General features: G+C 56.7%; 51 protein-coding genes and 2 tRNA genes (1 of these 53 running past the window's edge). 29 read left to right on the top strand and 24 right to left on the bottom strand.

From position 1 onward, the window contains the following. Positions 1-2,406: the 5' portion of an NAD-glutamate dehydrogenase gene (locus FHP24_RS25355; RefSeq protein ID WP_139679033.1), read on the bottom strand. Its footprint begins 2,355 nt before the window's first position; only the first 2,406 of its 4,761 coding nucleotides appear in the window; the start codon lies at positions 2,404-2,406; the stop codon falls past the left edge of the window. Positions 2,407-2,699: 293 nt separating this feature from the next. On the opposite strand from FHP24_RS25355, the gene FHP24_RS25350 reads away from it, so the two are divergent. After that, the gene (locus FHP24_RS25350) at positions 2,700-3,383 is read left to right on the top strand and encodes a carbonic anhydrase (protein WP_139679032.1); all 684 of its coding nucleotides are present in this window, start codon (positions 2,700-2,702) and stop codon (positions 3,381-3,383) included. 3 nt (positions 3,384-3,386) lie between these two features. Here FHP24_RS25350 and FHP24_RS25345 read toward each other — a convergent pair whose 3' ends face one another. Then, positions 3,387-4,196, bottom strand: coding sequence for a lytic murein transglycosylase (locus tag FHP24_RS25345; RefSeq protein WP_139679031.1), 810 nt, complete (start codon positions 4,194-4,196; stop codon positions 3,387-3,389). A 186-nt stretch (positions 4,197-4,382) separates the two neighbouring features. Beyond that, positions 4,383-5,417 carry an aspartate-semialdehyde dehydrogenase gene (locus tag FHP24_RS25340; RefSeq protein ID WP_139679030.1) on the bottom strand — a complete coding sequence of 345 codons (1,035 nt, stop codon included), beginning with the start codon at positions 5,415-5,417 and terminating at the stop codon, positions 4,383-4,385. Between the two features lie 470 nt (positions 5,418-5,887). On the opposite strand from FHP24_RS25340, the gene FHP24_RS25335 reads away from it, so the two are divergent. After that, positions 5,888-7,771: an MFS transporter gene (locus FHP24_RS25335; protein WP_139679029.1), complete on the top strand. Its 1,884-nt coding sequence runs from the start codon at positions 5,888-5,890 to the stop codon at positions 7,769-7,771. Between the two features lie 79 nt (positions 7,772-7,850). On the opposite strand, the gene leuB is transcribed toward FHP24_RS25335, so the two are convergent. From leuB to FHP24_RS25320, 3 genes are all read right to left on the bottom strand, one after another. Continuing rightward, positions 7,851-8,960 (bottom strand): 3-isopropylmalate dehydrogenase, encoded by a 1,110-nt coding sequence (gene leuB, locus FHP24_RS25330; protein WP_139679028.1) that lies wholly within the window; start codon positions 8,958-8,960, stop codon positions 7,851-7,853. A gap of 104 nt (positions 8,961-9,064) precedes the next feature. After that, the gene (gene leuD / locus FHP24_RS25325; RefSeq protein WP_139679027.1) at positions 9,065-9,670 is read right to left on the bottom strand and encodes a 3-isopropylmalate dehydratase small subunit; all 606 of its coding nucleotides are present in this window, start codon (positions 9,668-9,670) and stop codon (positions 9,065-9,067) included. A gap of 123 nt (positions 9,671-9,793) precedes the next feature. Then, entirely contained in the window at positions 9,794-10,021 is a 228-nt protein-coding gene (locus FHP24_RS25320; RefSeq protein ID WP_139679026.1) for a hypothetical protein, read from the bottom strand. A 96-nt stretch (positions 10,022-10,117) separates the two neighbouring features. Between FHP24_RS25320 and FHP24_RS25315 the strand changes: the two genes are divergently transcribed. Further along, complete coding sequence (locus FHP24_RS25315) at positions 10,118-11,011, top strand: HpcH/HpaI aldolase/citrate lyase family protein (RefSeq protein ID WP_139679025.1); 894 nt, start codon at positions 10,118-10,120, stop codon at positions 11,009-11,011. Beyond that, on the top strand, positions 11,008-11,214 hold the full coding sequence (locus FHP24_RS25310) for a DUF1737 domain-containing protein (RefSeq protein WP_139679024.1): 207 nt from the start codon (positions 11,008-11,010) through the stop codon (positions 11,212-11,214). Before FHP24_RS25315 ends, FHP24_RS25310 begins: the two co-directional genes overlap by 4 nt. Positions 11,215-11,225: 11 nt before the next feature. Here the strand turns inward: FHP24_RS25310 and FHP24_RS25305 are convergent, their stop codons facing one another. Continuing rightward, positions 11,226-11,663 (bottom strand): metallopeptidase family protein, encoded by a 438-nt coding sequence (locus tag FHP24_RS25305; RefSeq protein WP_139679023.1) that lies wholly within the window; start codon positions 11,661-11,663, stop codon positions 11,226-11,228. A 173-nt stretch (positions 11,664-11,836) separates the two neighbouring features. Here FHP24_RS25305 and FHP24_RS28855 point away from each other — a divergent pair, with 173 nt between their 5' ends. Genes FHP24_RS28855 through FHP24_RS25290 form a run of 3 tightly spaced genes read left to right on the top strand, consistent with a single transcriptional unit; the run spans position 11,837 to position 17,662 of the window. Continuing rightward, on the top strand, positions 11,837-12,772 hold the full coding sequence (locus tag FHP24_RS28855) for an ImuA family protein (protein ID WP_180356121.1): 936 nt from the start codon (positions 11,837-11,839) through the stop codon (positions 12,770-12,772). A 10-nt stretch (positions 12,773-12,782) separates the two neighbouring features. Continuing rightward, a complete protein-coding gene (locus FHP24_RS25295; protein WP_180356124.1) occupies positions 12,783-14,231 on the top strand; it encodes a Y-family DNA polymerase in 1,449 nt (482 codons plus the stop codon). Beyond that, positions 14,228-17,662: an error-prone DNA polymerase gene (locus FHP24_RS25290; RefSeq protein ID WP_139679020.1), complete on the top strand. Its 3,435-nt coding sequence runs from the start codon at positions 14,228-14,230 to the stop codon at positions 17,660-17,662. Before FHP24_RS25295 ends, FHP24_RS25290 begins: the two co-directional genes overlap by 4 nt. Positions 17,663-17,969: 307 nt before the next feature. Here the strand turns inward: FHP24_RS25290 and FHP24_RS25285 are convergent. From FHP24_RS25285 to FHP24_RS25275, 3 genes are all read right to left on the bottom strand, one after another. Then, a tRNA-Ser gene (locus tag FHP24_RS25285) sits at positions 17,970-18,059 on the bottom strand. Between the two features lie 103 nt (positions 18,060-18,162). Further along, on the bottom strand, positions 18,163-19,095 hold the full coding sequence (locus FHP24_RS25280) for a DUF4357 domain-containing protein (RefSeq protein WP_139679019.1): 933 nt from the start codon (positions 19,093-19,095) through the stop codon (positions 18,163-18,165). Positions 19,096-19,146: 51 nt separating this feature from the next. Next, on the bottom strand, positions 19,147-19,938 hold the full coding sequence (locus FHP24_RS25275) for a hypothetical protein (protein WP_139679018.1): 792 nt from the start codon (positions 19,936-19,938) through the stop codon (positions 19,147-19,149). A gap of 234 nt (positions 19,939-20,172) precedes the next feature. Here FHP24_RS25275 and FHP24_RS25270 point away from each other — a divergent pair, with 234 nt between their 5' ends. Genes FHP24_RS25270 through FHP24_RS25255 form a run of 4 tightly spaced genes read left to right on the top strand, consistent with a single transcriptional unit; the run spans position 20,173 to position 26,644 of the window. Beyond that, positions 20,173-21,663 (top strand): type I restriction-modification system subunit M, encoded by a 1,491-nt coding sequence (locus tag FHP24_RS25270; RefSeq protein ID WP_139679017.1) that lies wholly within the window; start codon positions 20,173-20,175, stop codon positions 21,661-21,663. Beyond that, positions 21,653-22,879, top strand: a complete 1,227-nt coding sequence (locus FHP24_RS25265) for a restriction endonuclease subunit S (RefSeq protein ID WP_139679016.1) — start codon at positions 21,653-21,655, stop codon at positions 22,877-22,879. The genes FHP24_RS25270 and FHP24_RS25265 overlap by 11 nt, the downstream gene beginning before the upstream one ends. Positions 22,880-22,884: 5 nt before the next feature. Beyond that, the gene (locus FHP24_RS25260; protein WP_139679015.1) at positions 22,885-25,896 is read left to right on the top strand and encodes a type I restriction endonuclease subunit R; all 3,012 of its coding nucleotides are present in this window, start codon (positions 22,885-22,887) and stop codon (positions 25,894-25,896) included. Positions 25,897-25,900: 4 nt separating this feature from the next. Beyond that, positions 25,901-26,644 carry a M48 family metallopeptidase gene (locus FHP24_RS25255; protein WP_139679014.1) on the top strand — a complete coding sequence of 248 codons (744 nt, stop codon included), beginning with the start codon at positions 25,901-25,903 and terminating at the stop codon, positions 26,642-26,644. Positions 26,645-26,762: 118 nt separating this feature from the next. Here the strand turns inward: FHP24_RS25255 and FHP24_RS25250 are convergent, their stop codons facing one another. Both FHP24_RS25250 and FHP24_RS25245 read right to left on the bottom strand, forming a co-directional pair. Continuing rightward, the gene (locus FHP24_RS25250; protein WP_139679013.1) at positions 26,763-26,987 is read right to left on the bottom strand and encodes a hypothetical protein; all 225 of its coding nucleotides are present in this window, start codon (positions 26,985-26,987) and stop codon (positions 26,763-26,765) included. Between the two features lie 164 nt (positions 26,988-27,151). After that, on the bottom strand, positions 27,152-27,529 hold the full coding sequence (locus FHP24_RS25245; protein WP_139679012.1) for a hypothetical protein: 378 nt from the start codon (positions 27,527-27,529) through the stop codon (positions 27,152-27,154). A gap of 202 nt (positions 27,530-27,731) precedes the next feature. Here FHP24_RS25245 and FHP24_RS25240 point away from each other — a divergent pair, with 202 nt between their 5' ends. Next, the gene (locus FHP24_RS25240) at positions 27,732-28,307 is read left to right on the top strand and encodes a recombinase family protein (protein WP_139679011.1); all 576 of its coding nucleotides are present in this window, start codon (positions 27,732-27,734) and stop codon (positions 28,305-28,307) included. On the opposite strand, the gene FHP24_RS25235 is transcribed toward FHP24_RS25240, so the two are convergent. The 3 genes from FHP24_RS25235 to FHP24_RS25225 form a co-directional block, all read right to left on the bottom strand. Continuing rightward, positions 28,294-28,725 (bottom strand): hypothetical protein, encoded by a 432-nt coding sequence (locus FHP24_RS25235; RefSeq protein WP_139679010.1) that lies wholly within the window; start codon positions 28,723-28,725, stop codon positions 28,294-28,296. The genes FHP24_RS25240 and FHP24_RS25235 overlap by 14 nt on opposite strands. Positions 28,726-28,801: 76 nt before the next feature. After that, entirely contained in the window at positions 28,802-29,335 is a 534-nt protein-coding gene (locus FHP24_RS25230; RefSeq protein WP_139679009.1) for a hypothetical protein, read from the bottom strand. A 1,325-nt stretch (positions 29,336-30,660) separates the two neighbouring features. Next, a complete protein-coding gene (locus tag FHP24_RS25225) occupies positions 30,661-31,653 on the bottom strand; it encodes a site-specific integrase (RefSeq protein ID WP_139679008.1) in 993 nt (330 codons plus the stop codon). Between the two features lie 182 nt (positions 31,654-31,835). Here FHP24_RS25225 and FHP24_RS25220 point away from each other — a divergent pair, with 182 nt between their 5' ends. Beyond that, positions 31,836-33,116 carry a PAN domain-containing protein gene (locus FHP24_RS25220; RefSeq protein ID WP_246091938.1) on the top strand — a complete coding sequence of 427 codons (1,281 nt, stop codon included), beginning with the start codon at positions 31,836-31,838 and terminating at the stop codon, positions 33,114-33,116. Between the two features lies 1 nt (position 33,117). Here the strand turns inward: FHP24_RS25220 and FHP24_RS25215 are convergent, their stop codons facing one another. Both FHP24_RS25215 and FHP24_RS25210 read right to left on the bottom strand, forming a co-directional pair. Then, positions 33,118-34,227, bottom strand: coding sequence for a DUF4268 domain-containing protein (locus tag FHP24_RS25215; protein WP_139679007.1), 1,110 nt, complete (start codon positions 34,225-34,227; stop codon positions 33,118-33,120). Positions 34,228-34,460: 233 nt separating this feature from the next. Then, a complete protein-coding gene (locus tag FHP24_RS25210; RefSeq protein ID WP_342782358.1) occupies positions 34,461-34,922 on the bottom strand; it encodes a MerR family transcriptional regulator in 462 nt (153 codons plus the stop codon). A 121-nt stretch (positions 34,923-35,043) separates the two neighbouring features. On the opposite strand from FHP24_RS25210, the gene FHP24_RS28850 reads away from it, so the two are divergent. Both FHP24_RS28850 and FHP24_RS25205 read left to right on the top strand, forming a co-directional pair. Next, on the top strand, positions 35,044-35,496 hold the full coding sequence (locus tag FHP24_RS28850) for a hypothetical protein (protein ID WP_180356120.1): 453 nt from the start codon (positions 35,044-35,046) through the stop codon (positions 35,494-35,496). Beyond that, on the top strand, positions 35,480-38,296 hold the full coding sequence (locus FHP24_RS25205; RefSeq protein WP_180356119.1) for an HD domain-containing protein: 2,817 nt from the start codon (positions 35,480-35,482) through the stop codon (positions 38,294-38,296). The genes FHP24_RS28850 and FHP24_RS25205 overlap by 17 nt, the downstream gene beginning before the upstream one ends. A gap of 134 nt (positions 38,297-38,430) precedes the next feature. On the opposite strand, the gene FHP24_RS25200 is transcribed toward FHP24_RS25205, so the two are convergent. Further along, positions 38,431-38,520, bottom strand: a tRNA-Ser gene (locus FHP24_RS25200). A gap of 310 nt (positions 38,521-38,830) precedes the next feature. On the opposite strand from FHP24_RS25200, the gene rplU reads away from it, so the two are divergent. The 14 genes from rplU (at position 38,831) to FHP24_RS25130 (ending at position 51,020) form a co-directional block, all read left to right on the top strand. After that, complete coding sequence (gene rplU, locus FHP24_RS25195; protein WP_139679004.1) at positions 38,831-39,142, top strand: 50S ribosomal protein L21; 312 nt, start codon at positions 38,831-38,833, stop codon at positions 39,140-39,142. A 29-nt stretch (positions 39,143-39,171) separates the two neighbouring features. Continuing rightward, entirely contained in the window at positions 39,172-39,441 is a 270-nt protein-coding gene (gene rpmA, locus FHP24_RS25190; RefSeq protein ID WP_139679003.1) for a 50S ribosomal protein L27, read from the top strand. 130 nt (positions 39,442-39,571) lie between these two features. Beyond that, positions 39,572-40,219, top strand: a complete 648-nt coding sequence (locus FHP24_RS25185; RefSeq protein WP_139679002.1) for a GNAT family N-acetyltransferase — start codon at positions 39,572-39,574, stop codon at positions 40,217-40,219. Beyond that, positions 40,216-40,803: a GNAT family N-acetyltransferase gene (locus tag FHP24_RS25180; RefSeq protein ID WP_139679001.1), complete on the top strand. Its 588-nt coding sequence runs from the start codon at positions 40,216-40,218 to the stop codon at positions 40,801-40,803. The genes FHP24_RS25185 and FHP24_RS25180 overlap by 4 nt, the downstream gene beginning before the upstream one ends. 225 nt (positions 40,804-41,028) lie before the next feature. After that, on the top strand, positions 41,029-42,090 hold the full coding sequence (gene obgE, locus FHP24_RS25175) for a GTPase ObgE (RefSeq protein ID WP_139679000.1): 1,062 nt from the start codon (positions 41,029-41,031) through the stop codon (positions 42,088-42,090). A gap of 11 nt (positions 42,091-42,101) precedes the next feature. Beyond that, a complete protein-coding gene (gene proB / locus FHP24_RS25170; protein WP_139679107.1) occupies positions 42,102-43,271 on the top strand; it encodes a glutamate 5-kinase in 1,170 nt (389 codons plus the stop codon). Then, positions 43,261-44,541: a glutamate-5-semialdehyde dehydrogenase gene (locus FHP24_RS25165; protein ID WP_139678999.1), complete on the top strand. Its 1,281-nt coding sequence runs from the start codon at positions 43,261-43,263 to the stop codon at positions 44,539-44,541. Before proB ends, FHP24_RS25165 begins: the two co-directional genes overlap by 11 nt. Positions 44,542-44,591: 50 nt before the next feature. Beyond that, positions 44,592-45,188, top strand: coding sequence for a nicotinate-nucleotide adenylyltransferase (locus FHP24_RS25160; protein ID WP_139679106.1), 597 nt, complete (start codon positions 44,592-44,594; stop codon positions 45,186-45,188). Positions 45,189-45,381: 193 nt separating this feature from the next. Then, on the top strand, positions 45,382-45,771 hold the full coding sequence (gene rsfS, locus FHP24_RS25155) for a ribosome silencing factor (RefSeq protein WP_139678998.1): 390 nt from the start codon (positions 45,382-45,384) through the stop codon (positions 45,769-45,771). 103 nt (positions 45,772-45,874) lie between these two features. Then, positions 45,875-46,357 carry a 23S rRNA (pseudouridine(1915)-N(3))-methyltransferase RlmH gene (gene rlmH, locus FHP24_RS25150; protein WP_139678997.1) on the top strand — a complete coding sequence of 161 codons (483 nt, stop codon included), beginning with the start codon at positions 45,875-45,877 and terminating at the stop codon, positions 46,355-46,357. Between the two features lie 87 nt (positions 46,358-46,444). Beyond that, positions 46,445-47,863, top strand: a complete 1,419-nt coding sequence (locus FHP24_RS25145; protein ID WP_139678996.1) for a murein hydrolase activator EnvC family protein — start codon at positions 46,445-46,447, stop codon at positions 47,861-47,863. Beyond that, positions 47,853-49,184 carry a S41 family peptidase gene (locus tag FHP24_RS25140; protein ID WP_139678995.1) on the top strand — a complete coding sequence of 444 codons (1,332 nt, stop codon included), beginning with the start codon at positions 47,853-47,855 and terminating at the stop codon, positions 49,182-49,184. Before FHP24_RS25145 ends, FHP24_RS25140 begins: the two co-directional genes overlap by 11 nt. Before the next feature lie 68 nt (positions 49,185-49,252). Further along, entirely contained in the window at positions 49,253-50,443 is a 1,191-nt protein-coding gene (locus FHP24_RS25135; protein ID WP_139678994.1) for a divergent polysaccharide deacetylase family protein, read from the top strand. Positions 50,444-50,456: 13 nt separating this feature from the next. After that, complete coding sequence (locus tag FHP24_RS25130) at positions 50,457-51,020, top strand: RNA pyrophosphohydrolase (protein WP_139678993.1); 564 nt, start codon at positions 50,457-50,459, stop codon at positions 51,018-51,020. Between the two features lie 69 nt (positions 51,021-51,089). Here the strand turns inward: FHP24_RS25130 and bfr are convergent, their stop codons facing one another. The 6 genes from bfr to FHP24_RS25095 form a co-directional block, all read right to left on the bottom strand. After that, positions 51,090-51,575, bottom strand: coding sequence for a bacterioferritin (gene bfr, locus FHP24_RS25125; RefSeq protein ID WP_139678992.1), 486 nt, complete (start codon positions 51,573-51,575; stop codon positions 51,090-51,092). Continuing rightward, positions 51,541-51,852 carry a (2Fe-2S)-binding protein gene (locus FHP24_RS29350; protein ID WP_139679105.1) on the bottom strand — a complete coding sequence of 104 codons (312 nt, stop codon included), beginning with the start codon at positions 51,850-51,852 and terminating at the stop codon, positions 51,541-51,543. The genes bfr and FHP24_RS29350 overlap by 35 nt, the downstream gene beginning before the upstream one ends. Positions 51,853-52,008: 156 nt before the next feature. Beyond that, positions 52,009-52,281 carry a formate dehydrogenase subunit delta gene (locus FHP24_RS25115; protein ID WP_139678991.1) on the bottom strand — a complete coding sequence of 91 codons (273 nt, stop codon included), beginning with the start codon at positions 52,279-52,281 and terminating at the stop codon, positions 52,009-52,011. An 82-nt stretch (positions 52,282-52,363) separates the two neighbouring features. Then, the gene (gene fdhF, locus FHP24_RS25110) at positions 52,364-55,243 is read right to left on the bottom strand and encodes a formate dehydrogenase subunit alpha (RefSeq protein WP_139678990.1); all 2,880 of its coding nucleotides are present in this window, start codon (positions 55,241-55,243) and stop codon (positions 52,364-52,366) included. A gap of 258 nt (positions 55,244-55,501) precedes the next feature. Beyond that, on the bottom strand, positions 55,502-57,058 hold the full coding sequence (locus FHP24_RS25100) for a formate dehydrogenase beta subunit (protein WP_139678989.1): 1,557 nt from the start codon (positions 57,056-57,058) through the stop codon (positions 55,502-55,504). Further along, positions 57,055-57,534, bottom strand: coding sequence for a formate dehydrogenase subunit gamma (locus FHP24_RS25095; RefSeq protein ID WP_139678988.1), 480 nt, complete (start codon positions 57,532-57,534; stop codon positions 57,055-57,057). Before FHP24_RS25095 ends, FHP24_RS25100 begins: the two co-directional genes overlap by 4 nt. Positions 57,535-57,671: the final 137 nt, after the last annotated feature.

Genomic DNA, 57,671 nt, shown 5'->3' with positions numbered 1-57,671 from the left:
GCCGCGATCCGACCAGCGCAGGCCTCCGCGTGCGACCTTGCCGAAGCGCAGGTGCACACCTTCGACTTCGGTGCCGTAAACGAACATTTCGCGGAACGGGCGAGGCTGCGGCAGGCCATCGAGAAGTTCGGGGTCGAACTTGAAGGCCAGCATCCGCTTCGGCGCGCCGTTTTCATCGCGCTGGAAATAGTTGGTGCGCAATGTCGAATCGATCGCGTTGACGAAGCGCCGCAGCGTCCGGTCCTCGTCAAGGCTTGGGACAGCTGAAAGGCTGATCTCTATGGCTCCATGAAGCTGTATCAGCTTCTTCGTTCGCGCTTTTTCGGCAAGATCCGGGTCGAAACTGGCTTGGAAAAGCTTGAAGATGATGGACGCCGCTTCGGGGTATTTCACCAGCGTATCTGCGATATATGCTTGGGAGTAGACGATACCCGTCTGGCGCAGATAACGGGCATAGGCGCGAAGAACAGTTGTCTCGCGTGCCGATAGCCCGGCGAGCAGCACGAGACGGTTGAAGCCGTCATTGTCCACCAAACCTTCGAATGCCAGAAGGAACGCCTCTTCGAGAAGCGGGCCTTCCTGCAGAAGATCGATTTCGCGGCTGTCGCGGAGCTGAAGCTCCATGTCATGCAAGACGATGAGTTTTGCATCCGGACCGGCGTGAATTTCAAAGGTCTGCTCGCTGACCACGCGGAAACCGAGGTTTTCCAGAAGCGGCACGCGGCGCGAGAGCGAGAGATGGTGATCGCTGTGGAAAATCTTGAGAGAAACGCTGTTGGCTTCATCCGTCGGGCGTTTGTAGAATTCGATACGGATCGTCTCGCCGGATGCGCAGGCGGCGATATCCGGCAGGTCCGCAAAGGTCTCTTCCGGCGTGAAGGCTTCCTGGAACGCGTTTGTCACCGAGAGCCGCGGGCCATTTTCCGCCAGGAGGGAGAAACGATCTTCCCAAGGCGTAGCGATCAGGCGGATTGCTTCCTCGAGTTTCGCCTGGGCGATACGGGGCGTCTTGCCGCCGCGGCGTCCGATGATGAAATGGACGCGTGCCACGCCACCCTCGGGGAAAGCGGGGTAATAGGCAGATACATGCCCTTCAAACACCTGCGCGAGATAGGCGCCGACCTTTTCCCGGACCAGTGAATTGTAGTCCTCGCGCGGGACATAAACGATCGTCGAGACGAAACGATCGAAATGGTCGATACGGGCGAGAACACGAACACGCGGCCTCTCGCTCAGTTCCATGATCTGTTCGCAGAATTTTGCCAGAAGTTCCGCATCGATCTGGAAGAGGTCGTCTCGCGGATATGATTCGAGCGTGTTTTCCAGTATCCGGCCGGAATGGCTGTAGGGGTCGAAACTGAAATGCTGTTCGATGCCCTCGACCTTCGATCTCAGCAACGGGATTTCGCGAACGGACTGGGTGTAGGCGGTTGCCGTGAAGAGGCCGACGATCCGTAGCTCGCCAACGACGTGACCGCTCTCATCGAAGCGCTTCACGCCGATATAGTCCATATAGGCGCGCCGATGGACGACGGACTTTACATTGGCCTTGGCGACGATGAGAAATTGCGGTCCGTCGAGGAATTCGAGAATTTCCGGCGTGGTCGTCACCTGGTCCTTGCCCTGACGCAAGACCAGCACATCCGGGTCGGACAGGGTTCCGAGACCCCTGCCCTTGCCGCGTTCTACATTCGCCTTGGATCCCTTGCCGGAATAGACGTATTCGCGCATGCCGAGGAAAGTGAAATTATCGTCCCGCAGCCAGTCGAGGAAAGCCAGCGCTTCCTCGCGGTCGGCACCTTTGCGGGGTCTGGCGTTCAAGAGCTGTTTGGCAGCACCATCCAGCGTGTCCAGCATGGCAGACCAGTCGGTAATCGCCAGATGCACCTGATCCAGGATGAACCTGATGCGTTCGATGAGATGGTTGCCCTGCTCTTCGTTCAACTGAGAAATATGCAGCTGAATGAGGCTGACTTGATGAGCGGGATCGGTCGGCTCATCATTGCTGCGAAGGACCGGTGCCTTGCCCGGCTCTATCGTCAGGATCGGGTGCACGGCCATGGCAATGCCACGATGGCTGGCTGTAATCTCGCCCATGACGGAATCGAACAGGAACGGCATATTCCGGTCGATCACGGTCAGAACCCAAACCGATATGCCGGCAGGCTCGACGCCGGGTATCTGGGTGACGGTGATGTCGGCGCGGATCCGGTCCCAGGCCTTCAGACGGTTTGCGGCATGCCCGGCCGCAATACCGAGCATTTCCGGGGAGTAGATTGAAAGATCGTCGTCGCTTGCGCGTCCAAACAAAATGGCTGGATCGAGAAAGTCGTTACCGGCCTTGCTCGCGAATGACCGCGCCCCGTCCATCTGCTTGCTGCGCTTGGGGCTATTCTTCCAGACCATGACCTCTCCCTTTTCTGGTTAAATGCTGCGGCGAACGGCTCGAATTCGTCCGTAACGAAGCAATTAGCACTGTTATGTCGAGCAATGTTGACAGGATTTGGCAAAACAACCCTCAACACGGCATTAAGATTGAGTTTTTCAGAATGTGATAACAAATGTAATCCCGCACATCTCAATCCTCTCATAGGATATGCAGATGGGGCCAATTCAAAAGCCTATACGCCCAGGCAAGCGGAGCATCTGGTCGCGCGGACCGTTGATCTTGGCTCAAAGGCGTAATATTCGTAGCCGCCATGACCTATTTTCCAGCCAAACTTCTTGCCGGCTATCGTAACTTCATGGGCGGACGCTATAGCGACGAGCGTGAGCGTTACCGTGGCCTTGCCGAAACGGGACAGAAACCTCATACGCTTCTCGTGGCTTGCTGTGATTCTCGCGCCGCACCGGAAACGATTTTTGACTGCGGGCCGGGCGAACTGTTTGTGGTTCGTAACATCGCCAACATGGTGCCGCCTTATGAGCCCGACAGTCAGCTCCATGGCACGTCGGCCGCACTCGAATATGCCATCCAAGTGCTGCAGATCCGCGATATCGTCGTCATGGGACACGGACGTTGCGGTGGTATCCAAGCTGCATTGGATCCGGAACTTGAGCCATTGTCGCCTGGCGATTTTATCGGAAAGTGGATCGGCCTGGTGAAACCCGCCGCGGAGCAGATCCAGAGCAACGACCTCATGACAGCAACGGAGCGGCAAACGGCGCTTGAGCGCGTCTCGATCCGTAATTCCATCGGCAATCTGGCGACGTTTCCCTTCATCAGGGCTTTGACCGAGAAGGGTGAACTTGCCGTTCACGGCGCATGGTTCGATATTTCGAGCGGCGAACTCTGGGTCATGAATGAGAAGGGCGATTTCATCCGCCCTGATATGGAAACGGAACAGGCGCCGGCCGAACCGGCTCTGACGCCTGCCCCCTGACAGTTATCGTCCGTCGATCTCGGCGCCCATATAGGCGATAGCGCGCTGGTAGACGGTTGCCGCATTCCAGCCCTGGATGGCCACGAAGCTTGGCTCGCCAGGCTGGTAACCGGCGCCGGAAACCCAGCCGTGGCCCTTGAGGAAGTTCGCTGTCGAGGCCAGGGCATCGGCACGCGAACCGACCATGTCAATATGTCCGTCGCCGTCGCCGTCAGCACCAAAACGGATGACGTTGAGCGGAAGGAACTGGGTCTGGCCGATCTCACCATGGGCAGCGCCCTTGGCGGTCGTGCTCAGGTCGCCGCGCGCGACGAGCTTGAGAGCGGCGTAGAGCTGTTCGGTGAAAAAGTCTGAGCGGCGGCAATCGTATGCCAGCGTCGCGACAGCCGACAGGGTGTGCTGATTACCCAGGAACCTGCCGAAGCCGGTCTCCATGCCCCAGATGGCGATGACCGGGCCGGCCGGTACACCGTAGCGGCGCTCGATACGATCGAAGAGCGACGCATTGGCCGACTTCATCTTCTTGCCCTGCGAGATGATCGTCGTCGCGCCGCGTTTCTTGAGGAACTCCTCGAAGGAAAGCTTGAAGCTTTTCTGCCCGCGGTCGGCAGTAATCGTCGGGCGGTTGTAGGAGACGTTTGCGAATGCGCGATCAACCACAGCCGGGCTTATGCCATTTGCGGGCGCGACGCGCTTGAAGTCCTGAACCCATCGATCGAAGCCGGATGAATCATTGCCGCATTGTTGCGCAGCAGCCGGGGTTGCGGCTGCCAATCCGGTCAAGACCAGTCCTGCCAGTAAAATCTTTTTCATTCGATAATCCGTGGTTGTCGATCGAAGGCTATGCATCAATTTGTCACTATTCATGGCAAATGCAGCAGCTTGCAAGCAATCACCACGCACGCGGCCATGAATAGTTCGTGAGGACATTCTCACAAAAAAGAAAACCCCGCCATTGGCGGGATTTTCTAGATCAATATGCTTAACGATTTCTATCGATCAGGCTGCAGCCTGGCGCGGCTTGATGAGGCCGCGATTGACCAGCAATTCCGCGATCTGGATGGCGTTCAGTGCTGCACCCTTGCGCAGGTTGTCTGAGACAACCCAGATGTTGAGGCCATTTTCGACCGTTGCATCCTCGCGGATACGGGAAATGTAGGTCGCATCTTCACCGGCGGATTCGATGGGGGTGATGTATCCGCCGTCCTCATGCTTGTCGATGACGAGGCAGCCCGGCGCTTCGCGCAGGATATCGCGAGCCTGATCCGCGGTGATCTCGTTTTCGAACTCGATGTTGACCGATTCAGAGTGACCGATGAAGACCGGAACGCGGACTGCGGTGCAGGTCACCTTGATCTTCGGATCAAGCATCTTCTTGGTTTCGGCAAGAACCTTCCACTCTTCCTTCGTATATCCGTCTTCCATGAAGACATCGATATGCGGGATGACGTTGAAGGCGATCCGCTTGGTGAACTTCTTCGATTCAATCGGATCAGCAACGAAAACGGCGCGCGTCTGGGTGAAGAGCTCGTCCATGCCTTCCTTGCCGGCGCCGGAGACCGACTGGTAGGTGGAAACGACGATGCGCTTGATCTTGGCAAAATCATGCAGCGGCTTCAGCGCGACGACGAGCTGAGCGGTCGAGCAATTCGGGTTTGCAATGATGTTCTTCTTGGAGAAGCCGGTGATTGCATCGGGGTTCACTTCCGGCACGATCAGGGGAACTTCCGAATCATAACGCCATGCAGAGGAGTTATCGATGACGACGCAGCCCTTCGCGCCGATCTTTGGCGACCACTTCTTGGAAATGTCGCCACCGGCGGACATCAGGCAGATGTCGGTGTCGGAGAAATCGTAATTCTCGAGGTTGGAAACCTTCAGCGTCTTGTCACCGAAGGAAACTTCGGTGCCTTGGCTACGGGCAGAAGCCAGCGCCACAACCTCAGAAGCCGGAAAGCCGCGTTCTGCCAGGATGTTCAGCATTTCCCGGCCGACATTGCCGGTTGCACCGGCGATTGCAATCTTGAAACCCATGTCTATGCTCTCTTTCTGTCTCTCCTCGGTCGGTGAGGGGGAAGCCGTACCTTAGAGGTCACGGCGTTCCTTGTCCCCGACCTTGCCGGGGAGAGAGCGGCGGGCCAGAGACGTCAGACGGTTTTCGTCGTCGCTTTGGCCTTGGTTTTGGAGAAAGCGAAAAAACGCTGTCCGGCTTGTTCAGCCGGCAGTCGAGATGCAGCGATGTAAAGGTCGCAGGCAATCATTGGGCGTTTTCCCGTTCGCGCATGTGTTTAGAACATTCTGGAATGGAGTCAAGACGAGGCGAACGCAGAGGCTGCTTTGCCGTCAAGGACGCCAAATTTTAGACGAAAGTCATAATCCCAAAGCATCACTCACCGGATGTCCTGATTTCTGTCAATCTGCGACAATCGCGTCACGGTTGTTTCGGCAAAGGAGGAAATGCTGAAGCAACCTTGCGAGGATTTCACCTTGTTGGGAGGACGACAATGGCAAACGTCACGACGACGGCGAGTACAAAAGCCGCACCGATGACACGGGAGGAGAAGAAGGTCATCTTCGCATCCTCTCTCGGTACCGTGTTCGAATGGTATGATTTTTATCTTTACGGGTCGCTCGCCACTTATATCGGCGCTACCTTTTTCACACAGTATCCCGAGGCTACGCGCAACATCTTCACGTTGCTCGCCTTCGCTGCCGGCTTCCTGGTGCGCCCGTTCGGCGCGCTTGTCTTCGGCCGATTGGGCGACCTTGTCGGTCGAAAATACACCTTCCTCGTCACTATCCTCATCATGGGTTGCTCCACCTTCCTGGTCGGTATCCTGCCAGGGGCTGCAACGATCGGGATTGCTGCGCCGATCATCCTGATCATCCTGCGCATGTTGCAGGGCCTGGCGCTCGGCGGCGAATATGGCGGTGCCGCCACCTATGTAGCGGAACACGCGCCGAACGGACGACGCGGTTATTTCACGTCCTGGATCCAGACAACGGCAACGCTCGGGCTCTTCCTGTCGCTGATCGTGATCGTCTTGGTCCAGTCGCTGATGGGGCCTGCGGCCTTTGCCGAATGGGGCTGGCGCGTTCCCTTCCTTCTGTCGGTCGTTCTTCTCGGCGTATCCGTCTGGATCCGCGTGAAAATGAACGAGTCGCCAGCATTCCAGAAGATGAAGGCCGAGGGCAAGGGTTCGAAAGCTCCGCTGACGGAAGCCTTCGGCACCTGGAAAAATGCGAAGATCGCCATCATCGCCCTGCTGGGTGCTACGATGGGCCAGGCGGTCGTCTGGTACGGCGGCCAGTTTTACGCTCTCTTCTTCCTGCAGAACGTTTTGAAGGTCGATCTGCAATCCGCCAATATCATGGTGGCAATCGCCCTTATTCTCGCGACACCGTTCTTCGTGATCTTCGGTTCCCTGTCCGACAGGATCGGCCGCAAACCGATCATCATGGCAGGTCTGCTAATTGCAGCGGTTACCTATATGCCGCTGTTCAAGGCGCTGACCCATATGGCGAACCCGGCGCTCGCCGAAGCTCAGGCTTCGATCCGCGCGACGGTGAGTTCCGACCCGGCAGACTGCAAATTCCAGTTCAACCCGACGGGTACGGCAAAGTTTACCAGTTCCTGCGATATCGCGACCTCGTTCCTGACGAGGAACTCGGTGCCTTATGAAGTCGTGCCCGGTCCGGCAGGGCAGCCGGCAACGGTCAAGATCGGCGACAATACCGTGACCAGCTACGACGCGATCACGGCCGGTGCCGACGCCAAGGCAAAGCAGACCGCATTGGAGAAAGGCATCAACGTCGCGCTTCACGATGCGGGCTATCCGCTCACCCGTGGCGCTGCCAAGGTGCCGGATTCCAAGCTCGATGGCTTCATTGCTGCAAACCCGGAACTGGGACTGAATGCCGAAGCTGTTCGTGCCGGCGACAAGGCAACGGTCAGCTCCGCGGATCTCGTCACTCAGAAGCTTCTGACGGCCGATGAGGCAAAAAGCGTAACCGATATGCCGGTCTATACGGTTGCCAATGGTGGCGGCTTCACGATGAAGGCCGATCCGGCTCGGGTAAACTGGGTGGGAACGATCGCGGTTCTCTTCGTTCTCGTGCTTTACGTGACGATGGTTTACGGCCCGATAGCGGCTCTGCTTGTCGAGCTCTTCCCCACCCGCATCCGTTATACGGGCATGTCGCTGCCTTATCACATCGGCAATGGCTGGTTCGGTGGGCTTCTGCCGGCAACGGCCTTTGCGATGAGTGCGGCTGCAGGCAACATCTATTACGGCCTCTGGTACCCGATCGTCTTCGCGGTCATCACGCTGGTCGTAGGCGTTCTGTTCCTGCCTGAAACCAAGGATCGCGACATTCACGCGGAGTGATGTCCACGTCATTCAAGGCTTAAAACAGAAAAGCCCGGCCATGTGCCGGGCTTTTCCGTATTCATTCTGCAATCGACTGTTACGCAGAAAGTGCCTGGAATTCCTTGAGGATCGCGTCACCCATTTCGGATGTACCGACCTGGTGGCATCCTTCCGCCATGATGTCGCCGGTGCGGATGCCCTTATTGAGTACGGTGGCGATCGCTTTTTCGAGATGATCGGCTTCCGAAATCATGTTGAACGAATAGCGCAGGCACATGGCGAAGGATGCGATCATCGCGATCGGATTGGCGATACCCTTTCCGGCGATATCCGGCGCAGAACCATGCACGGGTTCATACATTGCCTTTCGCTGGCCGGTCTTCGCATCTGCGGTGCCGAGCGAGGCGGAAGGCAGCATGCCGAGCGAGCCCGTCAGCATCGCAGCAACATCCGAAAGCATGTCGCCGAACAGATTGTCGGTCACGATGACGTCGAACTGTTTTGGCGCGCGCACGAGCTGCATGCCGCCGGCATCTGCCAGCATATGCTCCAGCTTGACGTCGGAATAGCTGCGCTTGTGCGTTTCTGTGACGACCTGGTTCCACAGGACGCCAGACTTCATCACATTGCGCTTTTCCATCGAGCAAACGGTATTCTTGCGCGTACGAGCGAGTTCGAAAGCAACGCCGGCGATACGTTCGATTTCGTAGGTATCGTAGATCTGGGTATCTATGCCACGCTTCTGGCCGTTGCCCAGGTCGATGATTTCCTTCGGCTCGCCGAAATAGACGCCGCCCGTCAGTTCGCGCACAATCAGGATATCAAGGCCTTCGACAAGTTCGGGCTTGAGCGAGGAGGCGGATGCAAGCGCCGGATAGCAGATTGCGGGACGCAGGTTGGCGAAAAGCTGCATGTCCTTGCGCAACCGAAGCAGGCCGGCTTCAGGACGTACCTCGTAGGCAACGGAATCCCACTTGGGACCACCAACCGCCCCAAACAGAACGGCGTCCGCCGCCATTGCCTTGGCCATGTCCTCTTCGGAAATTGCGACCCCATGCGCATCGTAGGCGCTGCCGCCGACAAGGCCTTCGTCGAGCGAGAAATCAGCGTTCATCGCACCGTTCATATAGGCGATAATCTTGCGGACTTCGCCCATAGCTTCAGGGCCGATGCCATCACCGGGAAGAAGGAAAAGGTTTTTTGCCATTCGTCTGCTGTCCTTGCAGTTCTGCAGGCTCACAATATCCCGCACAGCCGGGCTGCGCCTGGAAACACCTCATCCGAGCCTGCCGCAGGATGAGGGCGTGTCCGTCAGAGCCAGGGACGATCGCTGCGATTCTTTGTCTCGAAGCTCGAGATTGCAGCATCGCTTTTTAAAGTCGAGGCAATATCGTCCAATCCTTCCAGCAGAATATGACGGCGGCCGGCATCAATGTCGAAATGCAGGTGACCACCATCTGGGCCGGTGATTTCCTGGGCTTCAAGGTCGATTGTCAGGATGGCATTCGAACCGCGCTCTGCGTCGTCCATCAGCTTTTCCAGATCTTTCGGGCTGACGACGATCGGCAGAATGCCGTTCTTGAAACAGTTATTGTAGAAGATATCGGCGAAGCTGGTGGAAATGACGCAGCGTATGCCGAAATCCAGCAAGGCCCAGGGAGCATGCTCGCGCGACGAGCCGCAGCCGAAATTGTCACCTGCAACGATGATCTTGGCGCCGCGATAAGCCGGCTTGTTCAAAACGAAATCAGGATTTTCCGAACCATCCTCGCGATAACGCGCCTCTGCGAAAAGACCCTTTCCAAGGCCCGTTCTCTTGATGGTCTTGAGATAATCCTTCGGAATGATCATGTCGGTGTCGACATTGACAACCGGAAGGGGGGCGGCAACGCCCGTCAGCTTTTCGAACTTTTCCATGATCGGCCTCCACGAAGACTTTATAGCGCTGCCATAAAGTATTTTCGGGAGAATTTGAAGTCCGATTCAGTACCAATCGGTACACCGCACAATGGTGACCGAAAACCGTGCTGATTGTAGGGCTCACATATCGATGATCGTGCCGCGACCGTCATTCCAGACGCGCATGTCGCTCTGCTTGCTTTTGGCGCGCACCTGTGCCGGTTTCAACCGGCTTGAAAGGGCCTTGCCGATGGAAAGAATAGCAAGCGTACCCATGAATGCGATCGTCAGAGATGCCGTCAACAGAGCTGCTGCGGCGAGCAGTGCGATGGCCGTAACGATGATGAAGAAGGACCGAATGTTTTGCATGTCCAAACCTTTCTGCATGTGAAAATGTGGGCTTTGTGATCCCGGCTTGCAAGAGGCTTCATTGTCGGGGCCTGAAAATATTGGCAGAAGAGAGTGATGGAATTCTTGAAAGATCATATCCCTCCCGTTCGTCGTTCGCTTCTCAGCGTTCCGGCAGACAACAGGCGAGCCCTGGAGAAGGCACCGAAGCTCGACTGTGATGGCGTAATCTACGACCTGGAGGATTCCGTCGCGCCTGAGAAAAAGTCAGAGGCGCGGGACAATCTTGCCCAAGCTTTCTCTCAGCAGCCTCAATCGCAGCAACAGCGGATCGTTCGCATAAATCCGCTGGAAAGCGAGTTCGGGGCGGACGATCTGAAACTGGTTGCGAAGATCAAGCCGGATGCTGTTGCTCTTCCAAAAGTCGAACACGCTTCTGAAATTGCCGAAGTGGTCGACATGCTTGCGCAGTTTGCTCCGGTCAGACCGATCGCCTTATGGGCAATGATCGAGACACCGAAGGGGGTATTGAATGCCTCTTCCATAGCTGCAGAGAGTAAAGGCCTGAAATGCCTTGTGGTCGGCTTGAACGATCTGAGGAAGGAGACCGGGGTGCTGCCGCAGGCAGGCAGGGCCTATCTCGTGCCCTGGCTGATGCAAATCGTACTTGCCGGACGCGCTTACGGGGTCGATGTGATCGACAGCGTGTTCAACGACTTCAAGGACAATGCCGGCTTCGCTTCTGAATGTGCCCAGGGGAGGGCCATGGGATTTTCCGGCAAGATGCTAATCCATCCGGCGCAGATCGAGATGGCGAACCAGCATTTCGGGCCGGACCCGCAAAGCCTTGAGGAAGCGGAAGCGATCGTTTCGGCTTTCGAACAGCCTGAGGCTCGAAGCCTCAATGTCATCAATCTCAATGGAAAAATGATCGAGCGCCTTCACCTTGTGCAGGCTAAAACGCTTCTGGCTCAGGCCGCCATGATTCTTGAAAGAAAGAGATCTCGATGAAACTCTACCGACTGCTTACCGCTCCGGACGATTCCTCCTTTTGCCACAAGGTGACTGCGGCATTGAACAAGGGATGGGACCTCCACGGTTCGCCCACTTATGCGTTCAATGCCGCAACCGGGATCATGCAGTGCGGCCAAGCGGTTACGAAGACGGTAGAGGGCAAGGACTATCATCCCGAGATAAAGCTCGGCGAACAATAAGCCGCTACTGATCAGCGCTGGGCTGCATTCTCGGCGCTGGCTTCGATCCGCTCCATGTCTTCATCGCTGAGGCCGAAATGATGGCCGATTTCATGGATCAGAACATGGGTGATGATGTCACCCAGGGTTTCCTCGTTTTCAGCCCAGTAGTCGAGGATCGGGCGACGGTAGAGCCGGATCCGGTTCGGGAGCTCTCCCGTTTCCACCGTGAAACGTTCCGAAATTCCACGGCCTTCGAAAAGGCCGAGAAGATCGAATGGCGTTTCCAGTGCCATGTCTTCGAAAACGTCATCGTCCGGGAAATCTTCGATTTCGATGGTGAGGTTGGCGGTGAGGGCCCTGAATTCCTTCGGAAGATGACCATAAGCATCGATCGCCAGCGACTCGAAGGTGCTTATCGTTGGCGCATGGCGATCCTGCCAGTCGTCGGTTTGGTCAATACGAGCCATGGGTTCTCCCTTTTGTGAGGAGACATATAAGGCCGATGCTCCTTTTTTTCGAGATAAGAATCATCGCTATAGCAAATGAGGAAAAGATTCCTGTCCTGCGGCTGTTGACTCCGCCAATGGGCTCTGGAATCTATAAGAACATAAAGTGAACATTTAGAAATGGAGCTGACGCCATGGCACGCAACGCCGCGGCGCAGGAGAAGCTTTTTGCCCTGCGCGAACAGATCGCCAGACTGGAAGGCAAAAATTTGCCGGCAGTGGCTGCGGCAGAAATGGAGAATATCGCCATTCGGGCTGACGGCGAAGGACGGATCGTCCATGAACGATTGTCTTTCGACATTCCGGGTCTTGATGATGCGCTGAATGGTGGCCTGCTGCTCGATACGCTTACCGAAATCCGTTCCGGTTCCTTCAATGATGCCGGATCGGCAAGCGGCTTTGTCCTATCGCTTGTGGGGCTTCTGAAAGCTCGAAAAGCCATTGAAGGACCGCTGCTCTGGATTGCTGACGGGTTCTCCGCTTGCGAAACGGGCGTTCCTTATGCCGGAGGTATCAAGCAATTCGGCATAGATCCCCATACGGTCTTTCATGCATCGCCTCGCAGGCTGGATGATGCTTTGTGGTTGGCGGAGGCCGCGCTGGAAAGCAAAGCGTTTGTCGCGACGATCTTCGAAATACACGGGAATCCGAAGCCTTTCGGTTTGACGGAAAGCCGAAGGCTCAATCTTCGGGCAAAGGCGGCAGGGCGGCCGCTTTTCCTGTTGCGACATGCAGGAGAAGAGGAGGCCAGCAGCGCTTCCTTCCGCATGTCTGTCGAACCGGCGCCGGCTTTAGAGCGGCGTCTCGTGGATGGCAGCTTGCTTGGCGGCAGCATCGGTCATCCGGTTTTTAACATCACCCTGGAGAAGAGCCGCAACCCGGCTCCTCTCACCTTTCGTCTGGAGTGGAACCTTCGTGACCGCCAATTTCATCTCGCCCAAGAGCCAAACAAACCTTCCTTTGTCGGCAAGTGGCCAGCGCATTCTGGCGCTTCACTTTCCGCATCTGCCGACCGACAGGATCGCCCGAAAGCTCTGGGGTCTGTCCTGGCGTTCGAAAAAGCGTCCTGAACATCCGCCGATCGTCTGCGCCGGTCGGCGCGATAATGCATTACGGCTGATATCACTCGACGAAGCCGCTGAAGCAACCAGTTTGAAGCGAGGGCAGGGGCTTGCCGAGGCAAGGGCGATGTATCCGGAAGTCGATGTATTCGATGAGGATGAAAAGGCGGATCTTACACTTCTTGAAGCCATTGCCGATTGGTGTGATCGCTATACGCCGCTTGTGGCATTGGATGGGGAAAATGGCCTTTTCCTTGATATCACCGGCTGTGCCCATCTTTTCGGGGGAGAGGAAGTCATGCTTCCCGATATCCTCGCCCGGCTTCGGCAGATGGGTTTTGATGTGCGTGGCGCGATTTCCAACTCTCCTGGGCTGTCCTGGGCTGTCAGCCGGTTCGGTCGTGGCGGTGTGATTGCCGCAGAAGGTATGGCGGATGTACTCAGTGCCTTGCCTGCCCATGCGCTTCGCCTCGATACGGGAACGATCGCCTCGCTCAGCAAGCTTGGTCTGAAGCGGGTTGCCAATATCATGTCCATGCCAAGGGCACCGCTTGCCCGCAGGTTTGGTGCGCAATTGCTGCTGAGGCTCGATCAGGCGCTCGGTGCAAACGAGGAAGCGATCTCGCCTCGGCGCCCGGTGGCATCGCTTTCTGCGGAGCGCCAGTTGAGCGAACCGATCCAGGCTGAAGAAGATATTCTCGGGATGACAGCCGAGATCGCTTCTTCACTCAAGCTTAGCCTGGAAAATCGTGGAGCCGGCGGGAGAGTTTTCGAGCTTGTTCTTTTCCGTGTCGATGGAAAGGTATTTCGGATTTCTGCGGGCGCTGCGCGCCCGTTACGAGACCCGAAACGGATTTCCCGCCTGTTTTCAGAGCGCCTCAACTCCATTCATGACGATCTCGATGCAGGTTTCGGCTTCGAACTCCTGCGGCTCAATGTGTTGCAGCACGATGTTTTCGATGCGCTTCAGAGCGATTTTGCAGGAAATAGCGAAAGAGAGGCATCACTTGCGGATTTCATCGACAGGGTTTCGGCTCGGCTGGGCGCGAACTGTCTTCAGGTTTACCAGCTTCGTCAAAGTCATATTCCCGAATGCGCCGAAATGTTCGTTCCCGCGATTGCGGGAATGGAAAGGCGCCCGGATATCGGGGCAGAATTGCAGTTTCAGCCGAAGTCCGATCGTCCTTTGCGGCTTTTGCGTCGTCCGGAACCGGTCGAAGCCTTTGCCGCCACCGTACCCGATGGTCCACCGCAGCAATTCCGTTGGCGGCATGTCATGCACAAGATCACGCGTGCCGAGGGACCCGAGCGGATTGCACCGGAATGGTGGCTTGACGACGATAAGGCAGAAGAACGCGATTATTTCCGTCTTGAAAGCGAGCTTGGGCGGCTTTTCTGGGTTTTCCGCCTGGGTCGCTACGGTGACGATCCCCCGCCGACATGGCGTATCCACGGGATTTTTGCATGATGGATTCTGACGTGTTTTTCGAGATCGGTGCCAAGACAAACTTCTCTTTTCTCGAAGGCGCGGCAGGGCCTGAAGAGATGGTCTTGTCCGCCAGCGTCCTCGGTCTTTCCGGATTGGGAATTGCTGACCGGAATTCCGTTGCCGGCGTGGTGCGTGCCTATAATCAGATCAAAGAGATGACTGCGCTTTTCGAGCGGCAGAAGGAGAAGGGCAGGGAGGAGGGTGAGGAAGAAGCCATAAAGCCATGCCGGTTTCATCCCGGTGCCCGGCTCGTCTTTTCGGATGGTACGCCGGATGTCCTTGCCTATCCGCAGAACCGAAAGGGCTGGGCCAATCTCTGCCGGCTGCTCAGCACGGGCAATCTGAGAACAGAGAAGGGCTCCTGCATTCTGGAAGAGTGGGATTTTCTGGAATGGTCTCACGAGATGATGCTGGCGGTGGTACCGGATTTTTCTCGCGCTGAAGATGGCGTTTATCTCGCAGATCTCGATGCACGGCTTGGTTTGTTTCGGGAGAAGTTCCGCAAAAATATCTATCTCGCTCTGTCGCCAACCTATGACGGGCGCGATCCATTTGTCTTTGCTACCTTCGCCCGGATCGCGCGTAAAAATCGTGTGCCTCTGATCGCGACCAACCTGCCGATTTTCAGCCTGCCCTACCGGCGATCTCTGGCGGATGTCGTGACTGCCATTCGCCATCACGTGACGATCCAGGACGCCGGATTTCGGCTTGCTCCGAATGGCGACAGGCATATCAAGCCGGCATCCGAAATGGCGCGTCTTTTTCATGCCTATTCCGATGCCGTGACGAACACGGCGACATTCTTCAACAAGCTGAACTTTTCCCTGCAGGAATTGGAGCACAATTACCCGGACGAAAGTGTGCCGGGAGAAACCGTCTCGGAGACGCTCGAGCGGTTGACATGGGAAGGAGCGCACAGGCGGTTTCCTCAAGGCGTTCGAGCGGATGTGTCCCGGCAGATCCGTTACGAACTCGATCTCATCAAGGAAATGGAATACGAGCCCTATTTCCTGACAGTCCGCCACATCGTCTGGCATGCGCGACATGAGCTGAAAATCCTGTGTCAGGGGCGCGGTTCTGCTGCCAATTCAACGGTCTGCTTCTGTCTTGGAATCACAGACGTTGATCCCACTTTTACGACCTTGCTTTTCGAGCGCTTCATTTCAACGGAACGGAACGAGCCGCCGGATATCGATGTCGATTTCGAGCATGGGCGGCGCGAGGAGGTCATCCAGTATATTTACAGGCATTATGGGTATCGGCATGCCGGATTGACGGCGGCGGTGACGAGCTACCGGACCCGTATGGCTGGTCGTGAGGTTGCCAAGGCTTTCGGGTTGTCTGAAGATGTTCAGGCGGCACTTTCAAGCACGGTCTGGGGTTGGTCGGAAGATGGGCTTTCCGAGCGTGATGCCAAGGTCGCCGGCCTTGATGCCAGTGATGCCCTGACGAAAAAGGTCATCGCCCATGCACGGGAATTGATGGGATTTCCACGGCACTTGACCCAGCATGTCGGCGGGTTTCTCATTACACGTGACAGACTCGACGAAGTGGTGCCGATCATGAAAACGGCAATGCCGGGCCGCTATATGATCGAATGGGACAAGGATGATCTCGATACGCTGAAGCTTTTGAAGATCGATGTTCTGGCGCTCGGCATGCTGACGTGCCTGAAAAAGGCTTTCGAGCTTTTGCGGCATCACTACGATCGCGAAGAAACACTCGCAGGTCTTCTGGAAAAAGACGAAGATCCCAATGTGTATGGAATGATATGCAGAGCCGATACGATCGGGGTTTTCCAGATTGAAAGCCGGGCACAGATGAGCATGCTGCCCAGACTTAGGCCCGAACGATTCTACGACCTCGTCGTTGAAGTGGCGATCGTGCGGCCCGGTCCTATTCAGGGTAACATGGTTCATCCCTATCTCAAGCGCCGCGAAGATCGCCGCCATGGACGGCCAATAGAATATCCGAATCCGGCTCTTGAACGGGTCTTAGAAAGAACGCTGGGCGTCCCGTTATTTCAGGAACAGGCGATGCAGATCGCCATTACCGCGGCCGGATTTCCTGCGGCGAAGGCGGATAAGCTTCGACGTTCCATGGCGACCTTCAAGCGATCCGGTCGCGTCAAGGAATTCGAACGGGATTTCATCAATGGAATGCTTGAGCGCAATTATTCCGAAGACTTCGCAAAACAGTGCTTCAGCCAGATCGAAGGGTTTGCCGAATACGGTTTTCCGGAAAGCCATGCGGCGTCTTTCGCTCTCCTCGTTTATGCATCCTGCTGGATCAAAACCTATTATCCGGATGTCTTCTGCGCGGCTTTATTGAACTCGCAGCCCATGGGATTTTATGCGCCGGCGCAGCTTATCCGGGATGCGCGCGAACATGGGGTGAGCGTGCTTCCGGTCGATGTCAATCGGTCGAAATGGGACTGCACCCTAGAGGAGATCACATTCAATTCGGGCAGGATCGAAAAACGGCATGAGAGCATGCGCGATGTCATCAAAACCCGGTATGGAATAAGGCTCGGCTTTCGTCAGGTGAAGGGCCTGAACGAAAAGGACATGAGAGACAAGCTTACAGCCAATCGCAGTGAGGGGTATCAGAGTGTTCACGATCTTTGGTTCCGATCCGGATTGGACAAAGCCAGTCTCGAACGGCTTGCGGATGCCGATGGTTTCGGTTCGATCGGGCTGGGCCGCAGACAGGCATTATGGGCGGTCAGAGGCCTCGACGTGAAAAGTGCTCTGAACCGTGCTCCTTTGTTCGAGATTGCGGAGCATATGAACCTCCGGCCGGAGCCTCAGGCTCAGCTACCCCTAATGCTGCCAGGGGAGGAGGTGATTGAGGACTATCGGCATCTTTCGCTTTCCCTCAAGGCTCATCCAGTCTCCTTCCTGCGCGACCAATTTCGGTCCATGGGTATTACGCAAAGCGTTGACCTTCTCAATATCCGCAATGGTCAAAGAGTGACGATCGGAGGCATCGTATTGGTAAGGCAGCGTCCCGGGTCAGCGAAGGGGGTGATTTTCATCACGCTTGAAGACGAGACAGGTGTCGCCAATGCCATCGTCTGGCCAAAGATCTTTGAAAAATATCGCTCCGTGGTGATGGGTGCTCGGCTGGTAAAGATCCGTGGAAGACTGCAAAGCCAAAGTGGGGTCATCCATACTGTCGTCGAGCATATCGAGGACATTACGCAGATGCTAAGCCTGCTTCATCGGGAAGCCGGGCAGTTCGGTGATCTAGGATCCGACAAGGCGCTCAAATCCGATGGTGGTTCACAGCAGCCAAAATCGCATTCGACCGTTAAACCACGTACCGAGCCTTGTGAGACCTTCGACGCCTGCCATTTACAGGGGTCTGATCCGGGGCAGGTCATGCCAAGAGGACGGAATTTCCACTAGGTTATCTGATTCCAGATTTTGCAGAATATTTTTCGCGGTGATGAAGGGACAAATTCGGGGCCAATTTCTGCGCAGAAGCGCCATGGCGACAGAGGCGATTGGTCGAGAATGCAATAACGACAAGAACCTGACGCAGCTCTCGAGGCGATACGGATTCACGTGTTCGGCGCTTCACCTTGGGCCGTTGAATCGGACGTCTGTACCAAGATGGATCAGGATATGACGATCATGACAAAACATGTTTTCTACGAAATGTGGCAACACCGGCACCACGACTTGGTGCGAACCAATCAATCAAGATGATGCATGGCGGAGAGGGTGGGATTCGAACCCACGGTGCCCTCGCAGGCACGCCGCATTTCGAGTGCGGTGCTTTCGACCACTCAGCCACCTCTCCGCTTTGCTGGTCGGCGCATGTTGCGCGGGCTGTCTCATAGCGGCGAAAAATCGGGCTGGCACTTTGCGTCTTGTGCGCCGGCAGTGTGGCCTTACTACGCCGTTTAGACCACCTCTTTTATAGCGGCCGCGATACCAAGAGCTGCGCCGAGCGGCACACTGTCTGTCACTCTCAACCAGTCCTGATAGCCGGTAGAGCTTCGGCCCTTAACGAGAGCGGAGGCCGGTGAAGGTTTCGAAAAGGGGATGTCTCTGGTGAGTTCCATGTGATCACCAACCTCGATGAGGCGGCCATCCTCAATCAACTGCTCACGTAACTTCCGAACGTTTGACGGCAAACTCTCCGTGATCCTCAAGTTGATCTTAGAGCCGGATTTTAGAACGTAGGCGCCATCCTCATAGCGAAGAAACGCCCGATCATCGACCCGCTTTGGCAGCGTGGCATAGAGGTCGAGTATCAAGTCGTGCGCCTCGTCGTTACCCTGTTCCACCTGTCCGGCTGGCGATGTCGAGGTTCTCTCCTTTACAGTGAAGAGATCATATCCAAGCGCTTCCAGAACATAGATCATGTTTCCAAGATAGGTTCGCATCGTCGCAACATCGGCGCGAGGCAGATTCGAACTTGTGGGCTTATTTGCATTGGCAACAACCACCTTTCCGCTATTGCCTTTGAGGATGGCCCACAACTTCTCCTCCAGCCATTTGACGTGTGCACGCGTAAGGTTGTCATCCTTGCTTGTGAATATCAGGAATGTGTCAAACTCGATGGGGAATTTGCCGTTCGTATAGCGCTGCGAGAAGTCGTCGCTCTCGCCGACATAAATCTCCGGCAGGTCGTCCTCGGCACCACTCTTGATCAACAGGTAGACGCAGGATCGTGCCAAAACCTCCGCTTCAAGTGCTTTCTTGAAGAACTCCGGTTGCCCTGTGATCGCAACACCAGTCCAGTTGTCGAGCTCGACAGTTCGGAGGCTTCGCGGATCCTTGCCGGTTATGAATATCTTCACAACCCGACCGATCTGTTCATCGTAGCTCATGGCTCTTGGCCTCCTTTAGGCTTACTTGGCCGTAGAACAGGACTGCATAGCTCAATCATTCCATCGCAACTCCAGCCGCCCTTCTTGCGCTCTCGCTGTAAGCCGCTGCTCGAGAAGGGGGTAACTCTCCAACACGATACCTGCACTGAAGAACGCCCGCCGGACATCTGCGGCACCAATTGCCGAGGGGATGGACGATGAGATTCCACGGGCGAACCTGAAGGCGCTCTCAGATATGGCGTAAACAGCAGCCCAACCCAAAACCTCCGAAATCGCGTTATAGGTCGAAAGCTGCCCTTGGGTAACCATCGGCTCCAGCAAAGCGATTTCTGCTCCGACCCGCCTAGCCTCGAACACCTGGAAGTGTCGGAGAATATTGCTCAGTCGGTCTTGCGTAGCCGCGTCCGCATACTGGATCACTTCCTTGAGCACAGGAATTACGCCCTCAGGCATCGGTTGGAAGACCGTTGCGGCTGGTAGCTCGGAGCCTATTGGCCCGTGGCCGGGGACGAAACGTAATCGCAGATTGTTTTGTGCAATCTGGCATATCTCCGACAGGACGGCGGGCAGCATGGCTCTGGCCGCGGCAAGAGATCTAAGCCTCCGCTCTTCCTCTAAGTCTGCCGCCTGCTGTATTTGCGCCTTGTTGCCCTGCAACGCCAGCCATGCCGCACCGATGGAAAAGAGAGCGACGACGATACTGCCGAAAAATCCGACCCAATCATCATTCGCCAGCTTGAAGTCGATGAACATAAAGGCGAACAGAAAGGCCAATGTCGCCAGAAAGAGCCCGAGCGCCACGCCTTCCAGATAGCTAACCTGTTTTTTATGCCGGCAGCTCACGACTGGCGAAACCTAATGCCAATGGGAGGGGTTGTGAACGGTGCTAGCAAGTCAACAAGCTCCCCTAATCCTTCTTTGGAATGAAACAGTTTGATACCGCTCAAGATTCACCTCGGGCATCACCACAGATTGTGCTCAAATTTCTATTCGCTTTGCGACCCATGTCCAGATAATTTGCCGGTGCGCGGCGATTTGTTAGGATCAGCCTGCGGCTGATGTGAGGTATGAGCATAAATGACGACGTTGAGCCTGGCGCAGCTAGAAACCCATCTCTGGCGGGCGGCTGATATCCTACGGGGATCGATCGATTCCGGTGATTACAAGCACTACATTTTCGGTCTCCTTTTCTTCAAGCGTCTCTCGGACGTCTGGGAGGAAGAGTATGAGGAGCGGCTGGCGCGCTATAACGATGCTGACATCGCCGCCGATCCGGAAGAACACCGCTTCGATATTCCCAAGGCCCATTTCTGGAAGGATGTGCGCAAGCACACAACCGACATAGGCACGCATCTGAACGCCGCCTTTCGCGCGATTGAAGACGCGAACATGAAGCTGCGCGGTGTCTTTCAGGATGTCGATTTCAACAACAAGGAGCGCTTTCCGGACGCCATGCTGGAAAAGCTGCTGCAGCATTTTGAAACCTATCGCCTGCGCAATGCCGATGTCGAGCCGGATGTGTTGGGCCAGGCTTATGAATATCTGATCGCGCAGTTTGCCGATGACGCCGGTAAGAAGGGTGGCGAGTTCTATACGCCGAAGATGGTCGTGCGGCTGATCGTCGAATGCCTGAAGCCCGAAGGAGGCATGTCGATCTATGACCCCACCTGCGGCTCGGGCGGCATGCTCTTGGAAGCCGTTCATCATCTGGAGCGGCAGGGCAAAAACCCGAAAAGTCTGTCGCTGTTCGGCCAGGAGCGTAACCTCAACACCTGGGCGATCTGCCAGATGAACCTGTTCCTGCATGATATCGACGATGCACAAGTGGCGCGCGGCGATACGCTGCTGGAGCCGAAACATCTGACGGGTGACAGCGTGAAGGCCATCCGCACCTTTGACCGGGTGCTGGCCAACCCGCCCTTTTCGCTAAAAAGCTGGGGCCATGATGTCTGGTCGAATGGCGACGCCTATGGCCGCGACCGCTATGGCTGCCCGCCGAAGTCTTACGGCGACCTCGCCTTCGTGCAGCATATGGTGGCGAGCCTGAAGGAGGATGGCGTCTGCGGCGTCGTGCTGCCGCATGGCGTGCTGTTTCGCGGTGGTGCCGAGGGTAAGATCCGCGAGGGGCTCATCAAGGATGATCTGATCGAGGCCGTCATTGGCCTTGCGCCCAACCTGTTTTATGGCGCGGGCATTCCGGCCTGCATCCTGATCGTGCGCAAACAGAAGCCCGCGGCGCGCAAAGGTCAGATCCTGATCGTCAACGGTGCCGAGCAGAAGGTAGACGGCAAGAACCAGAACCAGCTTTCGGAGGCTAATGTCGCGACGCTGGCGAGGGCCCATGGCGACTTTGCCGATGTTGAGCGGCTGGCGCGTGTGGTGCCGGTCAGCGAGATCGAGGCGAACGACTTCAACCTTAATATCAGCCGGTATGTGCATCTGGGCGAAGAGGCCGAGCGGGTCAATGTCGCGGCGGAAGTCGAAAAACTGGTCGAGCTTCAGGCCGAGCGGGATGCGGCAGAAGCGCGGATGATGGGCTTTTTGCGGGAGCTTGGCTATGTCGCGTGAGGTGGCAGTGGGGTGGAGGCTTACCCCCTTCAGCGACATCGCGTCCGACGTGTCATCAAGAAATCGCAGCCGTGATGAGATCCCGGTTCTGAGCGTCACCAAATACGATGGCTTCGTCCCATCTGAGGAATACTTCAAGAAAAAGGTGTTTAGCGCAGACACAGAGAACTACAAAATCGTTCGGAAGGGACAATTTGCTTACGCGACGATCCACCTCGATGAGGGCTCAGTCGATCGTCTCACTCGTTTCGACGTGGGGCTAATCAGCCCCATGTATACTGTGTTCGAGATCGATGAACGTCAGGCGGATCCGGACTTCATTCTTCGTCTTTTCAAATTCTGTGCCACGAATGGTCAGTTTGATGCGCTTGGAAACGGAGGCGTCAATCGCCGTAAGTCGATCTCTTTCTCGACTTTAGGAAAACTCTCAATCCCTCTCCCCCCGCTTCACGAGCAGCGCCGCATCGCCGAAATACTGTCCAGCATTGACGAGGCCATTGCAGCAACGCGGGCGGTGATCGAGCAGACTAGAAAGGTCAAGCAGGGCGTGCTGGAACGCTTGCTCACCAAAGGCATCGGCCACACGCGTTTCAAGCAGACGGAGATCGGGGAGCTTCCGGAGGGCTGGGAGATTAAGCCGGTTGATGAACTGTGCGTGCTTTCAAACGGTAATGGTTTCCGGCCGCCGGACTGGAGCGATAAAGGCCTACCGATCATACGCATCCAGAATCTGAACGGCAGCAAAAATTTCAACTACTTTGACGGAACACCTCTCGATAAGTGGCTGATTAATCCGGGCGATCTTTTGTTCGCTTGGGCAGGTGTTCGAGGAGTTTCTTTTGGTCCGACGATCTGGCCAGGGCCGCTGGGAGTTCTAAATCAACACATCTTCAAAATCTCTTGCCGGGAGGATGTCGATAAGCGCTGGCTTTTTCAGACGTTGAAGCTGATCACCTTCAAGATTGAGGCGAAAGCCCACGGTTTTAAGGACAGCTTGCTCCATGTGCATAAGAAGGAGATCACAGGTCAGTCGGTAGCTGTTCCCCCATTTGCGGAACAGATGGGAATCTCAACCAAAGCTGCAGAGCTACAAGTGGCTGAGGATCTAAACCAAGCTTCTTTGGATCGGCTTCAGTCACTCAAATCTGCCCTGATGTCTGACCTCCTAACCGGCCGCAAGCGCGTCACCGACGCTCTGCCCATGGCTGCGGAGTAAATACCATGAGCCACGGCCCCGAATGGCATTTTGCCGAGCGTCCCACGATCGAGCATCTCAAGACCATGGGCTATGGTATGGTGCCATTCGCAGAGCACACCGCGCTTCGGGACGGCGAGAACCAGGTGCTGTTTCGCCCGCACCTCGTGGAAGCGCTGATGCGCATCAACGGGATCGACCGCACATCCGCCGAGGCCACCTATGGCGAGCTTGCGGCCATCAGCGACAACGAGACCTGGCTAAAAGTGCTGCGCGGCAACTATGCCCGTAAGGTGACCGGCCAGGAAACGCGCCAGACGCTGCGGGTGATCGATTTTCTCGAATCCGGCAACAACCAGTTTGTCGTCACGCATCAGCTGCGGGTAAAGGCGGAGCATACGCGCAAGCCCGACGTCGTGGTCTATGTCAACGGCATTCCGCTGGTAGTGATCGAGGCGAAGAGCCCGCTCAACGTGAAGGACAAGACCGGCGAGGCCTTCGAGCAGATCAAGCAATATGAGCGAGATATTCCGCGCCTGTTCTTCTCCAACGTCTTCAACATCGTCACCGACGGCGCGCTGGTGCTTTATGGCGCGACCGGCTCCGGCTCAAAATATTTCGCCGACTGGCGCGACCCCTGGCCGAAGGTGGAGGGTGATTTTCCCGACACGCTCGCCAAGGGTCTCTGGTGCCTGCTGGAACCCAGCCGTCTGCTCGACTTGATCGCTCATTATGTCGTATTCGAAAAGTCTGAGACCGGCACGATCAAGAAAATCTGCCGCTACCAGCAATTTCGTGCCGTCAATCGCATTGTCGAGCGCGTCATCGAGAGTAAGCACCGGCAGGGGCTGATCTGGCATACCCAGGGCAGTGGCAAATCGCTGACCATGGTGTTTGCCGCGCTGAAGCTTAAGACGCACCGGACGATAAAATCCGAAGCGCTAACCAACCCGAACATTCTGGTGCTGACCGATAGAGTGGACCTACACAGCCAGATCAGCGGCACCTTTGTCGCGTGCGGGTTGCCGAACCCGACACCGATCGAGAGCATCAAGGATCTGCACGCGCTGATCCGCAGTGGCAAGGACGGACACACCGCGCTTTCCACCATCTTCAAGTTCCAGGGCTCGAAGGAGGCAATTGCCAATCCGGAAAACTGGATCGTGATGGTGGACGAGGCGCACCGCACCCAGGAAAAGGATCTCGGCGCCTATCTGCGGGCCACGCTGCCGCACGCCTGTTTCTTCGGCTTTACCGGCACACCGGTGAAGAAGGATGACAAGAACACCTACGAGAACTTCGGGGTGCCGGGAGAAGGCTATCTCGACAAATATGGCATCGACGACGCCGTGGCGGATGGCGCGACGGTCCCGATCTATTATACCGGCCGCAAGACCGACTGGCATATCGACGAGGCGAAGATCGACATCCTGTTCGACACCTGGTTTGCGGAGCTGGACGACGACAAGCTGAACGAGATCAAGAAGCGCGGGGTGCAGATCGAGGATCTGGTCAAGCATCCGCGCCGGATCGCGCTGATCGCCTACGACATCTGGACGCATTTCAAGGCCTACGCCCAGCCGGACGGATTCAAGGCGCAGATCGTCGCCATCGATCGCGAGGCAGTTATTCTCTACAAGCAGGCGCTGACAAAGGTCATTGCCGAGGATCTCAAGGCCGAGGGAATGGGGCCTGCCGAGGCGCTGGCGCGCGCCGATGCCATGTCGGCCTGCGTCTACTCCATCAACCAGGAAGACGGCAAACCGAGCGAGGACGCCCACAAGCAGGAGATCCGCACCGAGCTGAAGGCGCACTATCTCGACGCCGAGGCGGAAAAACTGGCGAAGAAGGCCTTTGGCCGCAAGGGCGACGACCCGCAGTTCCTGATCGTCTGCGACAAGCTGTTGACCGGCTTCGACTGCCCGATAGAAAGCGTCATGTATCTCGACAAGCCGCTGAAGGAGCACGGCCTGCTGCAGGCGATCGCCCGCACCAACCGCGTCTCCGACGCCAGAAAGCGCAACGGGCTGATCGTCGATTACATCGGCGTCTCCGGCCATCTGGAGGAGGCGCTCTCCTCCTACCGCGCCGATGACGTGAAGACCGCCATGCGCGACCTGGACGATCTGCGCAGTCAGCTGAGAGCCGCGCAATCTGCCGTCGCCGCGCTGATGAAGCCGCTGAGACGCAAGGCGAGCGAAAAGGACGGACTGAAGGCAGAATATGATGCCTTCGTGAAGCTGCTCGGCAGTGAGGACAAGTGGTTCGACTTCAAGGCCAAAGCGCGCAGCTTCATCGCCCTCTATGAGACGCTGAGCCCGGACCCGAGCGTTCTGGAGTTCACCGCCGATCTGAAATGGGTCGCCAACTTCCTGCTCTATGGCACGCAGCATTTCGAAAAGCGCCAGGCCTTCGACCAGATGAACCACAGCGAGAAGATCCGCGAGATGCTGGAAAAGCACCTGGAGGCGACGGGTCTCAGCGTCACCGTCAAGCTCCGCCACATCACCGATCCCGAGTTTTGGGAAGATTTCGATCCCACGGCCAAGACCGAGGAGGATTTGATGACGGCGGCGATCCGCAAGACGACGGAGCTGCGCAAAACCGTGACCGAGCGGATCGACGACAGCCCGCATCAGTATGGCAAATTCTCCGAGCGCCTGCGCCAGCTCTTGGAAAAGCTAGACGGCGCGCAGCTCTCTTGGGCTGACAAGCTGAAGGCCGCGGAAGAGCTGGCGAAGGACATCACGGCAGAGGATGCCGCGCATGTCGAAGCGGGTTTTTCTCCCGGCGCCTATGGCATCCTGCAGATCCTCAACGGCTTCACCGCCGGGACGGGATGTGAGGATCTGGCGATCCGCCTGGAGGGACTTTATACCGACCCCGTGAGCGCGCCATATGGCTGGTGGCAGAAGGACGGACTGCGCAAAAGCCTGCGGCAGCAGGCGCGCTCCATGGCGCATCTGGCCGGCCTGACGCAGCTCAAGGAGATCCCGGAAGAGGTCGAAGCCTACGCGCTCAAGCATTTTGCGGGATAGTGAAATGGCCGTCTATCGCATTGGAGAACGCGAGATCGAATACACTTTGCGGCGATCGCCGAGGGCTCGGAAAGCCAGCCTCAGCGTCACGCCGCAATCTTTTGAGCTGCTGGTGCCGGAGGGAGCGACAGAGGCACAGATCAACGCGGTTCTCGATCGCCGTCGCGCCTGGATCATCGAGACCGTGCAACACATGGCCGAACGCGCCAAGGCGCAGACGCGCGTCTACAAATTCGTCACCGGCGCCAAGATCCCCTACCGCGGACGGATGACCAGGCTCACGATCGAGCCCTTCGACGGCTCGCTCGTCGAGGTCAGCTTCCGCAATGGTTTCCAGATCCGGAAGCCCGCCGACATGTCTCCCGAGTCATCAGACACGATCATCGAGAGCGCACTCCGGCTCTGGCTGAAACGCCGAGTGCGCGACGATGCCCGCGGCTTCGTCCGCCAGCATGCAGAGCGTCACGGGCTGAAACCGCGCGGCATCCAGATCAAGGACCAGAAGCACATCTGGGGTAGCTGCGGGCAGGACCGGCAGATCAATCTCAACTGGCACCTGATCTCCGCGCCGAAGCCCGTGCTCGAATACGCCGTCGTCCACGAGATGTGCCACCTGAAGCACCGTAATCACGAGCCGGAGTTCTGGGACCTCGTGGGGCGCGTGTTGCCGGACTGGCAGGAGCGCAAGGCCTGGCTCGACAAGAACGAGCACATGCTTGGGTGGGAGAAGGTGGAGCCGTCAGTCTAGCGAATAGCATATGTTATTTGACTCGAGGAAGGTCACTGGCTGGCTCGGCGGTCGCACATGTTACTTCGCAGCTCCCGACATGTGGAATGCGCAGGCGAGTCTCTGTGCGGGTAGTGGTTCAGCGCCGTTTGGTAACGTGCACAATGAAAGCGGTTTCCACTCGCTTCATCTTTACGAAGTCTGCGATTGCGTGTGCTTTAACCCGGCTTTCCCAGGGGCCGAGCCAGGTGCTCTCGCCATTGGGCCAGATTGTGCGGTTAAAAAACACTGACTGCCCAAGCTTAAGCTTTTCGAATATGGTGAAGGCACCGGCATTCTTGTAAAGAGCGTCGGCTTCGGACATCTCACTTCTCCAGATATTTTGGGACGGACGGCTGCGGCAGTCGGGACATACTCGACGGGAGGCTTTTGCATACTTTCAAGAAAATGGATCACTGTGAGCTTGCGATAAACGCTTGCCTCCGCGACCGGAGAGCAACGTGACAGCTCTTTCCGCGTTGACGCACGTTAATCACCGAACTTTTCAGCGACAAGCTTCTCGAGGTCAGCGGCCTCGCTCTTGTAGATACTTTTTAGCGTGCTGAGTGAATCCGCATCCTCCGGATAGCACTTCGAGCCTCTGAGGGCAGCCTCGGTTTGTCGACGCTGAGCGAAGTGAGACGTGACACCACTCATTTTAATTCCGGGCACAGACATCAACGTCTCAAAAACCTGAGCTTCCAACATCGGATCTGCCGCGACCTTACAGCTTTCAGATATCGATCGAATACGAGCAGCCGTTGTGGCCAAAACACTGACGAGCGAGCTTAGCTCATCGGCTGCGACTGCTTGTCCAGAAACGAGCAAGGTCATCGCGATAGCCAGGATGGTTGAAGTCTTTCTCATGTGCAGATGTCACTTCATGATTGCTCCGCACAAAAGGGAAGGTTTTCGTCATGATAGTTTCGGCTCTCAACCCAACGGATCAAGCTGTTGAAACCATTGGATGCGCTAGCCGTGCCAAGAGAAATCCCCTTCCGCACAAAAAGGTTCCTTTTAATCAAGGGCTTGGCATGTAGTATCAGGGTGACGGAAACCTGGAAATAGCATGAGCAACATCGGATATGGTCGCATCAGCACGACCGAACAGAGCTTGGATTTGCAGGTTGCTGCCCTGAAAGCGGCAGGATGCTCAGCGATCCTCACTGACGAAGGTTTCTCTGGCGCCGATTTCTCACGACCCGGGCTGAGCAAGCTACTCCGCACTCTTCGTCACGGCGACACGCTCACCGTTTGGCGCCTCGATCGACTTGGCCGATCACTTTTCGAGCTTCTGGCGCTCGTCCGCGACCTAAATAAAAGGGGCATCGAATTTCGTTCCATTAGTGAAAACTTAGATACGAGCACCTCAGCTGGAAGACTGCTGCTACATGTGCTAGCGAGTATGGCAGAATTCGAGCGATCTCTCATCAGCGAGCGAACCCGTGCGGGAATGGCTGCAGCTCGCGCTCGCGGCAGCCGGATCGGCAGACGACCTGCCATGACATCAGAGCAACTTGAAGATGCTCGGATATCGATCGAGCAGGCTGGAAAAACTGTCGGCGAGGTGGCCGACAGTTTTCACGTGCATCCACGGACGCTATCGCGCCTCTTGAAGCAGCAAGCGGCAGTTAGGTGCCAGTGAAGCGCGTCGCTCTCAATTCGCCGCAAAAATCAAATTCAATGAGGATTGCAGTCGTTTCTTCCTCTGACCGAAGCCAGTAGTCAGCGGCGCGGGCACTATTCAGCACTTCTTGCACCCAGCGGCCACCGACAGCGGGACGAAGACCATCTTCAGCAGCGAACATCCGGGCGAGAAGGCGCGTCACTTCGCCGTATGTTCGATCCTGCCGAAACCAAGTCAGGTATTCATGGCCGCACAGCTTCCGAAGGTCGCCGTCATAACAAGGAGGAAACGGTTCGGGATCATGCTGTAGAACCCGGCATAGATCCCGGAGCGTGAGCCGTGATCCATCACGCAACTCGGAGATGTCCTTGGTGTTGATGTAGTATTCGAATTGGTTCCGAAAGAACCGGCGGGTGTCGTCGATATTGTCAGGCATTCGAGGCTCTTTTCGTGAATGGGACGCGCTAGGGGGACGCCATCTTGAGAAATTGCGTGGGATCCGTCCAAAATGGTCAAAACATTCCGAAATACGGATCGCTCGTCATCGGGTTCTCTGTTTCTAATGCTGCCTGACGCATGCTGTTCCGCTGCTGCTGACGGACGATGAGTTCTGCCTGTATGTTCGCAACTGCGACTCCCTTAGCTTCACGGCGCTTGACGAAATTGCCATCCGCACGCTGGTCACGCTTGCGCTCTTCCTTCTGCTCATCCGTCATGTGTGAAAGATCCTCATTCGGCTTATCACGAACCTTCCGGCGACTTGAATTGCGCAACTCCCTGCCTTCGCCTGAACGCCAGCTATCCACATCGCGGCGCCGCCGCCAATTTTCATCTCCGTCACGCCGCTTTTCTTCTTCAAACCGCTTCTTTGCCTCGCGGATTTGATATTTCAATTCCGCCAACCGGCGCTCCTTGTTAGGCTGCCTGGCAAGCTCTTCATACCTTTCCTGCAGTTCCCGGAGTTCCCTCAGCCGACGGTCAAAAGGCGTCAGCCTGATCTGCGGAGGAATGAAGGTGAAGGTGTCGTCATCACTCGCGTCTGCCATTAGTAAGTCCTCTTATGTTGGTTACACGGGGACTTATAGCGGCGAGGCAATGGAACCGCGGTGGGTTATGAGCGAGAGGGGTCTGACTAGATTCAAAGCCGGAGCAGCCCATTTCGGACCATCCCGAAGTCCGGAAGCACCCTCCAAAGAGCGTGAACTTTTGGCCGTTATTATAATTAACAATACGTAATAAATTATACTCTTAATAAACAAGAATAGACCGGACGAAAGTTCACGCTCTTTACGGCTCAGACACTCGGTCGCCTGCGGCTCCCTCCCTGCGCGGCCTTCGGCCTTGCCCGCGCCGTTGGCGCAGACCAGTGAACGAACGCCCGGTAGTTCAAGATTCTTCGAGAATAATAAGCCATTTAGATTTGAAGGCATCAGCCAGCATTGGAGAACATTCCGGCTGGTCGCCTGCGGCTCCCAGCAACGGAGATCCCTCGGCCGTTTCGATTTCCGTGCTCTCAGTGGCCCGGCTGGCGAGAATGCATCAGACTCGCTACCAACGCCCCACCTTTAGTGTGTTAGCGCTTGTTGACTCAAGGATTCACCGGGGCGCGCTCCGTCGCTTGGGACGACTGATTGAGTGCAATTGCCCCGAATGCTCGCCAGTTAGCTCCTGCGTCGATTTTGGCTCAGGAGGTTAAAGCGACCGGATCGTCGCCAGCACGGAGAGCATCCCCATCAAGACGATTGATTTTTTCTAGGACTTCGATGTGCGCTGTGCGGACTAAGGTCCAGGCCCTATTGTCCTCTTCGTCCAGGCGCAGGAGGCTACCCGGCACCGGGTTGACGCGGACAGAAAGACAGCGCGCTTCCGCCCATCGTCCATCCACTGCACGGACTATTGGGATCTGAATGCCACTAGATCGACAAGGAGACCAGATCGTTTGCCCGAGCGGCCCCACAACGCGCCGTCGCTTCATGCATCAAGCATGTCATAAGATGAGCGCGGATATGTTTTCGACGCTGGCGACCAAGGCATTCCGGCGGTGACAATGGAGTCCAGATCTGCCTATTCAAAACAATTCGGTTGAGCGGTTGTGGTTGCTCTTATTGGCACCCAGTAGAACGCCGAATACAACTCAGGAGAGTCGAGCGACCTTTACATTGACGACGAAAACGGTGTTTTTCAGTCATACTGTCAAGTTAATGTAAACTTAGCGTCAAGGTCGGGCATTGTTTTGAGCGATTTTCGCTTTCCGCGTCAAGGTCGAGCACAACTTTAAATAGGTATTTGTCAAGGTCTAGGCGCCTCGACCTTTACCTAGATGGCGCTTGGAAGCGATTTAGGTAAAGGTCGGGTAGGGTGGTTGGGCTGGTCAGCTTAATCGAGCAACGAGATCATCCGCGCTGAGATGGGTGTAACGCTTAAGCATGCGCAACTCTCGGTGGCCCGATATGCTGCTGACTTCGATCATGTTAAGCCCACGTTCGAATAGTCGGCTGACGCCTTCATGGCGAAGATCATGGAAACGAAGGTTCTTGATCCCAGCGCGGACCAGAACGCGACGCCAAGTCTGCTCCAATGCTCCGGGGCTCATCGGAAAAATAGTAGATGCATCTACTTCTGCTTGAGCCTTCCACTCTGTCAGCGCGTCAAACGCTCGCTGAGAGAGTGGCACCTCCCTCCCCGATCCGTTCTTTGTCATCGTCAGCGTGATTACGCGCCGGTTATGCGAGATGTCGGACCATTCCAGCCCAAGGATCTCTCCACGGCGCATCCCAGTCTCGATCGCAATGATGACGATCGTCCGGAAAAATTGGATCTTCCCAGCGTCGCAACCATCAAGAAGCCGTTGCTCCTCGTCACCTGTCAGGCGTCGGCTGCGTTCATTCCGTATGACCGGACGACGAACGAGCTTAACGACGTTCTTCGCCAGCGGCATTCCCCAATCACGGGTAGCGACCTCGAGGACGTGGCTCAAGATCGCCATCTCACGGACCGTCGTAGATGGAGCTACGGTTTGGAGTCGCTCATCGCGAAACGATGCGATGTCTTGCTGGCTGAGGCCTATCAACGTCCGATGCGAGAGATCATGGCGACGAAGCACGTTAATTCGCTGATCCTCCTGAACCGCGCCACGCTTAGTAGGCGTGATCTCGCGTTGATAGCGCTCTAGAAGAGCTCCGAGCGTCGTGCTCTCGAGGATCTTTGTATCGGGTGCAGCGCCGAAGCGGTCAACCTGCGCTTCTAGATCTCGCGCCCACTTCTCGGCATCGACCTTGCTGTCAAAGCTTTTGGCCCGGGGCTTCATGCCACGACGACGAACCTGTGCTTGCCAGCGTCCTCTAAGTTTTCTGATCGTTGCCATCTCAATCTCCGTTTGTGATCGAGTTGATGCGTAGGATGCCCCGTAGAGGGGGCCAAGGGTAATTCCGGCACCCGAGTGGCGAAGATTAACCGCGATACAAAACAGCTTGGTGAAGCCGCCAGGAGGTCCTTGCTCCCTAAAGGCCGATGTAGTTTGATAGCTGCGGGTAAAGGGTCTGTTCTATGCGTAATCGACTTCGAGTTGCGTTCGCTGGCGTTGTGCTATCGCTCCTATCAATATCCGGTGCTTCTGCCGCAACAAAGACGTTCGGCCCCTTCATCGTTGATGACGCAAATCCCGGCATCATCGCGCTCAGCGGCGACATCGACGTCAACTCTGGCTTGAACTTCAGGCGGGCACTTCAGGCGGCACCGAACGCGAAGCTCGTCACGCTTAACAGCCCAGGCGGTAACGTGCAGATGGGTCTGCTGATCGCAGACGACATCCATCAGCGGAAGCTGGCGACCTACATACCGAAGGAGAGCAAATGCTTCTCGGCGTGTTCGTTCGTATTCCTCGCCGGCGATGAGCGGAAAGTCGACGGCGCACTCGGAGTCCACCAGATTTCGTCTGACTCACCCGATCTGGTCGGTGCACAGCTCGCTATCTCGGACATCATCGAGGTGCTGAACCGGTTCGGAACGCCGATGGATGTGATGCACATCATGTTTAAGACGCCACCAGACGACATGCATATCTTCAGCCAGGAAGAGGTGACGCAATACAAGCTCAACCGCGCTGCCGGCTCTGGAACTTCAACAGAGGGCGCTGTAGATGCACCCGCTTCAATCGCAAGCGTGGATAGGAAGACCGATGAGCGAACGACGAGCGGCGACGTCTCGACTGAGACGGCCATCGCCTCGGTAGCACCGGAGGCTAACCAGCAGGCTAAGCTGTCCACATTGGAAGAGTTCACGCGCCGTCCGAACCGGATAGCGGTCTACACGGGCCTGGATCTCTTCGGCGACGATATATCATCGATACGTGTGACGGACGCAGGGGAATGCGCAAAGAGCTGTCTTGTCATGGATGGCCAATGCAAGGCGTTCACCTTCAATGCCAATCCCAAGATCAAGCGAGGGCCTAACTGCTTTCTGAAGTCCAGCGCAGGTCGGGCCGACGGCAACAGCGTGGCATTCTCTGGCCGCTTCTTGAGTGGAGCTGAGTCAGATCCTGGTGCCCTGACCTTGGGAACGATCGATCCCACCACCGCGCTGTATGACGATATCGATCTGCCTGGTGGAGATCTATCTCGCCGACCAGAGCGCGCCGCGAAGACACCACTCGATTGCCGTCTGGCTTGCATCGACGAGAAGCGCTGCGTGGCGTTCACATATATCAAGCCGAAGAAGGAGTGCTGGCTCAAGGGCGCTATCGGCACACCTATGTTCGGCAAGGGTATGGTCTCGGGGCTGAAGAAGCTAGAGACGTTCGCACCTGCTCAGATTATAAGCCTGAACTAATCTACTTGGCGGGCAAGGCAGCGAGTCTGTCCCGGAACGTTCTATCAAGCCGTATCACAGCATCCACCATGTAATCGATGATTTCCGGCCACTGCTCCCGATCAAAGACATTCCCTGGTCGCTCACCCTTGATCCTGCATGCACGCTTATCGTCCAACCTCTCCCACGTCAGGGTCTCGCCGTAGCTCTCTTCGATTTCGGCTCGGTCACGGATTAATGTATCAAAGAGCTCCTCGTTCGACTCTTTGCTGCCTACATCGATGTAGATTTCAACGCGTGCGCGCTCTCGTCTGACGACCAGCGCAAGGCTAATTCCTCGACGACCTGTATTTACACTGAGCCAGTTACGGATTCCCGGAGCGACTGTTCGAAAGAGATCTGTGCGAGGATTAATTACGGCTAGCAGGGAGGACCAAAACTCGCGCCGTAGCGTGTATCGTGTTTTCTCTGCCTCGACACCCTCGACCTCATCCTGAGCCTTATTGGCCAGGCCGATCATGAAATCCTCCGCGTCTTTCGTCGGAATGATCTGATCTATCGTTAGGAATAGATCATCGCCTCGCGAGAAAGGCGTCACGCGAAAACATTGGATCCGGAGTTTGAAGCTCGACAACCAAAGAACGGTCGAAGTCACTTCTTTGCGGAAATTCGCAGCGACTAGCATGATACGCTGAGTGACGCCCTTATTCAGAACGACATCCTGATACTCATCCGCATCGAGAAAGGCGCACAGCTCGTCTTCCGCCTTGGCACCAAAGGAGTGTCGATCGAGGTAGGATTGAAAAATCTGCCGTATGTCATCCTTGGTCAGGCGAGAACAATATGAAGCATATTTCATCGCCTGCCAGGTGACGTCTCTGCCGGTGTCGTCGAGCTTGTTCTCGATGATCACCAACGATCCCTGCTTGTCGATTGCGAGGAGATCGAGGCGCTCCGATGTATCGGAGAATCCCGCGAACTCTTTCTGGATGATTAGCAGTTCTTCGCCTAACGCATCCGGCTTATTCGCTAACCACTCCTGGAGATGCGCCCGCTCCCGGAATCCTAGCTCGGAGAAAGATCTTGGTTTGAGCTTCTCTATCCGGTTTTGGTCTTTTTCAATTTTGAACATTTATCGCTCATTAATCTCAGCTACACCCCGAGGAAGGACGCATCGCCAGTTGCCCACCCGAGCCGGAGCCGAATTCCGCTCTCAAGGTTCACCTATGCTTGCACTGTCCGTTTAGTGATCGATGCCATCTGAACATCCGACTAGATTGAGATAATTAGTAGGAAGCGGTGTGAAGGAGCCGAAGGCTGATATGGCAGCAGCTCAACCTGAGAAGTCACAGGTTGTAGCCTTCGCTAGTTTGCCGATGTGGCTTTCATCAACGAGAGAGAAGGAAGATTGGAGCGAGCCGAAATGATTTCATTCGCGCACGCTGCCAAGTCTATTAGAAACGCGAAAGCTAGTTGTCGTGACTGCGTCAAATTCTCCAGCGTCTCGCCTTCACTCAAGAAAACATCGCGACCATCTGAAATAAGATATCTCATTTTATCCGTCAGATGAGTTGGATCCGCCAAGGCTTGTTGCAGCTCTCTTATCCCCTTCGCCATTCTCCTGATCTCGACGCCCGAGTCGAGCAGTCGAGCTAGCACCTTGAATGTTACGAGATCCCCGAAGGTAAACTTCCTCGCGTTTCCGCGTCCCCTCACAGCTGAGCCGGAGGGCGTGACGAAGCGCTCTCGGACGAGATAGTCCACCATCGTCGAGGACAATCCGGTCAGCTGCACAACCTTTTTTGCGGAAAAAGTTTCGGAGACCACCAAAATTCATAGTCCATAGCTGACCTATGAACTTATTTACTATATATTGCGTTCTGAGTCGATAGGTTGGTTGTAGCGACCTTAGTCGAGCTTTATGGTCCGCTCACACAGGAGCAATATGATGACCGCCGGGATCGTTTCATTCGAAGCCAGAGATTTTGCTCGGGGCTTCATAGCCGCACTTATTGAGATGGGAAATTCTTCTCTCCAGCCGAAGAACCCCGAACATCGCCTCGGCCTATATAGGGTATGGAAATACCTGGAAGAGCGCGCCGACGAGGCGCGGAAAAATGAGACCTCTCGTGATTGGTATAAATCTCTAGTTCGAATCAGAAATCGGGTCTCTCCTGGCAGCACCGGCTCCTTTGATCAATTTCAAACCGACTTACGCGATTTGCAGCTAAGTCTGACGGAGTCTCCGAACCCTAGTTACGAAGAAATTTCGTTTAGCGTTTCACAGCCTTTTGCGAAATCACTTCTTGGACACTTTGGACATCACGAAAGCGAGCTTGTGCGCAATGCTGCGCGATTGTTCCTGGAAAGCTCAGGCGCTTCGAATGCTGCAAGCCATTGAGGAATTGCAGAGGCGCTGGCGCGAGAACGGAATTCTTCAGGCAACTGAAAACGCTCTCTCTGAAATTGGATTCGACGACGTCTATGTAGACGACTGTCTTAACCGGCCACAAGACCATCGCGCAAAGGTGGTGAAAGACGGAATCTGGGGCATGATCGAAATCGACGCGGCGAGCCTGCGTCTCCTCGATTGCCCGATTGTTCAAAGATTGAGGGGCATCCACCAACTCGGTTTTTCTTACCTTACTTACCCCTCTGCTGAGCATTCGCGGTTCGCACATAGTCTGGGTATGTTTGGTGTCGTTTCGCGGTTTCTCAACGAAATCAGAAAGCGCGACATTTCAGGTTCAAGTCCGGGAGATCCCTATTCAGACTGGATGCCAACTGTCGAACAAAAAGCTATCGCTGAACACGCCGCGATACTTCACGACATTGGGCACATGCCGTTCTCGCATGTTACAGAACAGATACTACACGCACACGCTACAGAGTTCTTCTGCGGGCCGATATCGGTTGACGATTTCTTGATTGACGCGGAAGATTTGGTGGGCAAAAGCAAACTCGCCGAGTTGATCTCCATTGCAATTGTCCTAACCGCAAGGTTTGGAAGATTTTACGAAAATTACATCTCTCCCCAGAAAAACTCACTAAACCCGCTGCGGATTGCCGCGCTGATTGCGGGAAAAGCTGCTGAACCGGAACTTAACGGGTTAGCCAATCTCATTTCAGGCGCTTCAATCGACGCGGATAAAATTGATTACATTAACCGCGATGCCGCCGCATGTGGGATCGCGGTTGGTGTGGACGTAAGTAGATTATTCCTTCGATCGCGCTTCCTTTCTGTTAAGCCAAAGGAGCTTCAGAGGCTTCGATCCCAGCCGACGACTCCTTCCGATGAAGAAGTGATTTTTGTAGTCAATACTTCCGGATTGGATAGCATCGAGGAGATAGGACAAGCGAGATCCACGCTCTATCATCGCGTGTATCTGCATCAGACCACCAGAAATGCGGAAAGGGTGCTAGGGAAAGCGCTGCAGTCTTATGATGTAACTTCACAAGACTTCACGAACGCTCTTAACCTATGGACCAGCGATGACTTCGGCCTGCTGAAAGCGGTAGCAAACTCGCAGAACGAGGGGGCGTCGCACCTTGCTAAGCGGCTGAGGGGGAGACAGCTTCCAAAGAGAGCGAATGCATTTGGTCGGCGCTTCGTGAGCTTAAACACTCCCGTCAAAGACATATTCCCGTCTATGGACGATAGGTCCAGACGTGTATTGTCCAAGCAAATAGTTGGCACCAGCCTCGAACAGCTACGCTCTAACACGCTGGTTGGGAAGAGGCAGCTTGATTTCGAAGAGAAAATTGCAAGCGAGGCCGTGAGACTTTCCGAACTTCTTCGAAGTCGCGGCTACAATGAATATCCGGAGGGAAGACCTCTCGTATCTGTATTGCCTATGCCGAACATAGAAGAAAACAGAGAAGACTGCATCGTTCTAGATGGAGATCAGCTAAACTTAACGTCGTTCAGCAGTGTATCAGATGAGCAGATGGAAGCCGCTGACATTATGAAATCGACAGGTTATGTTTTGTGCGATTACCCATGGAGGAACTTAGTGTTTCTTGCATCTCGCGCTGCATTTTACGAAGTTTCTAGCGAAGAGCACGATATAACGCTTGAACCGTATCCGGGCCAGAGTCTTACAGTTAAGGCGACAAGTCGAGTCATTCTAAGCTCCGACGCCGTTTCTCAAAGAATCCGGATGACCCGAGAAGATCTTCGTATCACACTCAAGCGGGCGGATGAAGTCGGCTATTTCGACTCAGCACCTAGACTATCCCCTCTAAGCTTCCCTGGCTCTGACCTCGACCAAGCTGCTTCCCACCTCTCCAATTTCAAAGGACAAGGCAACTGGAGTGTAACCCCTAACTCCGTCGGGGCGTTTATTTCCCAATTTCCACCCCGATTCCGAAAAGAGGTCCTTGGCCTAATCAGCTCGTTCAGCATGTTTGGTCGTTCCGAACTCGCCGGGTCAATCTCCAATGGGGTTGGATCTATTACCCTCGGTGGAAAAAGGGGATTTATAACTGCGTTATCTCCAGATAGCGGCAATGCCGTCCGGACGATAGTCGAACACGAACTTTCTGCGGGACTGAAAGAACGAGGCTGGGAGTTTAAGAAAGGCATTCGAGATATTTTTGGAGAAGCTCAGCCTGGAGATCATATAGTCCTTTGTGACGATAATGTTACATCGGGTTCGCAAGCGATATGTCAGTTTCTTGCCTGGCTAGGAGTTCCTAAAGAAAAATGGACAGAAGAGCAGCGCTTAGAAAGAGGTATAGAGAGCGCAAAACTTGATGATCGCGACATAGAACTTCTAAGAGAGCTTAAATTAACAATAGTAGTTACTTCCGGATCCAAGGCTGCTGAAGAGAACATTCGCAATGCGCTGACCTTACTGGGCTTCGATTTTTTTCTTGGTATTCACTTTCAGCGGACAATCGGCGATCATCCCGTAGATGTTTCCTCAAATCTTCGCTTGTTTCTCGAGGACGTAGGCGCCAATGTTTTGGCGTGGTGTCGTCACCAGAGCAAAGATCTTTCTGCGCTTGACGATGCGGAGCGCGAAAAGTGTAAAAATGATTCGTTCGGATACCACGGTGCGGGAGCTTTGATGTGCTCTCCCCTAAACGTCGCCGTCGGCACGATAACCGCCTTCTGGGCGCCCGGATACTACAATGGCGCGCCCTGGGTCCCTCTGCTTTTGAGACGAGGCTATCTGAATCATCTTGTCCTGACTTGACGACAGTTCAAACGCCCTCCCAAGCTCCTATGCGCCTCCAGTGTGGCCCAGGCGAGAAGATCCTGCCCATAGCGAGCTAAATCAGCGACAAAATCCGTGAAAAATATAAAACAGCCTTACGGCCAAAGGATCAATGGCGGAGAGGGTGGGATTCGAACCCACGGTGCCCTCGCAGGCACGCCGCATTTCGAGTGCGGTGCTTTCGACCACTCAGCCACCTCTCCGCTTTGCTGGTCGGCGCATGTTGCGCGGGCTGTCTCATAGCGGCGAAAAATCGGACTGGCAAGGGGCGAAATGCAAGTCTTGATATCCTTTCGTCTTGACAGTTTTTTGTCTCTCGCGTAATTCCGCACGCATTCAGGTGTGGAAAACCATTCCGACTTGAAAATTGCGGAGAGTTCACAGGAATTCCACGCTAAATCACCGGCAGACCCGTTCCTGAAGTTTTATCTTTCGTAACCCTGCTAAAGACCGACTGACAAAAAGACGGCCCTTCTTCGGAAGAGAGCCGGAACGAACATGAAAGGATATAAAATGTTCGCAGTCATCAAGACCGGCGGTAAACAGTACCGCGTGGCCGCCAACGACGTGCTTACCATCGAAAAGCTGGAAGCCGAAGCTGGTGCAATCATCGAATTCAACGAAATCCTGGTCGTCGGCGTTGGCGCCGATGCCAAGATCGGCGCACCGTTTGTTTCGGGTGCAACGGTCAAGGCCGAAGTTGTCGAGCATAACCGTGGCAAGAAGGTTCTGTCCTTCAAGAAGCGTCGCCGTCAGAATTCCAAGCGAATTCGCGGTCATCGCCAGCATCACACGGTCGTCCGCATCACCGACATTCTCGGCTAATCAGGTTTCGAAGGTAAAGGAGAGCTCCCATGGCACATAAAAAAGCTGGCGGTTCGTCGCGTAACGGTCGCGATTCTCAGTCCAAGCGCCTTGGCGTGAAGAAGTTCGGTGGCGAAAATGTCGTCGCAGGCAACATTCTTGTGCGCCAGCGCGGTACGCAGTGGCATCCGGGCGCCAATGTTGGCCTCGGCAAGGACCATACGATTTTTGCGCTCACCGCAGGCAACGTGGATTTCCGCACGAAGGCTAACGGCCGCGTATACGTGTCCGTCATGCCGAAAGCGGAAGCCGCAGAATAAAGCCGGCAAGCGTTATGCAACCGGCGTCTCATCGACCCGGTTGAACGTTAAAGGTTCAGTCAAAGAAAAAAGGGAAGATGGGGCGCTACCCATCTTCCCTTTTTCTTTTTACCCTTGAGGAGACTGAACCATGCAAGTCGAATTGTTGAGGGCGAGCCAATCCCGGCCGCCGGAAGAACGGCTACGGCCGGACCGGTCAGAGGATCGGTCGAGAAGCGAGTGCCCTGTCTTACTGTCGCCGAGACTGGTTCTCCGCGCTCCCCATAAAGAAGACATCGACGCACTTGCCCATCTCGCCAACAATGCTGCCGTTGCGACCATGGTGTCGCGCATGCCGCATCCCTACACGGCGAAAGACGCAGCCGATTTCGTGCGACGCACGAATGCCGGCGAGATTGGCAAATGCGTCTATGCCATTACGCGAGGAAACGACGGGGCATTTCTGGGTTGCTGCGCCTTGGAGCCGCAACAGGACGAACGCACACTCGAAATCGGCTATTGGCTCGGCGAACCCCATTGGAACAAGGGATACGGCACTGAAGCTGCCCATGCGTTGATCGACATGGCCTTTCGCACCAGAAGCGAAATCGACCAGATTGATGCGCGTTGCCGGGTTACCAACATCCCGTCCAAGCGGGTTATCCAGAAATGCGGCTTCCAGTTTCAGGGTGCCGGCATGATCGATTGCCTGGCGGAAAGCGCCATGGTGCCGGTCGAATGGTTCCGGCTGGACCGGAAGACCTGGATATCGTTGAGAAGCTGGGGAGAGCTGAGATGAACGCCGCGGTCGTAGAAAGAACTGCCGAGACACGCCTTTCGCCTGGTCCCTGCCCGGTCATCCGTTCTCAGAGGCTGATTTTGCGCCCGCATAGGCTTGCCGATGCGGATGCGATCGCCGTGTCGCTTGCCGATTTCAAGGTTGCCCGCATGCTGTCCCGCGTCCCGCAGCCCTATCATCGGGATGATGCGCTGGACTGGTTGGTGCGCCAGACCTCGGGCCTGATGCCGGACTGGAACCTCGCCATCACCACTGGCGACGACATCCATATCGGCGTCGTCGGCATGGAATTGCGCAGGAAAGGCTGGCACCTGGGTTACTGGCTGAACCGGTATTACTGGGATCATGGCTACATGACTGAAGCGGCTGCCGCCGTTCTGGAGCGTTTCTTCCGGCGCATGCCGGATGCAACGGTCCATTCGGGCGCTTATGCCGACAACCTTGCTTCGCTTAACGTCCAGCGAAAGCTGGGCTTCAGGATTGTCGATGCGGGAGAGGTTTTCTCCATGGCACGCAACCGCATGGTGCCGCATATCGAAACGATTATCGAAGCCGGCGACCTGAATTTGCCAAAGCCTCGATGAAAACAACCGTCCTTCCCTGGCGCCTGCCGGGGGAGGGCATCGTGATCACGCCGGACCGGCAAATGATCCGAGCTTATCGTCCATGCCGATACCGTATTGCACGTTATAGCTGACGACCTTCATGATAATCTTTGACCTCAAAGGCAACGAACGGTATCGAAACGCACCAGTAGGCGTCCAGAAACCCCTGATGACGTTGCGTAACACAAGACTGACGGCAACAAGATGAAATTTCTCGACGAGACAAAAGTCTATATTCGTTCCGGCGACGGCGGTGCCGGCGCAGTCTCGTTCCGACGGGAAAAATTCGTGGAGTTCGGCGGACCGGATGGCGGCGATGGCGGTCGTGGCGGCGATGTCTGGATCGAGGCCGTGAATGGTCTCAACACACTGATCGACTTCCGCTTCCAGCAGCATTTCAAGGCCAAGATCGGCACCCATGGCATGGGCCGCAATCGCACCGGCGCCAATGGTGAAAGCGTGACGTTGAAAGTGCCGGTCGGCACGCAGATCTTCGAGGAAGACAACGAAACACTGATCATCGACATGATCAAGGAAGGCCAGAAGTTCCGTGTTGCCAAGGGTGGCAATGGCGGCTTCGGCAATACCCATTTCAAAAGCCCCACCAACCAGGCACCCAACTGGGCAAATCCCGGCCTCGAAGGCGAAGAAAAGACAGTCTGGCTGCGGTTGAAGCTGATCGCCGATGCCGGTCTCGTCGGCCTGCCGAATGCCGGAAAGTCGACCTTTTTGGCCTCTGTCACCCGCGCCCGGCCGAAGATCGCCAACTATCCGTTCACGACACTTCATCCCAATCTCGGCGTTGCGGCAATCGATGGGCGCGAATTCGTGCTGGCCGATATTCCGGGCCTGATCGAAGGTGCCCATGAGGGTGTCGGACTCGGTGACCGCTTCCTCGGCCATGTGGAGCGCACCCGTGTGCTGCTGCATCTGGTCTCCTCACTGGAGGAATATGTCGGCAAGTCCTATAAGACGGTAAAGGCCGAACTTGAAGCCTATGGCGGCGGCCTCACCGACAAGCAGGAAATCGTCGCACTGTCGCAGATCGATATTCTCGATGAAAAGGAACTGAAAAAGAAGGCGAAGGAGCTGGAAAAAGCCTGCGGCCAGACGCCGTTTCTTATTTCCGCCATCACCGGAAAAGGCATGACCGAAGTGCTGCGCGCCCTTCGTGATGTGATCATCGAAGCAAGCGAAGGCGATGAGACTGCCCTGCCGGATCGATCGGCACCGCTGCAGGAATTCGACGAGGACGACGAGCAATGACTGGCGGCAACGTGACGGCTCGCAAAGCGCTTTCCAGCTATCGCCGCGTCGTCATCAAGATTGGTTCGGCACTGCTCGTCGATCGCAAGACCGGCCTGAAAGCGGCTTGGCTAGACAGCATCTGCAGCGATATCGCAGCACTGAAATCGGCGGGTGTCGATGTTCTTGTCGTGTCGTCGGGCGCAATCGCTCTGGGCCGCACTGTGCTCGATTTCCCGTCGGGCGCATTGAAGCTGGAGGAGAGCCAGGCTGCTGCTGCAGTTGGCCAGATCGCGCTTGCGCGTGCATGGTCGGAAAGCCTGTCGCGGGACCGGATCGTTGCCGGCCAGATCCTGCTGACGCTGGGCGATACGGAGGAGCGTCGCCGTTACCTCAATGCTCGCGCAACCATAAAGCAACTGCTCAAGATCGGCGCTGTGCCGATCATCAACGAGAACGACACCGTCGCTACATCGGAAATCCGCTATGGCGACAATGACCGGCTTGCTGCGCGCGTTGCGACCATGACGGGTGCGGACCTGCTGGTGCTTCTTTCGGATATTGACGGGCTCTACACCGCGCCCCCGCATCTCGACCCCGATGCAAAGTTTTTGGATGTCATTCCGGCCATTACACCGGAAATCGAGGCGATGGCCGGCGGTGCAGCATCCGAACTGTCGCGTGGCGGCATGCGCACCAAGATTGATGCCGGCAAGATTGCCACCGGCGCCGGTTGCGCCATGATCATCGCCTCGGGCAAGACCGACCATCCGCTGCAGGCGATCGAGCAGGGAACGCGCTCCTCATGGTTTGCACCTTCCGAAATGCCGGTTACGGCGCGCAAGACCTGGATTGCCGGGCAGCTGCAGCCGGCCGGTGAGCTCCATATCGATGACGGTGCGGAGAAAGCGCTCGGCCTCGGAAAAAGCCTGTTGCCGGCAGGTGTACGCCGTATAGAAGGTCATTTTCACAGGGGCGACACGGTTGCCATCATCGGCACCGATCACCACGAAATTGCACGCGGTCTGGTAAGCTACGATGCCGAAGAGGCACGTCAGATAACGGGTCGGAAATCGTCGGAAATCGAAGCGATATTGGGTTATGCCGGTCGCGCCGCCATGGTCCACCGCGGTGACCTGGTGATGACGGGCGGACTTCGGTCCAAGGTGAACCGCAAAGAGGATGTCGTCCATGCTGGATAAGGTTTCGACGCGCGATGTCGACGCGGTGATGGCCGAGATCGGCCGCAATGCCAGGATCGCGGCACGTCAACTCGCCATCGCCTCGACGGAGGCGAAGAACAAGGCACTTCATGCCATGGCGGACGCAATCGTCGCCAATACGGACAAGATCCTTGCCGCCAACGCCGAGGACCTGAGACAGGTCGAAGGCAAGGGCCTGCTGCCCTCCTTTCTCGACCGCCTGACGCTGACGGAAAAAAGCGTCGCCGGTATGGCACAGGCCCTTCGCGAAATCGCCGATTTCAAGGACCCGGTCGGTGAAGTGATCGCTGCCTGGGATCGCCCGAACGGGCTTCAGATCGAGCGTGTCCGCACGCCGCTCGGCGTTATCGGCGTCATTTATGAAAGCCGCCCGAATGTGACGGCCGATGCCGGCGCGCTGTGCCTGAAAGCCGGCAATGCCGTGATCCTGCGCGGTGGCTCGGACTCAGCGCAATCATCGCAGGCTATTCATGATTGCCTCGTCACTGGTTTGAAGACTGCCGGTCTTTCGGAATATGCCATCCAGATCGTCCCGACGACCGATCGGGCTGCAGTCGGGTCCATGCTTTCCGGTCTCGATGGAGCGATCGACGTCATTGTTCCGCGCGGCGGCAAGAGCCTTGTCGCGCGCGTGCAGAGCGAAGCGCGTGTTCCTGTCTTTGCGCATCTTGAAGGTCTCTGCCACATCTATGTCGATGCATCTGCAGATCTCGAAATGGCGAAGAAGATCATCGTGAACGCCAAGATGCGGCGAACGGGTGTGTGTGGGGCCGCCGAGACGCTGCTGGTGGACAAGGCGGTGGTGGACACACATCTCCTTCCGCTGCTTCAGGCGCTGAAGGAAGCCGGTTGTGAAATTCGCGGATCGGCAGAAGTGTTGCTGGCTTGCCCGACAGCCGCTGCTGCGACGGAAGAAGACTGGCGCACCGAATATCTGGATGCGGTTATTTCTGTCGCCGTCGTTGATGGCATCGATGGCGCAATACACCACATCAACACCTATTCCTCCAGCCATACGGAAGCGGTGATTGCCGAAGATGCTGCCGTCGTTGCGCGTTTCTTCAACGAGATCGATTCCGCCATTCTTTTGCATAATGCCTCTACACAGTTCGCCGATGGCGGCGAGTTCGGCATGGGGGGAGAGATCGGCATCTCGACCGGCAAGATGCATGCCCGCGGACCCGTTGGTGTCGAGCAACTGACCTCGTTCAAATACCGCGTGCACGGCACCGGCCAGATTCGTCCATAGAGCTTCGGCCCCACGTGGAAGAGCAGAAGATCGACCGCCGCTACATCAACATGCCGCATGTCGAGCGCGGCATGGCTGTCGGGCTTTTCGGCGGTTCGTTCAACCCGCCGCATGAAGGCCACCTGCTCGTTGCCGAGATTGCGCTTCGCCGTCTGGGTCTCGACCAGCTCTGGTGGATGGTGACGCCGGGCAATCCGCTAAAAAGCCGCTCCGAGCTTGCTTCGCTGGCTGACCGCTTGTCGATGAGCGAAAAACTCGTTCAGGATCCGCGCATCAAGATCACCGCTTTCGAAAAGACGCTCGAAGGTTCCTATACGGCCAATACGCTCGCCGTCGTGAAGGCGAAGAACCCGCAGGCGCGCTTCGTCTGGATCATGGGCGCAGATAGCCTCAGCACATTTCATAATTGGCAGAAATGGCGTGAGATCGTCTCGACCTTTCCGATCGCGGTGGTCGACCGGCCGGGTTCAACGCTGTCGTTTCTCTCCTCGAAAATGGCCCGGACCTTCGATTACGCACGTGTTGACGAAGACGATGCCGGGACTTTATGGAAGCGCAAGGCCCCCGCCTGGACATTCATCCATGGCCCGCGCTCGACCCTGAGTTCGACGGCACTTCGAGCGGGCAGCGATGACAAAACGCAGTAACCTCTCCAAAAATGACATGCACATGAAGAGTTCGCGCATAGCGATCACCTTTTATGGTTCTCCCTTGAAAGATTAACCATTCGGTGCCACCTTCGAAGAAGCGAACGGTTCTTCACCGGATTCGCTGGAAGTGCATGTTGCTGTTACCTGGAAGAAAGGACAAACCCTGACAACAGTACACGCCAAGGGAAAGATGGCTTCCATCCTTCCGCTGAGTTCTGAACGTGGCGCCGATGCCGCTGCCCGAGCTCTCGACCTGATCCTCACAAGCCTCGAGGATTCCAAGGCAGAAGATATCGTCACCATCGACATTGCCGGAAAATCGGCGCTGGGAGACTACATGATTGTGGTCACCGGGCGATCGAACCGTCACGTCATGGCGATCTGCGACCATCTTGTCACCGATCTCAAGGACGAAGGGCTCGGATCGCCCCGGGTTGAAGGAAAAGAGACCGGTGACTGGGTCCTGATCGACACGGGTGATGTGATCATCCACGTGTTCCGTCCCGAAATCCGCGAGTTCTACAACATCGAGAAGATGTGGGCGGCTCCGGAAATCGAAGAGGGACCGCTGCTACATTGAGCGGTTTGGGCTTGGCCTGACCCGTTGAAAGCCGCTAAAGCAACGCCGGCGCACCGCGCCGGTGCAGCAGGTTTTGGCTGCGCAAATTTAAACGGATCAGGACATGCGTATTACCCTTTTTGCCGTGGGACGGCTCAAAACCGGCCCGGAGAAGGACCTTGCGTCCCGTTATCTCGACCGCTTTGCGAAGGCTGGCCCCGCCATCGGCCTCGAGCTTGCCAAGCTGGTGGAGATACAGGAAAGCCGCGCGTCAAATGCCGATACCCGCAAGCGCGAAGAAGCAAGCGCGCTGGAAAAAGCCATGCCTGAAGGCGCTATCCTCGTTCTGTTGGACGAACGCGGTAAGACGCTCGACAGCCAGGCATTTTCAGATGCAATCGGTCGTTATCGCGACAATGGAAAGCGTGACATGATGCTGGCGATCGGCGGTGCCGATGGTCTTGACCCCGAGCTTCGCGGCAAGGCAGATCTGGTTCTCAACCTGGGCACCATGACCTGGCCGCATCAACTGGTCCGTATTCTCATCGCCGAGCAGCTTTATCGGGCCGTTACCATTCTTTCCGGCCACCCTTACCACCGCGTTTAACCTTTCATTCAGGCTCAAACACGATGTTGTTTGTGGCGTGGTCAGGCAAATCAGCCTAGCTTTTGCAGAATATCATTCGGAGCGGAAATGGGCTTTAGTCGGAAAAGACCTGCCAGATATGGATCAGGCTTGGCCCGCACGCTGGCTATTGCCGGGTTTCTGCTGGCGGTTCCTCAGCCCCTACTTGCGCAGGATAGTGCCGCCCCCAGCACCGGCACGGTGAGCGTAGCTGCCGATGCGACGCCTGGCCCCACCGTCGAGTTGAAGCAGAAACAGGAAGAGACGCGTAAGGAACTCGAAGCACTCGGCAGCACGATGAAGCTGTCCGAAGGCAAGATCGCCGACATCGAGCGAAGCATTGCGCAAACGAATAAGGATAGCGCCGATATTCGGCAGGCCCTGATCGATTCGGCCCAGAAGCGAAAAGACCTGGAAAGAAAAATCAGGGACAGCGAGAAGAAGATCGCCAGCCTGGGCGTGCAGGAAGACGGCATCCGCGCGTCGTTGCGCAGCAGGAAGGGTGTTCTTGCGGAGGTACTTGGCGCACTCGAGCGCATGGGGCGTAACCCGCCACCGGCATTGCTGGTGAAGCCGGAAGATGCGCTTGCTTCCGTTCGCAGCGCCATTCTTCTCGGCGCAGTCGTGCCGGGAATGCGCGCCGAAGCCGAACGCCTCGTTGCCGATCTGAAGGCTCTGAGCGAGACGCGAAGCGCTGCCGCCAGCGAGAAGCAGTCGGTGTCGGATACGATCGCGGCCAGTCTGGAAGAAGACAAGCGCATGGATCTTCTTCTGGCTGAAAACGAAAAATTGAACGGTCGGAATACGGCCGAACTTGAGGCAGAACGACGGCATTCGGAAGAGCTGGCGGGCCGGGCAACGTCGCTCGAAGGCCTGATATCCTCGCTGGAGAGTGAAATATCCTCGGTAAGAGAGGTTATGGAGGCAGCCCGGGCAGAAGAGGAGCGTCAGAAACGGCTCTCGCAGGCCGAGCGCGACAAAGCCAGGCAGCTTGCTGAAAACGGTGTGCCTGACAAAAACCGCATTGCGCCAGCATATGCGTTTTCAAGCCTGAGGCAGAAGCTGGAGTTCCCGGTTGCCGGAAATGTCGTACGTTGGTTCGGCGATCCCGACGGGACCGGGCATACGGCGCGGGGCCTGACTATTGCCTCCAATGCCGGGGCCGTTGTCACAGCACCGGCGGATGGTTCGATCGTATTTGCCGGAGCATTCAGAAGCTACGGCCAAATGATCATCCTCAATGTCGGTGATGGATATTACGTGGTTTTGACCGGCATGAAGGATGTGAGCGCCCGCCAGGGGCGATTTGTCTTCAGCGGCGAGCCTATTGCCGTGATGGGTGAGAAAAGAGTGGCGAGTGCAACTGCGTTGGCGCTGGAAACGGATCGCCCAACGCTTTACATTGAATTTAGAAACGGCAACACCACGGTTGATTCCAAGCCATGGTGGTCCGCCAAAGAAACTGGAAGGGCGCGAAATGATTCGTAGGGCTTCGCTTGTCATCGTCGGTGCACTCATGGGTGCGACAGCGATGAGTGTCATCTATTCGGCCGGCGTGCCGGCCCAGGCAGCCGGAGCGTCTACCTATAAGGAATTGTCCATTTTCGGCGACGTTTTCGAACGTGTTCGCGCCCAGTATGTGACGCCCCCGGATGAGGAAAAGCTGGTCGAGAACGCGATCAACGGCATGTTGACCTCGCTCGATCCGCATTCGAGCTTCATGAATGCCAAGGACGCCGATGACATGCGGACGCAGACCCGCGGTGAATTCGGCGGTCTGGGCATCGAAGTCACGATGGAAAACGAACTGGTCAAGGTCATCGCGCCGATCGACGACACGCCGGCTTCTAAGGCCGGTATTCTGGCTGGCGACTATATCTCTGAAATCGATGGCCAAGCCATCCGCGGCCTGAAGCTCGAGGAAGCCGTCGAGAAGATGCGCGGCGCGGTCAATACGCCGATCAAGCTCACGGTCATTCGCCAGGGTGCCGACAAGCCTCTCGAGATAACGGTCGTTCGCGACATCATCGCCGTAAGGGCTGTGAAATCACGCGTGGAAGGCGGCGATGTCGGTTACGTCCGCGTCATCTCCTTCACCGAGAAAACCTACGACGATCTGGAAGCTGCGATCAAGAAGATCAAGGCCGACGTTCCGGCTGACAAGCTGAAGGGTTACGTTCTCGACCTGCGTCTCAATCCGGGCGGTCTTCTGGACCAGGCGATCAACGTATCCGACGCCTTCCTGGAACGCGGCGAAGTTGTTTCCACCCGCGGCCGCAATGCGGACGAAACCCGCCGCTTCAATGCCGGTCCGGGCGACCTGACCGACGGCAAGCCGGTTATCGTCCTTATCAACGGCGGATCGGCCTCGGCTTCGGAAATCGTTGCCGGCGCACTTCAGGATCTGAAGCGGGCAACCGTTGTCGGCACTCGCTCCTTCGGTAAGGGGTCCGTCCAGACTATCATTCCGCTGGGCGATGCGGGGGCGTTGCGTCTTACGACTGCGCTCTATTACACGCCGTCCGGCAAGTCGATCCAGGGCACCGGCATCAATCCGGATATCAGGGTCGATCAGCCGTTGCCGCCGGAATTGCAGGGCAAGTTGAAGGCAGAGGGTGAATCCAGCCTCAAGGGGCATATCCAGGGCAACGCCGAGACGGAAGAGGGTTCGGGTTCCGCAGCCTATGTCCCGCCGGAAACGAAGGATGACATCCAGCTCAATTACGCGCTCGATCTTTTCCACGGCACCAAGACGGATCCGAGCTTCCCGGCCAGCCCGGACAAGGCTGCAGCGGCTGTCAAGAAATAAGAATAGTGCCGAGGGAGCCGAAGCCTGCTCCCTTGGCTTTTTGACCGCGGGATAGCACGGATATTAGAGTGGGAACTGATCTCCATGCACCCTTGGGGCAAGGCCGGCCGCCGAAGACAAAACGGTTGTGGCGTGGCTATAAAGCCGTGTTATGCGGCGCTTTGGCCGTAACAGGCATCATCGCCCTTTCCATTTATGTGGTTCAGGAAGACGACGGGCTCACGCAGGTTTCTGTCAATGCCGAGCAGAACGTTCCCGAGACCAAATCCAGCCCTGCAAAAGCGACGAATGGCGATGATCGATCCGCCCAGCCGGAAACATCGTCGGATCAGACCGCGTCTGGCGCCAATATCGAGCGCACGCTCACCGGTGACGGCGGTTATGTCACCAAATATACACCGCGCGACAGGACAGGCCCGCTTGTCATCGATGCTCAACGGATGGGCCAGGATCCGCGGATAGCCGGGCAGCCAAATCCCGACCTTCTGGAAGAGACCGATGCCGGAAAGCTGCCGGTCATCGGTGCAGACGGGCTACGGCCAATGGACCAATATGCAAGGCCCTGGTCAGGCGAAAGAGGCGCACGGATTGCGATAGTCATCAGCGGCCTTGGTCTCAGCCAGACCGGCAGCCAGAAGGCCGTACAGCAGCTGCCTCCGGGCGTTACCCTTGCGTTTGCGGCCAGTGGCAACAGTCTTCAGCGCTGGATGCAGGAAGCGCGCCGGAAGGGTCACGAGATATTGCTGCAGGTGCCTTTCGAGCCTATCGATTATCCGGCGAACGATCCCGGTCCGGGCACATTGCTGACGACGAGCACGCCCAGGGAAAACCTCTCGCGCCTTCATCAAGCCATGTCGAGACTGACCAACTACACCGGCATCATGAATTACCAGGGTGCGCGTTACCTGTCTGATGAGAAGGCTCTGCGGCCGGTGTTGCAGGACGTGGCCAAACGCGGGCTGCTCTTTCTGGATGACGGGACGTCCTCGCTTTCAAAGACGAATTCCCTATCCGATGCCGTCGAATTGCCCTATGCTTTTGCGGATGTCGTGCTGGATGGGCACGTGCAGACTCAGGCCATTCTTCGGAAGCTCGACGAGTTGGGACGCATCGCGGAGCGCAAGGGAACTGCGTTCGGTATTGCCGCGGCTTACGACGAAAGCATCGATGCTGTAAGGAAGTGGAGCGAAGAAGCAACGCAGCGCGGCATCGAGATCGTTGGCGTTTCGGCAATCGTGCGCGACAAAAGCCAACCCTGATGGAGAATGAGACATGGCCGAGAAAGAAGGGGCCAAAAAAGACGGTGCCAAGAAAAGCGGAGCGGTGAGGGCGGAAGACCTGCCGTACCGGCCCTGTGTCGGGATCATGGTGCTCAATCGTGACGGGCTGGTCTGGGCCGGTCGGCGGATTGCCGAGGGAAACAGCGAATACGATGGCTCGCTTCAGCTCTGGCAGATGCCGCAGGGTGGCATAGACAAGGGCGAAGACGCTCTTCCTGCTGCCTATCGGGAGCTTTACGAGGAAACGGGCATGAGGACGGTCACTCTGCTCGCCCAATCGAAAGACTGGATCAATTACGATCTTCCGTCGCATCTCATTGGTATCGGGCTCAAAGGAAAATATCGCGGCCAGACCCAGCGCTGGTTTGCCTTTCGCTTCGAAGGCGATGAGAGCGAGATCGCAATCAATCCCCCTCCGGGCGGCCACGAACCGGAATTCGACGCCTGGGAATGGAAACCAATGGCCGATCTTCCCGGTCTAATCGTTCCCTTCAAGCGCGTGGTCTACGATCAGGTCGTTGCGGAGTTTGCCCATCTGGCGAAGGCAGCCGCCTGATTCCCGCTGCCAGCATCAAGCCCGAGAAAATGCAAAAGACCCGGCTCGAAAACCGGGTCTTTTCGAATGTCACTCCGCAGCGTCGGCGGATTCGGCATTAAGCTGCCCGTAGCGCTCCTCGCCGATCTTGGCGAGAAGATCGAGCTGAGTTTCCAGAAAGTCGATATGGCCTTCTTCGTCCCTGAGCAGCTCTTCGAAAAGCTTCATGGAAACGTAGTCGCCGGCCTCATGACAGAGATCACGGGATGCTTTGTAGGCGTTGCGGGCGTCGTATTCGCCGGCAAGATCGGCTTCCAGGACTTCCTTGACGTTCTGGCCGATACGGAGCGGCGCGAGCGTCTGGAGATTCGGATGGCCTTCGAGGAAGATGATGCGATCGATCAGACGATCAGCGTGCTGCATCTCTTCGATGGATTCGGCACGTTCCTTCTTCGCGAGCTTGGTGAAACCCCAATCGCTGAGAAGGCGATAATGCAGCCAGTATTGGTTTACGGCTCCCAATTCGAGGAATAGTGCCTCGTTAAGCCGCTCGATTACTCTTGAGTCGCCTTTCAATGTCCGCTCTCCTGTTTTCCTCATGGAATTGTCTTAGGCGGGACATATATACAACGACTTCGTCTTCCGTCGAGTGACGGCTGTCATGATATTCTTCTGTCGTGCGGATGATGAGATCAACGACATTCGGGAAACAGCCGCAACAGCGACCACGTTTGCTCATTGCGTGATAGACTTTGGACGGAACGATGAGCTGCCAACAGTCTTCGTCAAGAAGATGAACGATGACGTCCTTGATTTCCCTGTCCGTGATGTAGTTGCAGCTGCAGACGAGCATTTCCAGAAGACCTGCCAAACATGACCAAAGCTATCTTCTTTTGAGAAAGAAGACCCGGGTTGTCAAGAAAAATTCGTATCTGCTTAATCACAGGATGCTGACCTGCCGATCCCGACAAAGCATCAATACCTAACGCTTCAGCTACCTGATGTGGCCTCAGATCGATTTCGGAGCGTCATTTCGCCTGTCCACCTCCGCAGGCGCAGACGGCCTGTTGATCATCGCTGAAGCTTCCATGACAAGCGGCATCACCCCATCCACGCCCTTATCAAGGCTATCGAAAAGATGCCTGCGCATCCGCGGCTCCCAGAACTTGTTGATATGGGAGGCGACGCCACTTGCTCTTCCTGCTTCCGGCTGGGACAGGAAGAATGTGGCGATCTGATTTGCCATTCTGATCAGCTTTTCCTGGCTCTGATCATGCGACATCGGCGAATGCTCCGTTGGTGATACGATCTATGCATAAGAATTTCGAGGCGGTCATCGATCTCTCTCCGACTCTGGAGTGGTGTTATTCCGCTGCTTCCATTTTTCCGGCAATGCGACGTGAGCGGCGGGAGAGATCATTGTAATCATCCTGCCATTCGCTCGGGCCGTTGGACGGCGAGACCTGCACCGCCGTCACCTTGTATTCCGGACAGTTGGTCGCCCAATCGGAGAAGTCCGTGGTGATGACGTTCGCCTGCGTATCCGGGTGGTGGAAGGTGGTGTAGACGACGCCCGGCGAGACGCGGTCGGTGATCAGCGATCTCAGCGTCGTGTCGCCCGAGCGGCTGGCGAGCTTGATCCAGTCGCCATCCTTGATGCCGCGCTGTTCGGCGTCGTGCGGGTGGATTTCCAGCCGGTCCTCCGCATGCCAGGCGACGTTTTCGGTCCGCCGCGTCTGGGCGCCGACATTGTATTGCGACAGGATGCGGCCGGTCGTCAGCAGGAGCGGGAAACGCGGGCCGGTGCGCTCGTCGGTCGCCACATATTCTGTGCGGATGAACTTGCCCTTGCCGCGCACGAAACCGCCGACATGCATGATCGGCGACCCTTCAGGATGCGCCTCGTTGCACGGCCACTGAACCGAGCCGACCTTGTCGAGATGGTCGTAGGAGACCAGTGCGAAGCTCGGCGTCGATGCGGCGATTTCGTCCATGATCTGCGACGGATGGGCGTAATTCCAGTTGAGGCCCATCGCCTGGGCAAGCTTCTGGGTGACTTCCCAATCGGCATAGCCGTTTTTTGGGCTCATCACCTTACGCACGCGGTTGATGCGGCGTTCGGCATTGGTGAAAGTCCCGTCCTTTTCGAGGAAGGTGGAGCCCGGCAGGAAGACATGCGCGTAATTGGCGGTCTCGTTCAAGAAGAGATCATGGACGACGACACATTCCATCGCAGCCAAGCCCGCCGAGACGTGCTTGGTATCCGGATCGGACTGCAGAATATCCTCGCCCTGGATATAGATGCCCTTGAACGTGCCTTCGACGGCGGCATCCAGCATGTTGGGAATGCGCAGACCCGGTTCGTTGTTGAGCGAGACACCCCAGAGTTTTTCGAAGGTCTCGCGGGTGGCATCGTCGGAGATGTGGCGGTAACCGGGCAGTTCATGCGGGAAGGAGCCCATGTCGCAGGAACCCTGGACATTGTTCTGGCCGCGCAGCGGGTTCACACCGACGCCGGGGCGGCCGATATTGCCGGTCGCCATGGCAAGATTGGCAATCGCCATGACGGTCGTCGATCCCTGGCTGTGTTCGGTGACGCCGAGCCCGTAATAGATCGCACCATTGCCGCCGGTGGCAAACAGCCGTGCCGCACCGCGCAGCAGATCGGCCGGGACGCCGGTGAAACTTTCCGTCGCTTCCGGGCCATGCGCCTCTTCGGACACGAAGGCGGCCCAATCCTGAAACTCAGACCAGTCGCAGCGTTCGCGGATGAATTTTTCGTCGAATAGGCCTTCAGTGACGATGACATGGGCGAGCGCCGTCATCACCGCGACATTGGTGCCGGGTTTCAGCGGCAGGTGATAGGCCGCTTCCACGTGCGGCGTCCTGACGAGATCGATGCGGCGCGGATCGATGACGATCAGCTTGGCACCCTGCCGAAGCCGCTTTTTCAGCCGCGAGCCGAAGACCGGGTGGCCATCGGTCGGGTTGGCGCCGATGACGATGACGACATCCGTCTGCTCGACACTGTCGAAATTCTGGGTGCCGGCCGAAGTGCCGAAAGCCTGGCCGAGACCGTAACCCGTCGGCGAATGACAGACGCGGGCGCAGGTATCGACATTGTTGTTGCCGAAACCGGCGCGGATCAGCTTCTGGACGAGGAAGGTTTCCTCATTGGTACAGCGCGACGAGGTGATGCCGCCGATCGATTCGCGGCCATACTGATACTGGATGCGGCGGAACTCGGTGGCGACATGGGAATAGGCCTCTTCCCAGCTGACTTCCCGCCAGGGATCCGAGATGTTTTCGCGGATCATCGGGTTGAGAATGCGGTCCTTGTGGGTCGCATAACCATAAGCGAAGCGGCCCTTGACGCAGGAATGGCCGCGGTTGGCCTGGCCGTCCTTCCACGGCACCATACGCACCAGTTCCTCACCGCGCATCTCGGCCTTGAACGAACAGCCGACCCCGCAATAGGCGCAGGTGGTGACGGCGGAATGTTCCGGCTGGCCAATGGCGATCACCGACTTTTCCGTCAGCGTCGCGGTGGGACAGGCCTGCACGCAGGCGCCGCAGGAGACACATTCGGAATCGAGAAAATGTTCATGTGCGCCCGGCGACACCCGGCTTTCAAAACCGCGGCCCTCGATGGTCAGCGCGAACGTGCCCTGCACTTCCTCGCAGGCCCGCACGCAACGGGAGCAGACGATACATTTCGACGGGTCATAGGTGAAATAAGGGTTGGATTCGTCCTTCGGTATCCATTGGGCGTTGATGGCGCCATCGTTGCGGGCGCGCACATGATTGTCGCCGTCATACCCGTAACGCACGTCGCGCAGGCCGACGGCGCCGGCCATGTCCTGCAATTCGCAATCGCCATTGGCAGCACAGGTCAGGCAGTCGAGCGGGTGGTCGGAAATATAAAGCTCCATCACGCCGCGACGGATATCCTTCAGCCGGCCGGTCTGGGTATGCACGACCATGTTCGCCGCAACCGGCGTGGTGCAGGAGGACGGCGTGCCGTTGCGGCCTTCGACCTCGACGAGGCAGAGACGGCAGGAGCCGAAGGCATCGACCATGTCGGTGGCGCAAAGTTTGGGGATCTGGATACCGGCCTCCATCGAGGCGCGCATGATAGACGTGCCTTCCGGCACGGTGATCGAGCGTCCGTCGATGGTGAGGGTGATCGGGGTGTCAGACTGCGAGGCGGGCGTGCCGTAGTCGATTTCATGAACGAGGGACATGATGTGCCTCCTGTACAGAATGGGAATTGCGTTGATTGCTGCGGCGCTGTCCGCCCCCCTCTGCCCTGCTGGGCATCTCCCCCACATGTGGGGAGATCACAAGAGGCACGACCAAGTTTTCAAAAAAGGCGTCGCGGAGGTTGAAACGTGATGTGAGAAGCGCTGAGCTATAAGCCAGCCGATCTCCCTCCTTGTGGGGGAGATGCCCGGCAGGGCAGAGGGGGGTGACTTGCCCCGACATTGCGTTCAAAAAGACCATCATTCCGCCGCCTCCACCATCGGCACGGGCGCAAAATCCTCCGGGAAATGCGTCATGGCGCTCATCACCGGATAGGGCGTGAAGCCACCCAGCGCGCAGAGCGAGCCGAATTTCATCGTGTTGCAGAGGTCGGCGAGCAGCGCCTTGTTCTTTTCCGGCTCGATGCCGCGGGCGATCCTATCGACCGTTTCCACCCCACGGGTCGAGCCGATGCGGCAGGGGGTACATTTGGCGCAGCTTTCGATGGCGCAAAATTCCATGGCGAAACGCGCCTGTTTCATCAGGTCCGCCGTGTCGTCGAAAACGGTGATGCCGGCATGACCGATCAGGCCGTCTCTCGCCGCAAAAGCCTCGTAATCGAAGGGCGTATCGAACAAGGCGCGGGGGAAATAGGCGCCGAGCGGGCCGCCGACCTGTACCGCCTTGACCGGCCGCCCGGTTGCCGTGCCGCCGCCGATATGATCGACGATCTCGCCGAGAGTGAGGCCGAAAGCGGTCTCATACAGGCCGCCATATTTCACGTTGCCAGCGATCTGGATCGGGATCGTGCCGCGCGAGCGGCCCATGCCGAAATCGCGGTAGAAGGGGGCGCCGCGGTCCATGATGACCGGGATCGAGGCGAGCGAGATGACATTATTGACCACTGTCGGCCGGCCGAGAAACCCTTTCAGCGCCGGCAGCGGCGGCTTGGCGCGCACCACGCCGCGTTTTCCTTCCAGCGAGTTCAACAGCGCGGTTTCCTCACCGCAGACATAGGCGCCGGCGCCAGAGCGCACCTCCATGTCGAAGCTATGTTTTGAGCCCAGCACCGAGGAGCTGAGAATGCCGGCCGCACGGGCGATCTCGATCGCCTTGCCCATGCTGGCAATGGCATGCGGATATTCCGAACGGGTGTAGATATAGCCCTTGGTGGCGCCGGTCGCGATGCCGGCAATCGCCATGCCTTCGATCAGCACGAAGGGATCACCCTCCATGATCATCCGGTCGGCAAAGGTGGCGCTGTCGCCTTCATCAGCATTGCAGACGATGTATTTCTGGGGGCCGGCCGCCTCCATCACCGTCTTCCATTTGATGCCGGTCGGGAAACCCGCACCGCCGCGACCACGCAAGCCGCTATCGGTGACTTCCTGGACGATCTCGGCCTGTGTCAGCGAGATCGCCTTTTCCAGGCCCCTGAGGCCCTGATAATGACGATAATCCTCGATCGACAGGGGATCGGTGACGCCGCAGCGGGAGAAGGTCAACCGGGTCTGCTGACGAAGGAAGGGAATATCCTTCGTCAGCCCCATACAGAGCGGGTGGTCGGCACCGGTCAGAAACCCGGCATCGAACAGGCTTTTGACATCCCCGGCCTTTACCGGCCCGTAAGCCACGCGACCGTGATCGGTGCGGATTTCGACCAGCGGCTCCAGCCAGAACATACCGCGCGAGCCGTTTCGCACGATCCTGGCATCAAGGCCACGGCCGGCAATTTCGGCTGCAATGGCGCTCGCCACCTTCTCAGCTCCGAGCGCCAGAGAGGCGGCATCACGAGGAACGAATAGCGTCACCGTCATAGACCAATCTCCCCAACGATTTCGGAAAGACAGTGCTCATCGACGCGGCCATAAACATCGCCATCCAGCATGGCGGCGGGCGCGCAGGCGCAGAGGCCGAGACAATAGACCGGCTCCAGCGTCACGGAGCCGTCTGCTGTCGTCTGGTGGAAATCAATTCCAAGCAATTGGCGAACGCGATCCGCGAGATCGTCGCTCCCCATCGATTGACAAGCTTCGGCGCGACAGATTTTCAGAACGTGCCTGCCGCCCGGATGATGACGGAAATCGGGATAGAAAGTGATGACACCATGAACTTCCGCACGGGAGAGGTTGAGTTCGTCGGCGATGACTGGCTTGACCTCGTCCGGCACATGGCCGAATTCCGCCTGGAGCGCGTGCAGGATGGGCAGCATAGGCCCTTCAAGATGCTTCAAGTTACGAATGATATTGCGCGACCGCTGAGTGTTGTCATCCGCGGTAATCGGCATGGTCATGAGCTTTGCCTCCCGGCAGATACTCGAGACTGTCCTCCTCGACCGTCCCGGCATCAAATTCGCCCGATGATAACGATCTCGGACGGTGTGAGAAAATGTCGCAATGCGAGGGGCAGGCGTCAATAAACGAGATTGGT

Source organism: Aliirhizobium smilacinae, assembly GCF_006335145.1.
GTDB lineage: Bacteria > Pseudomonadota > Alphaproteobacteria > Rhizobiales > Rhizobiaceae > Neorhizobium > Neorhizobium smilacinae.
This window is presented reverse-complemented; position numbering and strand designations above follow the sequence as displayed.

Coding starts and splice junctions, on each gene's coding strand:
- FHP24_RS29350 (WP_139679105.1), bottom strand. CDS start 51,852: ATGCTCGTCTGCAGCTGCAACTACATCACGGACAGGGAAATCAAGGAC.
- FHP24_RS25320 (WP_139679026.1), bottom strand. CDS start 10,021: ATGCAAAACATTCGGTCCTTCTTCATCATCGTTACGGCCATCGCACTG.
- FHP24_RS25220 (WP_246091938.1), top strand. CDS start 31,836: ATGCGTAATCGACTTCGAGTTGCGTTCGCTGGCGTTGTGCTATCGCTC.
- FHP24_RS25240 (WP_139679011.1), top strand. CDS start 27,732: ATGAGCAACATCGGATATGGTCGCATCAGCACGACCGAACAGAGCTTG.
- FHP24_RS25185 (WP_139679002.1), top strand. CDS start 39,572: ATGCAAGTCGAATTGTTGAGGGCGAGCCAATCCCGGCCGCCGGAAGAA.
- leuB (WP_139679028.1), bottom strand. CDS start 8,960: ATGGCAAAAAACCTTTTCCTTCTTCCCGGTGATGGCATCGGCCCTGAA.
- FHP24_RS25345 (WP_139679031.1), bottom strand. CDS start 4,196: ATGAAAAAGATTTTACTGGCAGGACTGGTCTTGACCGGATTGGCAGCC.
- FHP24_RS25235 (WP_139679010.1), bottom strand. CDS start 28,725: ATGCCTGACAATATCGACGACACCCGCCGGTTCTTTCGGAACCAATTC.
- FHP24_RS25250 (WP_139679013.1), bottom strand. CDS start 26,987: ATGTCCGAAGCCGACGCTCTTTACAAGAATGCCGGTGCCTTCACCATA.
- FHP24_RS25205 (WP_180356119.1), top strand. CDS start 35,480: ATGCTGCAAGCCATTGAGGAATTGCAGAGGCGCTGGCGCGAGAACGGA.
- fdhF (WP_139678990.1), bottom strand. CDS start 55,243: ATGTCCCTCGTTCATGAAATCGACTACGGCACGCCCGCCTCGCAGTCT.
- FHP24_RS25350 (WP_139679032.1), top strand. CDS start 2,700: ATGACCTATTTTCCAGCCAAACTTCTTGCCGGCTATCGTAACTTCATG.
- FHP24_RS25095 (WP_139678988.1), bottom strand. CDS start 57,534: ATGACCATGCCGATTACCGCGGATGACAACACTCAGCGGTCGCGCAAT.
- obgE (WP_139679000.1), top strand. CDS start 41,029: ATGAAATTTCTCGACGAGACAAAAGTCTATATTCGTTCCGGCGACGGC.
- FHP24_RS25270 (WP_139679017.1), top strand. CDS start 20,173: ATGACGACGTTGAGCCTGGCGCAGCTAGAAACCCATCTCTGGCGGGCG.
- FHP24_RS25115 (WP_139678991.1), bottom strand. CDS start 52,281: ATGTCGCATGATCAGAGCCAGGAAAAGCTGATCAGAATGGCAAATCAG.
- FHP24_RS28850 (WP_180356120.1), top strand. CDS start 35,044: ATGACCGCCGGGATCGTTTCATTCGAAGCCAGAGATTTTGCTCGGGGC.
- FHP24_RS25310 (WP_139679024.1), top strand. CDS start 11,008: ATGAAACTCTACCGACTGCTTACCGCTCCGGACGATTCCTCCTTTTGC.
- FHP24_RS25230 (WP_139679009.1), bottom strand. CDS start 29,335: ATGGCAGACGCGAGTGATGACGACACCTTCACCTTCATTCCTCCGCAG.
- FHP24_RS25130 (WP_139678993.1), top strand. CDS start 50,457: ATGGCCGAGAAAGAAGGGGCCAAAAAAGACGGTGCCAAGAAAAGCGGA.
- FHP24_RS25160 (WP_139679106.1), top strand. CDS start 44,592: ATGCCGCATGTCGAGCGCGGCATGGCTGTCGGGCTTTTCGGCGGTTCG.
- FHP24_RS25335 (WP_139679029.1), top strand. CDS start 5,888: ATGGCAAACGTCACGACGACGGCGAGTACAAAAGCCGCACCGATGACA.
- rplU (WP_139679004.1), top strand. CDS start 38,831: ATGTTCGCAGTCATCAAGACCGGCGGTAAACAGTACCGCGTGGCCGCC.
- FHP24_RS25265 (WP_139679016.1), top strand. CDS start 21,653: ATGTCGCGTGAGGTGGCAGTGGGGTGGAGGCTTACCCCCTTCAGCGAC.
- leuD (WP_139679027.1), bottom strand. CDS start 9,670: ATGGAAAAGTTCGAAAAGCTGACGGGCGTTGCCGCCCCCCTTCCGGTT.
- FHP24_RS25255 (WP_139679014.1), top strand. CDS start 25,901: ATGGCCGTCTATCGCATTGGAGAACGCGAGATCGAATACACTTTGCGG.
- FHP24_RS25225 (WP_139679008.1), bottom strand. CDS start 31,653: ATGGCAACGATCAGAAAACTTAGAGGACGCTGGCAAGCACAGGTTCGT.
- FHP24_RS28855 (WP_180356121.1), top strand. CDS start 11,837: ATGGCACGCAACGCCGCGGCGCAGGAGAAGCTTTTTGCCCTGCGCGAA.
- FHP24_RS25260 (WP_139679015.1), top strand. CDS start 22,885: ATGAGCCACGGCCCCGAATGGCATTTTGCCGAGCGTCCCACGATCGAG.
- FHP24_RS25280 (WP_139679019.1), bottom strand. CDS start 19,095: ATGAGCTACGATGAACAGATCGGTCGGGTTGTGAAGATATTCATAACC.
- FHP24_RS25100 (WP_139678989.1), bottom strand. CDS start 57,058: ATGACGGTGACGCTATTCGTTCCTCGTGATGCCGCCTCTCTGGCGCTC.
- rsfS (WP_139678998.1), top strand. CDS start 45,382: ATGGCTTCCATCCTTCCGCTGAGTTCTGAACGTGGCGCCGATGCCGCT.
- FHP24_RS25340 (WP_139679030.1), bottom strand. CDS start 5,417: ATGGGTTTCAAGATTGCAATCGCCGGTGCAACCGGCAATGTCGGCCGG.
- FHP24_RS25305 (WP_139679023.1), bottom strand. CDS start 11,663: ATGGCTCGTATTGACCAAACCGACGACTGGCAGGATCGCCATGCGCCA.
- rpmA (WP_139679003.1), top strand. CDS start 39,172: ATGGCACATAAAAAAGCTGGCGGTTCGTCGCGTAACGGTCGCGATTCT.
- FHP24_RS25215 (WP_139679007.1), bottom strand. CDS start 34,227: ATGTTCAAAATTGAAAAAGACCAAAACCGGATAGAGAAGCTCAAACCA.
- FHP24_RS25315 (WP_139679025.1), top strand. CDS start 10,118: ATGGAATTCTTGAAAGATCATATCCCTCCCGTTCGTCGTTCGCTTCTC.
- rlmH (WP_139678997.1), top strand. CDS start 45,875: ATGCGTATTACCCTTTTTGCCGTGGGACGGCTCAAAACCGGCCCGGAG.
- FHP24_RS25145 (WP_139678996.1), top strand. CDS start 46,445: ATGGGCTTTAGTCGGAAAAGACCTGCCAGATATGGATCAGGCTTGGCC.
- FHP24_RS25245 (WP_139679012.1), bottom strand. CDS start 27,529: ATGAGAAAGACTTCAACCATCCTGGCTATCGCGATGACCTTGCTCGTT.
- FHP24_RS25290 (WP_139679020.1), top strand. CDS start 14,228: ATGATGGATTCTGACGTGTTTTTCGAGATCGGTGCCAAGACAAACTTC.
- FHP24_RS25165 (WP_139678999.1), top strand. CDS start 43,261: ATGCTGGATAAGGTTTCGACGCGCGATGTCGACGCGGTGATGGCCGAG.
- FHP24_RS25140 (WP_139678995.1), top strand. CDS start 47,853: ATGATTCGTAGGGCTTCGCTTGTCATCGTCGGTGCACTCATGGGTGCG.
- FHP24_RS25180 (WP_139679001.1), top strand. CDS start 40,216: ATGAACGCCGCGGTCGTAGAAAGAACTGCCGAGACACGCCTTTCGCCT.